A 57,671-nucleotide genomic window follows, 5' to 3' on the forward strand; every position below is an offset into this window, starting at 1 on the left:
TGCGGTATCGTGAAGTATACCTGCTATCTCAGCTTTTTCTTTATCGCATCCACAAAATTCACATAACTTTACAGCAGCCTTGGCTACATTTAAAGAGTGGCGTATTCTTTTTTCTGGTAGATAATCGCTTAGTCTTTCAATCATCTCAGATTTATTCATCTACCCTCTTGCACCTCCATATAAATTATACTTATTAATATATTCTTCCACTCTGCTAGGTACTAAATACTTTATGCTCTTTTGACTTTTAACTCTTGACCTAATATAAGTCGAAGATATCTCAAGTGACGGAACATATACCATATCAATATCCGCAAAGTAACATTCTCTATATCTTGTAATATTTTCCTGCGTCTCTAATAAATCTATTCCAGGCCTAATAGCTGCAATAAACTTTGCATATTTGAAGTTTTCTTGAAAGTCTTTCCATGACTCCATTTGATTAACTGCATCGGAACCTGTAATAAAATACAACTCTTCATTCGGATAAGTTTCCTCTAAATGCTTCAATGTATCCACTGTATAGGTATTATTGCTATCAGATGTAATTTCAAAATCTGAAACAAAAAAATCATCATTTTTAAATGTAGATAAAACAACCATATTATATCTATGCTTCTTATCCAATACATTCTTCTTATGAGGTGGATCACCTGTAGGAATAAATACCACCTTGTCCAAGTCATATTTATCACGAATAAATTCAGCTGTTGCAAGATGAGCATTATGAATAGGATTGAATGTTCCTCCCATAACTCCCAGCTTCATTTTTTCCCCTGACTCTCTAAACATCTTTAGTTTTTCATCATTACGTAGATGTGAACAAGCCAGTCTTTCCTCTAATTGCATGTAATTTTTCCCCTTCGTAACCATAATAAATTCATTTTATCACAGCTAACTGCATAAGTCCAATCAGATTTTACATTATCTTTACATTATTTTTAAACTACAAGCAAAAAAATAATCATTCGCAAAAAATCTATTTTTTATTTTGATTTATTATTTAAAATAACTAGTAAAAGTATTTAATAAATCAACTTCAAAATTCATTTTTCACCAAAATTATTTAAGCACTTATATTAACTAAATAATACTTTAGATATTTTCTTAGATTTTTAATAATAAACCAGAACTGCAAAAAATTCAACTATTTATTTTCATCTATATATAATTTGAAAATATCATATACAGCTACAACAATGCTTATTGTAATTATAATTAGATTTTTCATATCAATATTTTCCATTCCTAGATTCCAAAGCCTACTATAAAAATATACTCTTTTATAAATATCTTTTATCTATATTATTATTTTATTTATTCTCAATAGCTATCTTCTTCTAGAACTTCTCTAATAGCTGATTTTATAATATCGTAACTAAAACCCTTGTAAGACAGGTGTTGATATAGCTTGTTTTTTACTTTATTAATATCTTTATCCTTTATTCTTGGCAACCTTTTCTTTGCTAAGTAAATGGCATTTTCAAGTTCAACATCACTATCAATATCAGATATAGCAGACTCTATATATTCTCTTTTTATTCCTTTAGTATACAAATTTTGCTTAATCCTATTTTTGCCGACTCTTTTAAAATTCAAGTCATTAGAAACTATCATTTCAGCAAATCTTTCATCATCAACAAGTTCATGTTTTTTTAGAAACTCAACTACCTCTTCTATTACCTCTTCATCAAAATCAGCAGAAAGCTTTTCTCTAATTTTCTTTTCTGATTTTTCAACCTTAGATAAAGAATTTAAAGCCTTGTTTTTTGCTTTTTCATAATCATCCGCTCTTGCAATCTCTAATAATTTTTCTTCATCAATTTCCTGATTTTTACTTAAATTATACTTATATACCAATTCCGCTTGTAAAGATAATAAGTATTCATTATCAACATATAAATTTACCCTGTTTTTATTTCTTTTTTGAATCTCAATGCCTGTTATCTTCGACATTTTATCACAACCTTCCAAATAAATTATATCATAAATTTCATTAATTAAATTTGTAAAACAATATCTTCACCTATTTGTAACTAATAAAGTTTATTTATATTAAGAATTTATTTAATCTTTTAAATTCTAAAAAAATATTTCTTTGCTTAATATTAATTTTTATAAATTTAATACTTAATATTGTTACTTTTTAGCTCTTTATTGTTATATAATGTTATTTATGTAAGAAATCATATTATATAAGAGGTGAAATAGATGAAGCTTTTATTAATAGGAGTCGGTGGAGGATTAGGTTCCATTGCAAGGTTTTACCTAGGAGAATATATCAAAAATAAAATTGATATTGATTTTCCTGTGAGTATGATGATTATCAATATTTTAGGTTCTTTTTTACTTGGAATTAGTTTTGCAAATACAAAAGATATAAACTATATTTTTTTCATTCAAAGTGGATTTTTGGGAGGATTTACTAGCTTCTCAACATTTATATTACAAGCATTTAATTTGTCTAAATCCTCTAAAGTTTTCAAAAGCATACTCTATCTTTCTGAAAGTATTTTTTTCGGGCTTATTGCCTTTTTGATAGCTTTTAATATAAAATTTTAAAATGGGGTGATTAATTGAAGAGAACACTTTACATATTTTTTGGAGGGTTCTTAGGAGCTATTTTAAGATCTTTACTATTTAGTATAGAAATAATAGGCACAAAAGGCTTATTTCCTTTAAATACAGTCTTAGTAAACTTAATTGGTTGCTTTTTCCTCTCACTAATAGCTTTTATAGTAGAGAAAAAAGCTACTTTTAATCAAGACTTATACTTTGCTGTCACAACTGGTCTTATAGGCGCCTTTACTACTTTTTCTACTTTTTCAAAAGATTTAGGAACTCTAATATATTCAAATTTTTGGCTTTATGCTATAGTATACTTACTTATATCTATTGTGGGTAGTTTTATATGTGTGTTTTTAGCTTATGAAACTAGTGAAATAGTTTATAAAAAAACTAAAACTAATTAGCTTGGTGGTGAAAAAATGGTAAATCTAACAATGCTTGGAACTGGGGGAAACGTTCCGTCTCCAAACAGATTTTGTTCCAGTGCATTTATAAATTATAAAGGTAAAAAAATGTTGATAGATTGTGGCGAGGGAACACAAATATCTATGAAAAATATTGGCTGTGGATTTAAAGGTATAGACCTTATAATGATTACCCATCTTCATGGCGATCATATAAATGGTCTAATCGGACTTCTTGCAACTATCGGAAACGCTGAAAAAAGAAGTCCTCTTACAATTATTGGTCCAAAGGGTATCAAAAGGGCAATAATGGCTATGATGATTTTAATAGAAGGACTTCCATATCAATTAAATATTATTGAAGATCCTGTTGGAAGTTTCTCCATAAATGATGGACACTTAAAAGATATTGAAATCTCTACTATTGCCCTAGATCATTCAACAGAATGTATTGGCTACAGTTTATACTTTAAAAGAAACAGAAAGTTCTGTTCAAAAAATGCGATTAAGAATAATGTTCCTAAAGCTCTATGGAGCCATCTTCAAAAGGGAAAAAGCTACTTTGTAGATGATAATAGCTACACTCCTGATATGGTTCTAGGAGATGAAAGAAAAGGAATTAAGATTAGCTATATAACAGATACTAGACCTATAAACTCTATTGTTGACTTTGTAAATGATAGTGATTTATTTGTATGTGAAGCTATGTATGGTGATGATATGGATATTTCCAAGGCTGTAAAAAATAAACATATGACCTTTAGAGAAGCTGCAACACTTGCAAAAAATGGAAACGTCAAAAATCTCCTACTAACGCACTTCTCTCCATCTGTTGAAAAACCAGATTATTTTGCAGAAAATGCAAGTTCAGTCTTTGAAAATACTATTATTGGATATGATGGTATATCCCTTGAGATAGCCTATCCAGATAAATAAAAATTAAAGAGCCCTTTTAATAGATATAATAACTTTTTTTATATGTCTATTAAAAAGGACTCTTTTTTCTTTTAGCCTTTTTTATATTTCTATCATATTTTCATTTTTACTTTCTTTTATCCAATTTTTATAATCTTATTCAATTTCCACTTTCTTCTTTGTAAAATTGTATTTTTTCTTGTAATTTTATATATTAAAATCAAACTCTTTGTCTTCCATAACTGAAATAACTGGTGATAAAGCCATATTCCATGCAAAATGATCTGTATGGAGAAGTTTGTGAGCTAGTTCTGAGTTCGCCTTATCAAAGTAATCACTATATATCTTCTGTATAGCTGGATTTTCATGAGAATATCTCAAACTCATTTCTTTATCTAAGTTATATAGCTTATCTATCCTCTTGCCTGCTAGCTCACAACCGTCTTTTATCGGTTGCCCTCCGCCACCAGCACACCCTCCTGGACAGGCCATTACCTCAACAAAGTCATATTTAACTTTCCCTCTTTTCAATGCTTCCAATAAATTTCTTGCATTTCTAAGACCACTAACTACAGCTATATCTATTTGGTTTCTTGCTATTGAAAAACTAAGATCTCTCCATCCTTGCTGACCCCTTACTGATTCAAAGGCATCTAAACTTGGATTCTCTCCAGTGACAAAGTAATATGCAGATCTTAGGGCAGCTTCCATAACTCCACCTGTGGCTCCAAATATTACACCTGCTCCGCTTCCTATTCCTAAATTGTTGGCAATTTCTTGCAAGGAGCAATTTCCACTTCTAACACAAGTTGCACACCTAAAGTCATGTTGAGATAAAAGCAACTCTATATTTGTTCTTCTAGCCTTTCTAACTTTTGGGCTATTAGTCTTTATTACCATTCCTTCCTCTACAACATTGTTGCAAGATGTCAAAAGCTTATTAGTTCCTTCAACTTCCACAGAGCATATTCTACAAGCTCCTATCTCATTTATATCCTTAAGAAAGCACAACTTAGGAATCTTTATTCCTATCTCACTAGCTACATCTATTATTTTGCTACCTTCTTTCCTGTAGAAGCTGCACATTTAGGAGGTGCAACTATGCCTGCATGATCTACTGCATACTTTTTTAGTCCTCTTATATTCATAGGTGCATCCATCATAGCCCTTCTACATCTAGCTTCACAAGGGTGTTCACATACCAAGGCACACGCACTTGGAAAAGGATTATCCTTTCTAATAAGACGCACTGCATCTGCATATCTTCCATCACCGACCAAGGCTATATATCCAGGTATGTCTACTCCTGCAGGACAAAGTGTAACACATGGAATAGAAATATTTCTATCCATTGAACACTTCAGTGTCTCTATATGTGATATATAATCATCTCTAAATCCTAATACACCCTTTAAAACCATCTCTGCAGCTTCATAACCTATCGCACAATCCGCAGAATACAGTATCATCTTTGCAGTATGTTCTATAAGATCTATTGTGTCCTTATCTCCCTCTCCATCTAATACACTCTCAATTAATTCTTGTAGTTTCCCTAGACCAACTCTACAAGGAACACACTTTCCACAAGTTTGAGCATGACATAACTTTAAAAATGATAGAGAAACTTCTACAGGGCATATCCCTGGAGGACTTGATACTATTCTTCTTTCAACATCTCTGTACAAGCCTTCAACCACTATTTGGGCAGTATCTGGAGTATTTATATACAACCTACTCATTTTTTTACCTCCTAAAAGTATTTTTTCTAAAATATTTTAGCTATTTTTTAACAATAATTATGTAATTAAACTATTTAAATGTATTTTTCAGTTTTTATTTAATTTTCTGACTATTTTTATAATATCATATTTCGAGCTATTTTTCAGCATTTTTTTTGATAGTTACGTTAAAAACAAAACTTATTAAATAATAAAAAAACCTCATTTCAACTAAGAAAGGAGGTTTTTAATATATTTTTATAAAAAATATACTCTTTTTTTATATTACTTATCTATTTTGTGTTTTTATTATATTATAAAAAAAATATAATCCTTATATTTTTTTAAATATCTATATTTATATATTTCTTTCTAACTTTATAGTTATTCTTTTATCAATTTTATTTTTACACCGTATTTTTTTTCTATTTCTTGTATTTTAGATTTTTCTTTATCAACTTTATCAAAGTTTTTTCTACTAAGCTTTATGTCTACTTCATCTAAATTTTCATGATACTTAGAACTTAAAACTTTTCTCTCTATTTTATCTATTTCATATAATGCTGATGAATAGAAGTCATTTATTGTTTTTTCTTTTCTCATTCTGGATATCTCCATGAGTCCAAGTTGAGTAAATCCATAGACATAAGATCTTTTTCCCTCAATAGAGAGATTTTGAGACATTTTTTCTACTACTTTCTTTTTATTTTTATATGGTCTCATATCTATAAAATCGACTATTATAATGCCGCTAATATCCCTCGTTATAATCTGTTTTGCTATTTCATCACAGGCTTCCATATTAGCCTGAAATACTGTATCTTCATAATCTCTACTGCCCCTAAATCTACCTGTATTAACATCTATTACTGTCATAGCTTCAGTCTTATCAAATACAATATATGATCCACTAGCTAAAGGTACAATCCTAGATAAATATTTTTTAAGGCTGTTATTTATCCCATAACCTTCAAATATATCTATATTGTTTTTTCTATCCAACTTTTCTAGATATTTTGGATTGATTGATTTTACTATATTTCTAACTTCTCTATCTAAATCACCATCTAAATACACTATACTCTCTACATCCTCGTCAAGATGCTCTTTTATATAGGATAGTATTTTTTTATCTTTTGAATATAATTTTTTTGGGTAAAAACTTGATTGATATTCTTCCAGTATAGCCTGATATTTTTCTCTTAAAATTTGAACTTCCTCATATAAATCTCTTTCTGTACAGCCCTGTGCCTCAGTCCTAAGGATAAATCCCTTTTCTCCATTTGAAGAATTTAGTAAAATCTTCTTTAGCCTCTTTTTCTCATCATTAGATTTTATTTGATTTGAAAAGACTAACTTTTTATTGCTAGGTATATATACTAAATATCTCCCTGAAATACTTATTTCTCTACTTAGTTTAACTCTTTTATCATCTTTTTCTTCCTTTATCACCTGAACTAATACATTGTCACCTTCAAATAAATTATCTGACTCTTGAAGCTTAAGATAGCCTTGCTTCCCTTCAGCAATATTGACAAAACAAGCTTCCATAGCAGGCATTATCTTTTCTATTCTTCCTCTATATATATTTTTCAATTTTTGACTATTATTTTTTTCTTCTATTAAGATTTTTTCTATTTTATCATTTTCAACTACTGCAAGCTTTGTTGAACTAACAAAGTCTTCAATATAATATTTTTTCATAAATAACTCCTCATACTTTAATAAGTGGACAACCAAAGGCTATCCACTTATTTTAAAATTACTATAGTGGAGAAAGAAGCTCTCCTTGTATTTCAAAGTAAAGATTATTCCTTTTAATATCTACATCTAAAGGATCCATCTCTATATCTAAGTACTCCAATAACTTTGGTACAAATACATTCGTATTCAAATTTTGTTTTGATCCAGTAGCTAATATTGAAGATACTACTATCTTTTCATTATCTACTTTCTTTATATCAATAGTTTTAATCAAGGGTCTTATGTCAACTTCAACTATTTTTTTCTTTTTATTTCTTCTTGTTGTCAAGATAGATTCGCTACTTTTTAACTTTTCCAAGTTTTTCAAGACAGTTTCTTCATCTAGCTTATTTATATTTTCTATTTCAAATTCATAATCACCAAACATTATATTGGCTGCTAGTGCTCTTTCCCCACCTTCTAGTTCTATACATTTTTCAAACTGCATACCATCCGGAAGCTGCTTATTTATTCTATCCATCAATTCCTGAGAGCCTATATCATCTTTAATTTCTATATCTACATATTCACCATAGCTTTCAACTCCCAGAGCTAGGGCATTTCCATAGCTCATCTTTGGATGTGGATTAAAACCTTGTGAAAAAGCAAGCTCTACATTGGCTCTTCTAAATGCTCTTTGAAGAAGTCTTTGTACATCTAGGTGAGAAATATATATCATATCTCCAACTTTAATAAACTTTATTCTCATTGTTTTTGACATTAACATAGCCCCCTTCCAATATCATGTACATTGATACCACAACCATTACAACCGTGTCTACAATCCTCTGTAACTTTTGCTTCTTTTGCTGTTTCATTTTCTCTAACTAAAAATTCTTTTGTAACTCCTACATCTATATGATCCCAAGGGAATACTTCATCGTAGTTTCTTTCTCTGTGGGCATAAAAACTTGGGTCTAAATTATTAACTTCCATTGCATTTAGCCATCTACCTAAGTCAAAGTATTCTGACCAACCATCAAATTTTGCTCCATTTTTAAAAGCTTCTAATAAGACTTTTCCTAGTCTTCTATCTCCTCTAGCAAATACTGCTTCCATAAGACTTGTCTTTGAATCGTGATAGTTATATTTTATCTTTCCATTTCTAAGCTTTCCTACTAAGTGTTTCTGTTTGTCTCTAATCTCTTCTTGAGTATCCTGACCGTGCCACTGGAAAGGTGTAAATGGCTTTGGTACAAATGTAGAAGTACTAACTGTTACTCCAAATCTTCCTCCAACTCTACCACCATGAACATTTTTGTATATGCCTATCACTTCATAGGCAAGATCTCTTATTCCATCTAAATCTTCATATGTTTCAGTAGGAAGTCCTATCATAAAGTACAGCTTTACACTATTCCATCCCATTTCAAATGCTTTTCCAACTGCATTTCTTAAATCTTCTTCAGTAACACCCTTATTTATAACGTCTCTAAGTCTCTGTGTACCAGCTTCAGGAGCAAATGTAAGTCCTGTTTTTCTTACTTGCTGTACTTTTTCTGCTATTTCCATAGAGAAATTGTCAAGTCTAAGAGAAGGAAGTGATACTCCTATATTTTGTGGAGCATATTCTTCTACCAAAAAATCTGTAATCTCCTGTATCTTGGAGTAGTCGCTAGTACTTAAAGATGACAGCGAAATTTCGTCATAACCTGTGTTTTTTATCATATTGTCTACTATTTCTTTTAGCCTATCAAGTGACTTTTCTCTTATCGGTCTATATATCATACCCGCTTGACAGAATCTACATCCTCTTGTACAACCTCTAAAAAGTTCTAAAACTATTCTATCATGCACAGTTTCTATAAATGGAACGATTAGTTTTTCTGGATATTCAGCCTCATCCATATTTTCTATTATTCTTTTTCTAGGCTTATCTGGAGCAAAGTTTTTTAATTTATTTAATTGTTTTACAGTTCCATCTTCATTATATTCAAACTCATAAAAAGCAGGTATATATACTCCCTCTATCTGAGATACCTTTTCTAAAAAGTCTTCTCTACTTTTTCCATTTTCATAAGGATTTGTGCTAATCCATTCCTTGTATGCCCTTATTACATCTAAGTTCATATCTTCACCTTCACCTAAGACTACAATATCTACAAAATCAGCTAAAGGTTCAACATTATAGGCACAAGATCCACCTACAAGAATAAAAGGTTCTCTATTCTTTCTATCTTTTGCAAGTAGTGGAATACCCGCCAAATCCATCATATTTAGTATATTTGTATAACACATCTCATATTGAAGAGAAAATGTTACAAAGTCAAAATTCGTAATAGCTTCTCTTGACTCTAGTCCAAAGAGAGGGATATTATTCTCTCTCATCTTTTCTTCCATATCAACTCCTGGAGCATACACTCTCTCACAAAACACGTCTTCTTCTTGGTTTATGCAGTTATATAAAATATGACTCCCTAAATGGCTCATTCCAACCTCATACATATCTGGAAAACAATGAGCATATCTAATTAAATTCTTATTTGAAGTATCCTTATGAATAGTATTTAATTCATTACCAAGATATCTAGCTGGCTTTTCTACTTTTTTAAGTATCGCTTTTATATTTACTTTCTCCAAAATTTACCTCCACAATTCTTATCCTTACAATTATGTAGGGCTTCTATTTTTCAATACAAGCCCCTTTAAAATCAATATTAATTTCCTACTTACTACTTACTACTTACTACTTACTACTTACTACTTACTACTTACTACTTACTACTTACTACTTACTACTTACTACTTACTACTTACTACTATATTATACACTAAGAATCATCTATATAAAAATTAATATTTCTTCTTTTTAATAGAGATTTATTCTTTTCCTTCTCATATAAACATTTAGTACTATCCCAATATTTGCCATTGATGTCAATATTGAGCTTCCCCCATAACTTACAAAAGGAAGTGTTACTCCTGTTACAGGCATCAAACCTACAGTCATACCTATATTTTGTACTATCTGATAGGCAAACATACCTGTAATTCCTGCTACTATAAAAGTTCCATATGTGTTTTTTGATCTTTTAGCTATTGTCAAAAGTCTAGTTATAAGAAGAATAAATAGAATAATCATAATAAGCATACCTATTAAACCAAATTCTTCTCCAATAACCGCAAATATAAAGTCACTATCACGTACTGGTAGAAAATTCTCTTGATTTTGCGATCCATTATATAATCCCTTACCAGTTAGTCCACCAGATCCAATTGCAATCATAGACTGCAATACCTGATAGTTACTAGCTGCTTCTGGATTAAAAAAGTTTACTATTCTAACTCTTTGATGTGGTGCCATTAAAAAAAACATTACAGGAGTCAGTACAATAGCTGCTATTATAACATTTCTTATTATCTTCTTATCCAGCCCACCAACATAGAACATAAAGAATATTATACACATAAATACAATTCCTGTTCCAAGGTCAGGTTGACCTAATAATAAGCCTATAAATGGAAGTGCATATAGGACTAATTTAGATAATGTCTTTAACTCATTTAAATGTTCCTTATTCATATCCACTATTTTGGCATAGCTTAGAATAAAAGTTGTCTTTACTATTTCTGATGTTTGAAGATTGTAGCTACCTATACGAATCCAAGACATAGCACCAAACTGCTTATCTCCAATTCCTGGTATCAAAACAATTAACAACATCAACAAACTAAATATATACAGTTCTTTATAATACTTACCTATACTATTATAATCAAATAATAACAGTATTATTACTACAACTATTCCAAGAGCAAAAGCTAATAATTGTGTAATCATCTGTTTAAAGTCACCCGTTATGTTAACGTGAGTGGCACTACTCAGTACAAGTATACCAAAAGCAAATATTAAAAAGACTATAGTAACCAACTTCCAATCAATATTTCTTATTATTCTTGCCTTTTTACTATAATCTATTTTCTTCATCATTCACCTCTTCTTCTATAAGCAGATCTTTTATTTTATCAACAAATGTTTTTCCTGTTTTTTTATCTTTATTTCCTTCAGAAAAATCTTTTGTGTTATTATCATTACTATCTATCTTTTCATTTTTTATATCAAATTTCAACTCTTCTAGCTTGTTATGTGAATTATTTTTTTCATACTTACTAGGGCTATTCTTTTCACTTTCATCATCTTTTCTTGCTTTTCTATTAAAGTTAGCGTCTATCTCCCTAAAAGAGTTTCTTCTAAGACTATGAAGTAGATTCAAGGTCTTATTTCCCTCTGTATTTTCCATTTCTAAACGATTTAAATTACTCTTATCAGCAGAGTTTAGTTCACTATCATAATCTAGGGAGTCTTTTTTAGAATGTTGCTTTATTTCATATGAAAAATCCTCAAAAGACTGATTTTTTTCCATCATTATTCCCTGTTCCTTTATATCAAATGCCCCATAACTGGTATCTTTAATACTTTCTGGAGCGTATTTAAATAATATTTCTTTCTTCTGTGATATTGTAATTTCCTTATTTTCATTGATGTAGGCTATTTCTGGATTACTCATGCTACTTCTTCTCTGACTTATAGAACTTTCACTTTGGCAATCAAATATAGCTAACTTTTGAGAGTTAATCTGCCTTGCAATAACACATGCACTGTCATTTCCGTATGCCCCTGCATAGACCATTCCTCTTACCTCTCCCATAACAATAATATTTCCACCTGATATAACAGTTGAATCTACTTCTATACTTCCTAAAACTGTTATATCACAAGATGCCTTTATAACACAGTTTTTAGGAGTAGTTGTCATTATAACCAAGCTACCATTGTAATCTATTAGCTCTCCCTGAGATATATCCATTATATACATAGTTCTAATAGCCTTGAAAACAGCAGTTGCTCCCTTATATTCTTTCTGTTTCATCTGCTCATTAAAGTGAAATTCATCTACACCTGTATATGTTATATCATAATTTTCATCTAAGTATTCTATTATCAGCTTTTTTTGATAGGGAGAGACATAGTTGCTATCTATATCCGTCAATACTCCACCAATAAAAAAATTAGGGGATGACTTGATCTTGTTAGAGATTGAATCAAAAATAGACTCCATTGAGCTTTCCCTGTCTATATACAGTACTAGCCCTCGTCCTGTTCCTTTAAATTCAACCGCTTCTCTCTCCTTCAAGTTCATAATATCATCCCCTCAAACTAATATTTAAAACTATTCTATAGCCTTTATATCGCTATTTATATCTCTTGTCCTATCTTCTGAGCTACTCTCATTATCTGACTCTTCATTTTTATTTTCTTGAGATTTACTTTCTTCCTCATCTCCTTGTTCTTTCTTGTCTTGATCTAGCTTGTCTTCTTCTTTCTCATCATCTTCTTCTTTGATAAGACCAAAGTACTGTCCCATAACTTCTCTTATTGGTAAAATCGCGTAAGAACTTGATTCCCCTTGAGGTATTACACAAGCTACAGCTATCTCTGGATTCTCTGCAGGTGCAAATGCTACACACCATGCAAAGGAGCCATAATCTGGCTTAAACCTATCAATATCAGTATCGCTGATCTTTGCATTTAAAGATTTTATCGCCTTTCTAAGGTAAAATGCGTTTATTTTGTCGCTATCATCCAACTTTACCTTGATGCCTCTTTCCAATTCCTTTTCGTATTTTTCCCTATCTTCTTTTTCAGTTTTAGGATTTTTAATCTTTGACTTTAGCTCCTGTATCTTTTCATTTGTAAGTTCTAGTTCCCTTTCAGACCTAAGCTCTCTGTACCTTGCTAACAACTCTTTCTTTTCTACTCCATATGAAGCTATATGAGACATCAAATAGTCATATTCATTGTCGCTAGGTATTTTACCACTTTTTTCTGCAGTACCAGTTTTAGAAGCCACTGTTACTGGAAAATCGGAAAAGGCTCTTCTTGCTAGACCTACCTTAGATACTCTCACCATTCCGTCTTTCAACACTTCTAGATTATTATCATCCTTAAACTTAATTTTTTCGGATTTTTTCTTTCTCTTTTCAGTTACTTCGCCCTTTGGTGATTCCACCTTGTCTACTACATTCATATCAACAAGATAGCCTCCATTAGCTATTGCAGCAATATACCTTGCTACCTGAGATGGATTATATGCATTTTCACCCTGACCTATAGCCAAGTTGAAAGTATCACCTATACCCCATTTAGCAAAGTTGAAATAACTATATACCATTAAATCTGCATCTTTTTCGATATATTCTTCCTTTACAGATAATTTCCCTAATCTTTCCATTGTTTCTTTTCTTCCAGGTGTCTTATCTTCATCTATCCAACTTACTATCTCATTTATTTTTTCATCAAACTTTTCTTTATTTTTATCATAGTCAATTCCTTCAAAATGATTTCTCATTTTTCTATCCAAAGCTACTCTTAGTTGTGCTTTAGTTCCTTCAACCTTCTCATTCTCACTAGGAACCTTTCCATTTCTTTCTTCTAATTGATTTTCTAGGCCAGTTCCTTCATTTAAGCCGAACTTTTTGGCGTAGTCTAAAATTTTCTTAGCACCCATTCCAAGGTTTAAATCTTCTCCTGTTACCCAATTTTTATCACTACCAATAATATAAAAGTATATATTACAAGATTCTTGTATTGCCTTGTATAAGTTTTCAATACCGTGATTTTTACCTCCATGATGCCATATATAATCCGCAAAGTTTCTTCCAGCAAACCTTATTACACCAGGGTCATTTATAGTGTATCCTGGGTCTAAACCTGAATCTAAAGCTGCCATAGCAGTAATCAACTTAAATGTTGACCCGGGTTGGAATGCTCCTTGTGTTGCAAGATTTAAAAGTGGATTTGGAGCCAAGAAATCATTTGGGTTCTTTGGAAGATAGCTATTGTAATCTTCTGCACTTATTCCTCCAGCAAACTTATTAGGATCATAGTCAGGATAACTCGCCATAGATAGAACTTCACCTGTTTTGACATCTATAGCTACCAAAGCTCCAGATTTCGCATTAGGAGCATATTCCCCTATACTTATATTTCCAAATTGACTCTCAAATACAGAACCCGTTCTAGCTGAATCTATTGCCTTTTCTAGTGAACTTTCTGCAACCTTCTGTACTTTACTATCAATAGTTAAGTATACACTGCTTCCTGAAATAGGTGATACTGACTTCATTTCATCAATTACTCTTCCTACACTATCTACTTTAACTTCTTTATATCCAGATTTTCCTTTTAATCTTTTTTCATAACTATGTTCTATTCCAGATAATCCTATCAAATCATCTGGATTATATCCATCTTTTTTTAAATCCTGAGCCTTAGAAGATGGTATTTTACCAACGTATCCAAGTACATGGGACGCTAAATCAGTCTCTGGATATACTCTTTTCTGCTCTACAGCAACTGATACACCTGGCAGTTTCATAGCATTTTCTTCAATCTGTGCTACAGTTTCTTTCTTTATTCCCTTTGCAAGAGTTACTGGATTGTACTGAGTATATACATTAGATTTTAAAGTATCTCTAACTAGCATAATCTTTCTAGCTTCACTGTCAGACATACTAACATCTATTTTATAGTATTTATTTCTTATCAAGTCAAAAGCTTTTTTAGCTGATATATTTTCATCTAATTTATAACTTTCGAGCCAGTCGTTTTTATTTTTTTGCTGAGTAAACATCCACTCACTCACCAAAATAGGTGGATAATAACCCAAAGAATTCATTTTTGATTGTAATTCCAGCGGCTCCATATTTCTATCCGATGCCGATAGAACACCATTATCAATTAAAGAATCCACCATATAATAAAAACATTTTTTAGGTGAAAAATTCTTAGCTATTCCATTTTCAGACTTAAATTCTTCAATTTTTTTATCAAATGTAAAGTAATACTTTCCATTTTCTATGACAATAGGAAATTCATCCGTATATTCCTCATCATTTCTTTCCAATATATTTATTATAGAATAAGCAATCCTATTTGGACCTTCTTTCTCGCTCTTACCAACCTTATTAAAGGTATCTGCTACAATTTGCACAGTAAATTCTGGCTTATTACCTGCGAGTAAGACTCCATTTCTATCTTTTATTTCTCCTCTAGGCGCCTGAACCATTATTTGTTTATAGGTCTTTTGATTTGCTAACTCTAAGTAATGAGAATTTTTAATGGTAGTCATATATACGATTTTACCTAATATCACAATAAGTGCTACTATTATTATTTTATTAATAGTCTTTAATCTTTTTTTAATAATTGTATTCTTATTCATATTTAAACACCACTATTCTTCTCTTAATTTTTTGAGTCTTTCCTCAAATATAGTATATCCAAAAAATGCAACTAATGTATTAGCTGCGGGTATCGCCACAATACACTTTATTAGAGCTATTATAATCGGTGTTGGAACAAAGAATATTGCTGAAAACACTGCACTTATAATAGAATAAAAGACACTTACAATAGCTACTAAAAGACATACTATTCCTCTTTTATCCTTAAATATAGACTTTTCTATTATTGATATAAAGTAAGATGTTGCCAAAAATAAAATTGTACTAACACCAACTATACCTCCAGACATCAAATCGCTAATTAGTCCTAATAAAGCACATAAAATTAATGCATTATTTTTGTCTATGTATAAAGAAATAAAAATTATATATATTAGTAAAAAATTCACACTAATAAATGAGCTAATAAAGTTTGTAAAAAAAACTTCTACTAGCATAATTATTAGACCTATTATAAAAAGCATTATATTTTTCATATTTATCACCTACTCCAACTTTCTTGGAGATATAATACTCACATCATCTATTTTCTTAAAATCTACATTCGGTCTAACTTTTACTATTTTCATAGACTTACTTTTATCATTAATCACTTGTGTAACTTTGCCTATAGGTATATTTTCAGGATATAAACCTAGGCCAGATGTAACAATTTCATCACCTTTTTTAACCTTTGATCTTGAGTCAAATAGATAACCCTGTAAAAGTTTGTCCATATCTTTCAAATCAGACTTTCCTACAGTAGATGATGTTGTAATCACACCTTTATAGTCTTCTTTTCCTACTATTTTGAAACTTACAGAAGCTCTGGAATCAATTAAGGATATTGCCTTGGAATAGCTATTATTTACACTATAAACTATTCCAACGACACCTTTTCCATTTATTACTATACTATCTTCTTTTATACCTTTATCAGCACCAGCATCTATGACAAAGGACTGATACCAATCTCCATCATTTTTTCCGATGACACCTGCTGATACAAATTTTTCTTTTTGATCTCCCTGAACATAATTCAAGGATTTTTTTAAATCTTCAAGTGACTTTTGCTTGTTCTTGTCACTTTTTATATCTATTATCTCCTGCTTTAACTTTTCATTTTCTTTAGTTAGTTTATTCACTTTATCAGAATTATTTCTAAAGTTAGCAACATCACTTATAAAGCCTCCTGTTGCTTGAACAACATTATTGGTGTGTTTCCCTATATCATAAAAAAACTCAGAAGCAACGTTATCTTTTAAAAATGATAGTTTGTCGTTACCAGAAATAGACATCACAGATACTGCCACTAGAGCCGCAACTATAGCACTTGTTATTATGGACCTTACAGTAAATCTCGACCTATTGTCCTTCTTCAACTTCAAAGCAATCACCAACTAACTTTCTGCATTGATCTTTACAATACTATTAAAGATAAGCTCATTTTCAATTGATCTACCTGCTCCTATAGCCACACTCTGTAGTGGATTTTCTGAAATATGAACATCTAATGCAGTTTCAGATTCTATTAATTTGTCCATACCGCTAAGAAGAGATCCTCCACCTGTTAGGTATATTCCCTTTTCCATAATATCAGATGCAAGCTCTGGAGGAGTCTGCTCAAGAGTTGTTCTTATTTCCTCAATAATCTCAGATATTGGCTCTCTAAGTGCTTCTCTTACTTCAGTAGATCCTATAGTGATAGTTCTTGGAAGTCCAGTCAATATATCTCTTCCGCTGACATTAATTTCCTGTTCCATTTCAGATGCATAGGCAGAACCTATTGCAAGCTTAATATTTTCAGCTGTTCTAGAGCCTATAACTATATTGTATTCTCTTCTTACAAAATTTTCTATTGATTCATCAAACTCATTTCCACCTATTCTAATTGAATTGGCTACTACTATACCTCCCAATGATATAACTGCTATCTCTGAAGTTCCGCCACCAATATCAACAATCATATTTCCTTCTGGGTCATTGACATTTAAATCTGCTCCAATAGCTGCAGCCATAGGTTCTTCTAATATATATACCTCTCTGCCGCCTGCCTGTATAGCAGCCTCTTCTATGGCCTTTTTTTCTACTTTTGTAATACCATATGGTACACATATCACTATTCTTGGACTCACTACGCCCTTTGATCCCTTTTGTATAAAGTAACTAATCATAGCCTGAGTTGCTTCAAAATCTGCTATCGCTCCCTCATTTATAGGTTTGATTGCAACTATATTTTCAGGTGTTCTACCTATCATTTCACTTGCCTTTTCACCAACTGCTAATATTTCATTATTATCTTCTCTTATCGCTACTACAGAGGGTTCATCTACTACTATCCCCTGTCCTTTTATGTATACCAAGGTATTTGCTGTGCCCAAATCAATACCCATATCATTTGTAATTATATTATTAATATTTGATCCAAAAAATTTGCTAAAGAATCCCATCTCTTCCTCCTATGCTTTAATAATTATTCATTTAAAACATCAATATAATACTAGGCAATATATACAAATATTATATTATAATGTTATATAAACATACAATTCAAATTTATATAGATTAATTTTATAATAAAAATTCAATCTATTCAATAAATATGACTATCTAAACTAATTTCAAAAACGCAAAATAGAATATTTTCTTGATTAAAATTCTCTTTTCAAAAAAGATATTCCTTCTTTAAAATGCAGATTTCTATAATTAATTTTGAGTTTATAAATCTAAATAATGCTTATATAACCACTGTTTATTTACATTTTTTCTCTACTATAGTATATCACATCCATGACGAATATAACATAACAACATTGATACAACTAACTAATTAAATATAGTTATTGCTATTTCAAAAGTTACATTTTGTATCAAATTAATCTAATTTTATTATTATACAAATAAATATTAAGAAAGCAATAAAAATCGCCGTTATTTATATTTTTGATTGTGTAATACACTAATTTATATATATCAATCAAGAAGCTAGTAATTTTTAATAAATATCTCTAGCCTCAATAGATAGAGAAATAGATACAATTCTTTTTAGATACCTAATAAAATTGCACGCTCTAATATTAATATACTATATTTTTCTTAACTTGAGTTAAACCCTGATATAGCTTTTTTCTATATTATCTAAATATCTCCTTCTTCTTTTAGGCTATAATATATACCATCTCCTATTATTATATGATCCAAGACATCTATACCTATAATATTTCCAGACCTAATTAGTCTTTTACTTATATTTTTATCTTCTTCAGAGGGCTTTGGATTTCCAGACGGATGATTATGCATCAAGATTACCGAATTTGCACTCTTTTTTATTGCCTCTACAAATACTTCTCTTGGATGGACTATAGAGCTATTTAAACTTCCAACTGAAACATCTACATCACATATAATTTCATTTTTTGTATTTAATAATATCACCTTAAAAACTTCTTTTTGTAAGTATCTCATATCACTCATATAGTATCTATATACATCCCAAGGATTTTTAATTTTATATCTCTCAGGAATATACTTATCTATTCTATTCCCTAATTCTATGGCTGCCTTTATTATACTAGCCTTGGATGGTCCAATACCTTCTATCATACAAAGTTCATCTATTGTTAGTTTTTCAAGACCTCTCACTCCATCAACTGTATTTTTAATTATTTCTGTACTCAAAGCTACTGCATCCTTTTTCTTGCTACCAGTACCAATCAATATTGCTAATAGTTCTGCATTTGAGAGATACTTTATACCTCTTCTCATCATCTTCTCTCTTGGCTTTTCTTCGTCTGGCATATCTTTTATTTTTACGAGTGTCATTTTATTCTCCTTATCTATATAGTTTATATATTTATTATTAGATTTACTAACATAGGTCTATAGTCAAATCTAATAATAAATAACATCTTTCTATTAAAAATGATTTGAAATTTTATTTATATAAAGATAAAAAATATATAAAGATAAAAAAGACAATAAAAAAGACAATAAAAAAGCTACCATGAAATTTAATTCATAGTAGCTTTTAATAATTTCTTATAATATATCTAAAAATAGTATAACTATTATTCAGATTTAGCTTCTGCCTTAGCTTCTGGAGCTGTAGCCACAGCTGCCTTTACTGCTGGCTTTTTTCTTTCCTTAGGCTTAATAACCTTAGTTGGACACTTGTCAGCACACTTGTTGCACTGCTTACATTTGTCATAATCTATACGAGCTAGCTTATTTTCAAATATAATAGCATCAAAAGGACATACCTTGAAACAAATTCCACATCCTATACAACCAACTGAACAGTTATCCTTTACAGCCTTGCCAAACTCATTTGACATACATTCTACTGTTACTTCTTTGCTAACTGGCTTGTGCTCTATAAGTCCCTTTGGACATATATCTATACACTTACCACAGTTAACACACTTTTCTTCATCTACTACTGCTACTCCATCTACAACGTGAATAGCATCAAATGCACAAACCTGAACACAAGTTCCTAGACCTAAACAACCATATGAACAACCTTTTGGTCCTCCTATCAATGAAGCTGCTGCTCTACAATCTTGTAATCCGCTGTACTCATATTTATTCTTAGTAGCCTCGCAAGTTCCCTTACATCTAACATGCGCTACCATCTTTTCACCTGAACCAGCTGTTACGCCCATGATGTCTGCTACCTTTTCAGCAACAGCTTCTCCACCAACTGGACATCCATTTACTGGAGCATCACCTTTTGCAATCGCAGCTGCAAGACCACCACAACCTGGGTATCCACAACCACCACAATTCGCTCCTGGTAATACTGTTAGTATTTCAGCTTCCCTTTCATCCACTTCAACTGCGAACTTCTTTGAAGCAAAGTCAAGGATCATACCAAAGATTAGACCGAGTACTCCTAGTACTACTATGGCATAAACAATAAGCATTCTTCAGTACCTCCCCTTATAATTTTATTAGACCTGTAAAACCTAAGAATGCAATTGACATTAGGCTGGCAGATATTAGTGTTATAGGGAATCCTTCAAACGCTTCTTGAATATCAGCCAATTCAAGTCTCTCTCTTATTCCTGCAAATATTACTATTGCAAGTGTAAACCCTATACCGGCACCAACACCGTTTACTAGAGTTTCTATTATATTGTAACCCTGTGTTATATTAACTATTGCTATACCTAAAACGGCACAGTTTGTAGTTATCAGTGGAAGGTAAACTCCCAATGCCTGATATAAAGATGGAGAAGTTTTCTTAATTACCATCTCAACGAACTGTACTATTGAGGCAATAACAAGTATAAATGCTATTGTCTGCAAAAATCCTAGGCCAAATCTATCCAATATCATTTGGATGAAATATGTTATCACTGAAGCCAACGCTATAACGAACGTAACTGCAACACCCATACCGATAGCTGTATCTGTCTTCTTAGAAACACCTAGGAAAGGACAAATACCAAGGAACTGAGAAGTGATAACATTGTTTACAAGAACTATATATATAAATAATAGTATTAAATTCATTATCTACACCCCTTTACGCCTTTTTCTTAGTCATCTTGTTGAATATAGCCATTAGGAATCCTAGAGTAAGGAACGCTCCTGGAGGAAGTATAAACAGTAATGTATTTACACTAGATGGTAAAAATACAAAACCAAATATGCTACCTGCACCAAGAATTTCTCTTACAGCACCTAATACTGTAAGGGCTATAGTAAATCCAAGACCCATACCTATACCATCCACAAACGATGCTGCTGGACCATTATTAAAAGCAAAACTTTCTGCTCTTGCAAGTATGATACAGTTAACAACGATAAGTGGTATATAAAGACCTAGGGCTTTGTCTAAAGCTGGCACATAAGCCTTTAACATCATCTGAACTATTGTAACGAAAGTAGCTATAACTACTACGAAACAAGGTATTCTTATTTTATCTGGAACAACTTTTCTTAGAAGTGATATTGCTAAGTTTGAACAAGCAAGAACCACTGCTGTAGAAAGACCCATACCTATACCATTTATTGCTGAGCTTGTAACGGCAAGTGTTGGACACATACCTATTACCTGTACGAAAGTAGGGTTCTCGTCAATTAGACCATTTTTAAATATTTTACCTAAATTACTCATATCTAACCCCCCTCTTATTTACTTAAAGACTCAAATACCTTAACTGCATCATTTACACCGCTAGTAACAGCCTTTGATGTAATTGTTGCACCAGATATTGCCTTAACTTCATTTTCACCTGGCGAACCACTCTTGATAACTTCTAGTTCCTTAGCTTCTTTACCTTTGTACTGACCATTAAATGCAGGATCAGCAGCCTTAGCACCTAGACCTGGAGTTTCTGTATTGTTACCAATATTTACTCCTGTTATCTTTCCGTCTTTACTAATACCTATAGTGATTTCGATTTCTCCGCCGTAACCTGATGGCTTAGACTTGATAGTGTAACCTACCTGATCTGAACCGTTACTTCCTTCGAATACTTCAGATATAGTAGCCGCCCCAGATGATTTATAAGAAGAACTTTCAACTTCCTTAAATTCTTTTGCTTCTGGAAGAACTTGTATTCTAGCTTCATTATTAGCTTTTTCATTACGCTGTTCTATAATAGGTGCAGTTATCTGGTCGGTACCAGCAAGTAGTAATGCAGAAACGGCACAAAACGCAAGTAGAGTTCCACCTATTTTAAACATACTATTCATTATTTACGCACCTCCCCAAATACTCTGTTATGTACATATTTGTCAATCAATGGTACTAGACAGTTGGCAAATAGTATAGAGTAAGATACACCTTCTGGGTAACCACCGTATAATCTTATACAAGTAGCTATTATAGCCGCAATTGCAGCGTATATTATCTGACCCTTCTTAGTCATTGGTGAAGTAGTGTAGTCTGTTAACATGAACATACCACCTAGAAGTAATCCACCTGCTAAAGTCTGGTATAAAGCAAACTCTGCATTGAATCCACCAAGTAAGAAAGTAAGTATAAATACTAAACCTATATATGTAACTGGCATTACATATGAAATGATACCTTTGTAAATTAGATATATACCACCAATTATTAGTAATAATGCGCAAGTTTCACCAACAGTACCGCCTATATTACCCATAAACATCTGACCTATAGATATACCAGCATCGTGTAGTTTATCAACTGCACCTGAGGATGTTCCCATACCTTCTGCTCCTGCTAGCTTCATATAGCTTAGTGGAGTTGCAGAAGTTACTGCATCAGGATTGCTTCCTGGCGCTAACCAAGTAGTCATAGCTACTGGGAAAGATGCCAATAAGAATGCTCTTCCTGCTAATGCTGGGTTAAGGAAGTTAAATCCTATACCACCAAATAACATCTTAACTACTACTATTGAGAATATTGACCCTAATATACACATCCATACAGGAAGACCTGCAGGAACGTTAAAAGCAAGTAGTAAACCTGTTACCACTGCTGATAAGTCATTAATAGTAGATTTCTTTTTAGTAATTTTGCAGTAGGCCCATTCTGAACCCACAGCACCAATAACGCAGGCTAAAATAGTAACTAAGCCACTTACTCTAAAATAGTACAAGCCAGCTAAAGTTGCTGGAAGTAGCGCTATTAAAACTTGCTTCATTATATATGAAGTATCTTCCTTACTCCTAATATGAGGTGAAGAAGATACTATCAACTTATTATCCATCACTCGTTCCCCCTCTATTATTTCTTTTGTGCCGCAGCAGCTTTTCTTCTCTTAGCACCGATTTCTCTCTTTGCCTGTCTGATTGAAGGTAATAAAAGTCTTCTTGAAGGACAGATATAAGAACATGATCCACATTCTATACAATCCATCGCTCTATGCTTTTCTGCTTCATCAAAATTATTTTTTAACGAATATGCACTTATGAATAATGGCTGAAGGAATGCAGGACATACGTCTGTACATCTTCCACACTTAATACAGTTCATTGGTTCTGGAGCTGTAGCCATTTCTTCATCCAAGATTAATATACCTGAAGAACCTTTATTAGTAGAAATATCATCTGTAAACTGTGCTAGACCCATCATCGGTCCACCTGCAATAAGCTTGCTGGCTTTCACACCTTCTTTTACACCGCCGCATTGCTCGATGATTTCACTAAACTTTGTACCTACTTTTGTTATTAAGTTTTTAGGTTCCTTGATACATGGACCTGTTATTGTAGTAATTCTTTCTACTAAAGGCATACCTTCCTTTATAGCTCTTGCTATAGCAGCAGATGTAGCTACGTTATCTACAACTGCGCCTGCAGCTATTGGAAGTGCACCTGAAGGAACTTCTCTACCTGTACAAGCATAGATTAATTGCTTTTCTGCACCTTCTGGATATTTAACCTGTAGGCTTACTACTTCGATTTCTGGGTATGCACTTGCAGCTTCAACCATATTCTTTATAGCTTCTGGTTTATTAACTTCTATACCTATGAAACCTTTCTTTACATCCAATACCTTCATCAAGACTCTTAATCCGTAGACAACTGTTTCTGGGTATTCTACCATCAATCTATCATCTGCTGTTAGATATGGCTCACACTCAGCACCATTTAGTATTACGTATTCTGCCTTTGAATCTGGCGGAGGAGATACCTTAACGTGGTTTGGGAAAGTTGCACCACCCATACCAACTATGCCGGCCTCCTTAATAATAGCAACAATTTCTTCTCTTGATAAGTCTTCTATTTCACCATGTGGTTTAACGTTTTCATGTAGTTCTTCCTTAAAATCATTTTCAATAACTACACACATAGCAGTACCACCTGGTACGCCGCATTCCTTAATGGCCTTCACGACACCAGATACTGATGAATGAATATTCGAAGATACAAACCCTTGAGCTTCACCAATTTTTTGACCTAACTTTACTTCATCCCCAACTTCTACGATACACTTTGCTGGTGCACCGATATGTTGTTGAAGAGGAATATAAACAGTCGCAGGAGCTTTTGCTCTCTCAATTGGTTTTTTGTTTGCGTACTCTTTTCCATATGGAGGATGTATACCTCCCTTAAAAGTTAAGAGTTTCATCATGTTACCTCCTATTCATAACTAATATTTACTTTTTCCTCTATACTAGTATACAACATTTATGTGTATAAATCTATATTTTTATATCATATTTAATATGTCTGCTATTGTCTTTTTTTTGACTAATTATATTTTTTATTAATTGAGAATATTAATTTCATAACATATCCTATAATTAAGATTAATTTATTATAATTAATTAATCTTTTCCTATATATTATGAATATTTATAAAAAAATAAGAGTCTTTATAACTTTATAAAGACTCTTATCCTATGTATTTTATTTATTTAATGAGTATGTTATTAAATATACAATGCGATGATCTTACTTTAATATCTCTTCAACTATAGGTATAGCATCTACTGGAGTTTCTGAGTATATAAATGTATCATAGAAGTGCTCTATCCATTCTGGCTTCAACTCTTCATCATGATATACAGTACACAATAAATCTCCCTGTGCTATCTTGTCACCCTTCTTTGAGTTCATCTTTAGACCAACTGCATAGTTTATAGGATCTTCCTTAGTAGCTCTACCTGCTCCTAGGTGCATAGCTAAGATACCTAATTGCTGAGAGTGTATATTGCTTATATAACCAGCTTCTTTTGCCTTCATTTCAGTTACAAACTTAGACTGTGGAAGTAACTTTGTATTCTTTATTTGTTCTACATTTCCACCCTGTGCTTCTACCATTTGTAGGAACTTTTCATAAGCTCTACCTGAAGATATAGCTTCTTCTAGCATTTTTCTAGCTTCTTCCTTAGTGTTAGCTACATTACCCTGCATCAACATTATTTCACCTGCACACATACAAAGTTCAGTAAAGTCCTTAGGACCTTCTCCCTTTATTGTTTCTACAGCTTCTTCAACTTCTAAAGCATTACCTATAGTATTTCCTAGAGGCTGATTCATATCTGTAATCATAGCCATAGTATTTCTTCCTAGTCTATTTCCTATAGAAATCATTGCAGTTGCAAGCTTCTTAGCATCTTCTACAGTATGCATAAATGCACCTTCACCATACTTAACATCTAAAAGTATAGTATTTGATCCTGAGGCCAACTTCTTTGACATAATTGATGAAGCTATTAGTGGTATAGCGTCTACTGTGGCTGTAACATCTCTAAGTGCATAAAGCTTCTTGTCAGCAGGAACTAATTCACCAGTCTGACCTATAATAGCTAGACCTATTTCACTTACCTGCTTCTTAAATTCTTCTTCTGTAAGGAATATATTGAAACCTTCTATTGACTCTAGCTTATCAAGAGTACCACCAGTATGTCCTAGTCCTCTTCCTGACATCTTAGCCAATTTAAGACCACAAGCTGATACCATAGCTCCTAGTGCTAGAGAAGTCTTATCACCTACTCCACCAGTTGAATGCTTATCTGCCTTTATTCCAGGGATACTTGATAGATCTATTACATCTCCACTGTTCATCATGGCTTCAGCTAGTGTAGCTGTTTCTTCTTCACTCATTCCGTTGAATAGTATCGCCATCAATAAAGCACTTATCTGATAATCAGGTATACTTCCATCAGTTACACCATCTATCCAAAACTGTATTTCTTCCTTTGTTAATTCTTGATTAGTTTTCTTCTTTTCTATTATATCTAAAAATCTCATATTATTATGTACTGGTTTCCCAGTCTCCTTTCAAATGTATATATTTTAAGCATTTCTGCTTTTTCTAAAGCAATTATTTTGTGTATAAAATAAATTTATACTATTATTCTTTATAGCTATTTTTAGTCTATAAAGCAGACTAAATAGCTATTTATTTAACATCTATAAATTCATCAAACCTAGACTAAAAAGCTAGGTTTGATATTTTATAACTACTATTTATTTATATTTTAATCATTATTTTAAGTCAATTATCATTATAACAATCTATATTATCTTAAATAATTATAGAATTTTTTTATTATATAAGCATCAATAAACCAACTATCAATGAAGATAGTAAACTCACACTAAATCCGCCTATCATACCTCTAACCCCAAGTCTTGCCAATGTAGACTTTTTCTCTGGGCAAAGTATAGCTATTCCTGATACACACATACCTATACTACCAACATTTGCAAAACCAGCCAATGATATACAAAGCATTAAAGCAGTTCTTTGATCTAGTGTAGATAGTATTGGAGCTAGTTTACCATAAGCAACAAATTCATTCAATACTAACTTACTACCTAGTAATTCTCCTGCCTTTAGTATATTTGGCCCATCAAGTCCCATAAGATATCCTATTGGTGCAAATATATAAGAAAGTATTCCTTCTAGAGAAAGACCAAAGTTACCTAGTATACCATTTATTAATGCTATCATAGATATAAATGCTATTAAAGCTGCACCTATTGCAAATGCCATCTGCATACCGTCCATAGCACCTGCTGAAAGAGCATCTATAACATTTTCATTGTCACCTTTTCTATCCATAGATACTTCGCCTATCTCATTCACTTTTTCAGTCTGAGGGCAAATTATTTTAGATATAACTACTGACCCTACTGGAACCAATGTAGAAGCAATTAATAGTGCTTCCATAGGAATACCCAAAGCTGCATATCCAGCTATTATACTTACTGACATACTACCCATACCAGAAACAAGTACAAGCATTATCTCACTATCTGTCATATAGTTCAGATATTTACTTACCAATATTGGTGAGTCTGTCTGACCTAAGAACATATTGGCTACTGCTACGAAACTCTCAACTTCAGAAGTCTTAAATATCTTACCAAGTACCCAACCTAGCTTTGAAACAATAAATCCTAATATACCTAAATAATACAATACTGCTACCAAACCAGATATAAATACTATATTACCTAGTGTCTGGAATGCAAATATAAATCCTGTAGGTGCACTTGGAAGTCCCAAAGATCCAAATACGAACTGAATTCCTTCACTACCATAGCTCAACACCTTTGCAACGCCGTCGCTGACTTTTGCTATTACTACTCTACCTGCTGGAACTTTTATTATCAAAGCAGCTATTATAAACTGTGCAATAAAAGCTTTTAACACTTGCTTTTTGTCAACAGCTTTTCTATTATGCGAGACTAAAAACATTACAGCGATAACTAAAACAATACCTAATATGTTTAATAAAACCTTCATAAAACCTCCTGATATTTGTAATTACAATTATTTATAATTCAACAAATACCTTTTTTTTATTTTTAAAGGACTAACCTTTAATTAATTAAATTTCAAGCTCTTTTAAAAAGCTCTTGCCAGAAAAATCTCCTGCCGTATTAAATATGTCGGCGATTGTCTTCGCTATATCTGAGAAACTATCTCTAGTCTTAAGATCTACGCCTTCTTTTATATTATTACCAAATATCAACATTGGTGTATGCTCTCTAGAATGATCAGTACTTGGAGTAGATGGGTCACATCCGTGATCCGCTGTAATAATCAATACATCCTCATCTCTCATTTTATCTAACATTTGACCTAACTGTATGTCAAAGTCTGTTGATGCCTGAGCATATCCTTCTATATCATTTCTATGACCATACTTCATATCAAAATCTACAAGATTTACAAAGCATAAACCTTCAAAATCCTTATCCATCAAATCTAAGGTAACATTCATACCATCAGTATTGTCTTTTATTCTGTTAGTTGACTGTATTGATTTACCTGCAAATATGTCATATATTTTTCCTACACCTATAGTATCTAGACCTGCATCTACTAATTCATCCATTATAGTCTTTCCTGGAGGAAGCAATGAATAGTCATGTCTATTTGGAGTTCTTGTGAACTTTCCTTCTTCTCCAATGAAAGGTCTAGCTATAACACGTCCTGCACCTAGTCTTTCACCTGTTAATAGCTCTCTTGCTATTTCACAGTAACTATAAAGTTCTTTGACACTTACTATATCTTCATGAGCTGCTATTTGAAATACTGAGTCGGCTGAAGTATATACAATTAAGTCCCCTGTTTCCATATGATGCTTACCATAATCTCTTATTACATCTGTTCCTGAATAAGGCTTATTGCAAATACACTTTCTTCCTGTTCTCTTTGAAAACTCCTCTAAAAAGTCTTCTGGAAAACCATTTGGAAATGTTGGAAGCGGGCTATTTGATATTATTCCTGCTATCTCCCAATGTCCAATCGTTGTATCTTTTCCCTTAGAAGCTTCCTTCATTCTTGCAAAGCTTCCTATAGGAGATTCTATCTCTCTATCTAGTTCTACACCTTCTATGTTAAATAGTCCTAGCTTCTGTAAATTTGGAGTATTGTATCTTTCTGACTTTACTATAGCTCCTAAAGTATTACTTCCTTCATCACCATATTCTTTTGCATCGGGCAATTCCCCAATTCCAAAACTATCTAGAACTATAAGAAATACTCTCTTAATGTTTTCATTTCTTGTCATACTATATTGAACAATCTAAGTTTTTAAGATTATTCTCCTCCCTTCAATCATTTTTATAAAATAAATACATAAAAACGCTAATTTTTTATTTTAATATTCTCCGTTAGTATCCATTCCCTTAAGCATCTTAACAGCTGAGCTAGTACCTATTCTGTCACAACCAGCTTCTAAGAAGTTAATTAAATCTTCTACTGACTTAACTCCACCAGCTGCCTTCATCTTAACGTCTGGTCCGATGTGCTTTTTAAATAAAAGTATATCTTCCATAGTTGCTCCAGCTGTACCAAAACCTGTAGAAGTCTTGATATAATTTGCTTTTGCATTAGTTACAGCCTTACACATTGCTATCTTTTCTTCTTCATTTAAATAACAAGTTTCTATTATAACCTTAAGTATTTTATCTCCACAAGCCTTCTTTAAAGTTCTTATTTCTTCTTCAACCTTGTCATAATCACCATTTTTAACATCAGATATATTTACAACCATATCTATTTCACCTGCACCATTTGCAAATGCATCTTCAATTTCCTTAACTTTTGATCCAGTTGAATTATATCCTAAAGGAAAACCAACTACTGTACATACATTTAGCTTATCCCCGTACTTTTCTTTTATTCTCTTTATGTATGCTTGAGGCACACACACAGATGCAGTCTTATTTTCTACAGCTTCATCACAAAGTGACTGAATATCCTCCCAAGTAGAAAATGCCTTTAATAGTGTATGGTCTATGTGACTTAATATTTCTTCCTTATTCATTTAATTCTCCTCCTGAACACCTAATAAATGTTTGTATTTCAACAGTAATGCTTTCTAGTGCAAACATCTAAATGAGTTTATGTAAATGTTTTCACACCTTTTTTTATTTTATAAATATATATTTAAGCTTTTATTTTTTTACTTCATCAAACTAAAGTACTATTTTCCCAAACTTTATATGGTATATAATTATTTTATTTAGTATTTCAATAGATTAATTTCTTAATCTATCCTTAATAATACACTTCGATAAAGGCTTTGTCAATATATTTTTGTGTGAACTTTAACATTTTTTTCATTAAATTTTCTATTTTAGGAACTTTTTTCACAAAAAGTAATACAACTATAACAAATTATGTTATAATTGTATTGACTTTTTAATAATATTGATGAAATAAAATTAAAATATTAAGCAAAATTGCGAGGGGGATATAATTTGTCTAAAAAAGAAGACAGGCTAAATAAAATAATCTCTATATTAAAAAAATCAAATGGTGCTTCTGTAAAAGAACTTGCCAGTGAATTTGATGTTTCAGAAATGACTATTAGAAGAGATTTAAAAGAATTAGAAGAGAAAAACATTATAGATAACTTTTATGGTGCAGCAGTATTTAATCCTAGAGAGGACAACCCTATAACTTTCGCCGATAAAAACGAATTCAACTATACTATTAGCGAAAATTCACATTTAATGGATTTTGAAAAAAATAAGATTGGTAAAAAGGCTGTTGAGATGATACAAGAGGGCGATGTAGTAGCAATTGATGTGGGTACTACAACAGAAAAGCTCACTCAAAATATACCTACTGACCTTGATTTTACAGCAGTTATTTTCAGTGCAAATAATCTTATACATCTGCTAGCTAGACCAAATGTAAAGATTGTTATGCCAGGTGGAGAATTTCATAGGGATACAGGTATGTTTGAATCCTCAGAAGGACTTGCTATTATTGAAAACACCAGAACTACAAAGTTGTTTTTATCTGCTGCAGGCATACATGAGAGATTGGGCATAACTTGTGCTTACTCATATGAAGTTGCAATTAAAAAGAGTGTGATAAAGAACTCACTAGAAGTTATTTTACTTGCTGACTCTAGTAAATTTTCAAATATTTCACCAGCTTTTATTTGTAATTTAGACTGTGTTGACAAGGTAATTACTGATTCACTCATAAATGAAAAATGGGTAAAACTTCTTAAGGAAAAAGGTATAGAACTTATAATCGTATAAATTAAATTTTACAATAAAAAACCCAAGAGACTTTTTTGTCTTTTGGGTTTTTTGTCTTTTTTTATTCTTAACTCTATATTCTTTATGTTATAAAATTAAATTTATAAATTTTTAAATGTATTTAAGCTAATATCTATAAGCTAGTGAAAGCTTCCTAGTGACTATAGTCTAATAAAACTGTAAAGCAGTAACACTTCTATTAATTACAGGCTAACAAAACTGTTTTAATAAAAGTAAATTAAAATTATAAATATATAAAACTAATCTAGCAAATCTAATCTATATTTGTCTTTTCTCAAATGTTTCAATAGAGGCAATTCTTTTCTTGTTTTTTCTAGCTCTTCCAAGTTAATCTCAGAATATAAAATACCTTCTTCTATACCAGCACAGGCTAGCACTTTTCCCCAAGGATTTACTACCATAGAATTTGCATAGGAAATATATGATGAGCTTTCATCTCTAGCTGGAGCTGCAGCAACCATGTATACTTGATTATCTACTGCTCTCATCCTTACAGATATCTCCCAGTGAGCTGGGCCAGTTGTCATATTAAAGGCTGCTGGCAATAAAATCAATTCTGCTCCCATCATAGATAATGCCCTAAAATACTCTGGAAATCTAATATCATAGCAAATTCCTATACCAATCTTTCCAAGATCTGTATCAACAACAGTGAAATCATCTCCTGGAGTTAATACATCACTTTCCTTAAACTTTTGACCACCTTCAATATTTATATCAAATAAATGCATTTTTCTATGCCTAGCTATAAGTTCTCCTTCTCTATTATAAAAATATGAAGTATTATATATTTTCCCATCTGATTTTTCAGGAATTGATCCTGCCAATAGATATATACTAGATTCCTTTGCAACAGACATCATAGCCTTGGAACATTCTCCTGGAAACTCTTCTGCATATACAGAAAAACATTTATTGTCATATGGACACATAAATATTTCTGGGAGAACTACTAAGTCTGCCCCATTTTTTGCAGCTTGTCTAATCATTGAAACTGCCTTTTTGATATTTTCATCTTTATTATCAGATACATTCATCTGAACTATCCCAACTTTAAATTTCCTCATGATATGCCTCCCTAAATTATGATTTCTTATCTATATTCTAATCCAAATTCCAGTATTTATCCACATTTTTACTGTCTTTTCCACATTTTCCATTTATTTTTTTATAATAAAAATAGCACTACAGAAAATCCGTAATGCTATATAATATTCTTCATTTTTAATTAAGCAAATCTTCTTGCTCCTAGGCACTTAACCCACTTCTCTGAAAGATTAGATATCTTAACATATTCTGGATTAGATGCACTACCACTAGCATGTATAAACTTACCATTACCTAAATATATACCAACGTGGCTAGTTCTTCCTCCACCCATAGTATCAAAGTATAGCAAATCCCCTGCCTTAGCATTGCTCATAGAAACTGCTGAACCAGCATTTGCCTGATCTCTAGATACTCTTGGTATATTTATACCTAAAGCATTTTTATAAACATACTGAGTAAAGCCTGAACAGTCAAATCCAGCTGTAGTTGTTCCACCCCATGAATATTTTACTCCTAATAAAGACGTAGCAGTATCTACAACCTTCTTTGAAGATCCACTTGCATTATTATCAGGCTTTTCTTCAGGTTTATTGTTTTCATTCTGACCGTCTTCCTTTATATTACCAGAGCCATTATTATTGTTATTATTATTTTCAGGATTGCTTGGTGTAGTCTTTGTTATATATCCAGCACCAACATAACCTATCTGTCCATTTTCAAGCTTAACCTTATACCAACCATTTTCTTCTCCAATAATGTTAACTATTGAATTGTGATTTAAAGTTGTTATTACAGATGTATTAGTACCTGCACCTGATCTTACTCTTAAACCAACAGTACTATTTACCTTACCCTGATTAGAGTTTTGCTTATCTTGTTCCTTGTTATAATCAATTAAGTTTGTATTATCCTGTTCAACAGTCATATCAATATACTTACCATTAGCCCATCCAGTTGTTCCGTCATTTAATAGTACCTTTACCCAACCGTTTGGATTTCTTTCAAGTACCTTGAATATTTCACCTCTATAAATAACACCAGAAACACCATTAGAAACTGAAGGACCTACTCTTACATTAAGAAAATCTGTAGAAGTTACCTTTCCATTAGTTTCTTTTTCACGCTGATCTGTCTTATTATTATTAAGTACATCTTCTGTTGATGTCTTATCTTCTGTTTTTACTGTTTCATTTTCCTTATTTGCTTCTTCATCTCCAGATACATAATATCCACTTATCCATCCAATTTGTCCACTTTCAGTCTGAACCTTTGTCCAGCCATTCTTTCTTTCTAATACTGTCAGCTTTTCTCCAGCTTTCAGTTCCATTATCTTTCCAGAAGTTACATCTGCTTCTTCTCTAAGATTAGTAGACGTAGTTGTCTGTGGAGTCTTATCTTCTGTAGCATTTGTTTCTACAGCTGCATCTGTCTTTATATTTTTAACTGCTTCTGTGTCTGCATTTTTGTCTTCATTTGTATTTGTTATATCTGCATTTTCATTAGCAGCATTTTTGTCTTCATTTGTATTTGTTATATCTGCATTTTCATTAGCAGCATTTTTGTCTTCATTTGTATTATTAGTATTAACACTCTCATCTATCTTATTTACTTCTTCACTTGCAGCTGCTTCTTCATTTGTAGCTACTGCATTTCCATTTGTTGTCTTTACATTATTTGTCTCTTGTGTTGGAAATTCTGAAACATTATTTAAAGTAGAGTTTGTGTTTACACTTGTCGCTTCTCTAGTAGTATTTGTTTCTGTAGCTGTTACTGTCTTTACATTATTTTCTGTAACTGCATCTGACGTTTGAAGTTCTGAGACTTTATTTGAAGTTGCATTTTCCTGTGCATCTTTGTGGTTAATAGTTGTAGTTGCCTCTGTCGCCTGTTCCATAGCGCTAGCATTTGAAACCGATATGGCTACAGCTGCTGCACTTAACCCTAATACTGTAATTGCTTTATTCATCTAATTCTCACCTCTCGTAATTTTCTTTCTATTATCATATTTATAGTAACTAATTTAGACCCAAATTATTTGTCACTATTTTTAAATTTTTATTTTTTAAATTCATGTTTTCAACTCTTAAATTTATATCACATTCTTATAATACATCATTTGATTACAGTTTGTAAAGCTTTTTTTTGAAAAAATGTCATTTTATATCATATTTCTGTAACTTTTGTACCCCATTTTGTAACCTTTTGCTCTATCAAGCACCTTGTTTTTGTTACTTTTTTGTAACCATGCTGTTTTCAGCTAAATTATTTTTTAATTTTCACTTAAATGTTCACTATAATTTTTATTATCCACTATATATCTGCTATTTAGAATATTACATAGTTTATTTTATTAATTTTTTTATTTATAGTTTTATAAAAATCCAGTAATCTTTTGTCTTTCTAATAAAAACACGGTTGTTACTATTATGTAACAACCGTGTAACTTTTACCATTATACTCTTTTTTATAGCAATCAATCAATAGTTTTTTTGATTATTTTTTAAAAATATCAAAATTTCTATCTATCTTCACAAAAGTATATACTATTATATAGATTTTATTTCTTTTAATTCAAATCCCAATTCTTCGACAGCTTCTTTTAAAATACTATCTTCTATATTACTATCCATTTTTATATCTGCGTATCCTCCATCTAGATTAATCTCTATAACTTCTATACCGTCGACATCTTCTGTAAGCACAGCATTTAATCCTTTTACACAGTTTGCACAGTGCATTCCTTCTATTACAAGTCTCTTCTTCATTATAACATCTCCTTTTATTAAAATAGAATTTAACTAGATCCTAACAAGGGTTACTAATAACCACTATCATTAGTTTATCATATCATAAATTATTTTTCATCTTTAATTTATCATAGAGATGATTATTTTTTATAACTAACATTTTAGCTAGCCTTAGCTATTTAAAAGCCTTTCATAATAATTTTAGATATTTTTTCTAATTTTATATTCTATTCTAATGTATACCCGAAAATTATCTGGAATATAGACTATCTATTATACAACTCTTTATATTTTCTATAGTTTTTCAAAACTTTCTCAGTATATTGAGATGTTTCTTTAAAAGGAATACTTTTTAGGGACTTGCCATCATTACTATATTTTGGTGATTTTAGCCATTTTCTAACATTTCCTGAACCACCATTATAAGCACTTATAACTAAATGCAAATCTCCATCAAACTCTTTTTCAAGCCTACTCAAGTACCACGTACCTATCATTATATTAGTTTCTGGATTATGTATATCTACATTTCCATTGATTTTAAGTTCTTTTGCGGCCCAAGAAGCTGTAAGATTTGTTATTTGCATCAAGCCTGAAGCCCCTTTTCTAGATACAGCATCTGGATTAAATTTGCTTTCTGTTTTTATTACACTATAGACCAAGTATTTATCCACATTGTACTTTTCAGAATAGTGCTCAACATAATTAGAATATTCTATAGGATAAAACCTTCTCTCAATACTTTCATAGTTTACGCACAAGACAAGAATCAATAATAAAATTGAGATCAGAGTGACTTTATTGCGTATATTTTTCAAGCTATATTCCTCCGCCTTCTAACATCCATGCCCTAATCTTAAGCATGAGCTTTATAACATTGTCCTTTAAATCTTCTCTCGTGTAGGAATTATCTATTATATAATCTGCACGCTTTATCTTCTTTTCCTGACTCATCTGACTGTTTATTCTTTTAGTTGCTTCATCTTTTGATAGATTATCTCTAAGCATTACCCTTTTAAGCTGCTCTTTCTCATCACAATAGACTACAATCACTTTGTCCACCATATCTTCAAATCCAGCTTCATAAAGCAACGCTGCATCAACTACAGCAATTTCATTTTTTTCTTGATATTTAGACAAACGTTCTTCTATAATAGATTTTATTTTTTTGTGAGTTATTTGGTTTAATTTTTTTAGTTTATCCTCATTATAGAAAACCAACTCACCTAGCTTTTTTCTATTTATTTCGCCATTATCTATTGCATCATAAAAAAACTTTCTCATTTCCATCATAACATCTTCATTCTTATATATTTCTCTAGATATTAAATCCGCATCTATTATATGAATTCCACGCTTTTCTAGTTCTTTGGAAACACTGCTCTTTCCACAAGCTATATTGCCTGTCAAGCCTATCTTTAACACTCTTTCATCCCCGCCCAATTCACTTTTTATTTTATTCAAATAGCAAAGCCATCTTTGAGAGCAAGGTATAATTCTCTAATTATTCTAATTAAAGAAGCTTTATACATTACTTTTTAAAAATGGCTAGTCAACTATAGAATACTTCTATTATTATATCAAATCTTTCTCATATTTTTTAGTATTTTAGTAATTTTTATTATTTATTTTGTTTCATACCAAGATTCACCGACATTTAAATCTACATCTAAATGAACCTTAAGATTTACTGCATTTTCCATTTCAGATTTCAATAATTCTACAACCCTGTCAATCTCTTGCTCACTAGCTTCAACTATCAACTCATCATGCACTTGAAGAATAAGCTTAGATTCTAATTCTTCTTCTTTTAATCTATTATATACATTTACCATAGCAATCTTTATTATATCAGCTGCACTGCCCTGTATAGGAGCATTCATAGCAGCCCTCTTGCCTCTATTTTTATCTATAAAGTTGCTAGACTTGATTTCAGGTATATATCTTCTTCTGTTAAACATAGTTGTTGAATATCCCTTTTCTTCTGCTGAAGATACTATATAATCCATAAATCCCTTTATTCTTCCATACTTGGCAAAGTAACTAGCAATATAATCTTTGGCCTTTTTTTGTGATATTCCTAAATCCTTTGCTAGACCAAAATCACTCTTTCCGTAAATAATCCCAAAGTTTACTGCCTTGGCTGCACTTCTAAGCTCAGGAGTTACGTCTTCAGAGTTTACCCCAAACACTTGTGATGCTGTTTTTCTATGTATATCCTCTCCACTTTCAAAGGCTTCTATCATATGTTCATCTTCACTCATATGAGCCAATACTCTTAATTCTACCTGAGAGTAGTCGGCATCAACTAGCTTTTTACCTTCTTCAGATATAAATACTTTTCTAATTTGTCTTCCCATAGATGTTCTTACAGGTATGTTTTGCATATTAGGATCAGTTGATGATATTCTCCCTGTAGTCGCTATAGTTTGATTAAATGAAGAATGTATTCTGCCATCTATAGGATTTACCAGTGACTTAATTCCATCTATATATGTAGACTTTAATTTTACTACACTTCTATACTCTGTGATTAAGTCTATTATTGGATGCTTATCCCTAAGCTTTTCCAAAACTTCTGCATTTGTAGAATATCCCGTCTTTGTTTTTTTAATTACTGGAAGCTCTAGTTTTTCAAACAAAACTACACCTAGTTGCTTAGGAGAATTCACATTGAACTCCTCACCTGAGTATTCAAATACTTTTTTTTCTGTAGTTTTTATAATTTCATCAAACTCAGCTCCGAGACTATCTATTATATCTTTATCTGTATAAATTCCTTCATACTCCATATCTCCAAGGACTTCTATTAAAGGCATTTCTACATCATAAAAAAGCATCTCCATATCATCGTCTTTAATTATTTGCTTCATCTTATCAATCACATTTATTACAGTATTTATCATTCCCTCTGCATATTGATCTAGCTTTTCTACTTCCACATCTGGATAATCAACTGCCTTTGCTCCCTTACCCAATAATTCTTCTTTTGAAGTAACCTTTTTATACAAATATTTATTTGCTATTATATCAAAGTCATATGATGTTGATGATTTTGAGTCTATAATATACTCTGCAATAGATACATCAAATGCCATTGGATCTAATTCAATGCCATAAGGACGAAGTGCAATATAATCTTGCTTTAGCTCATATCCTATCTTTTCTATATTAGAATCTTCTAATACTTCTTTTATCTTTAATATATCATCTCCGTCTAAATAGTATATTAGCTTTGCATCCAGAGATAGATATGTCTTATATATATTTTTTTCTAATATATTTCCAGCCTTAGAGAAAGTCTTTATACAAAGTCTAGAACTCTTTTTTGCATCCTCTATAAACTTATCTATATTTTCAAGCTTTCTTATATCAATAGCCTCTTCTTCTATATCTTCATTTGATAGCTCACTAACTCTCGAAATTAGACTAGTAAACTTCAACTCTTGAAATTCCTTTATTATATCTGAAAGTTCAAAATCTCCAAACTCCATACTATCAATATCAAAATCTATAGGAACATCTCTTATTATTGTAGCAAGATCTTTACTCATTATAGCTTCTTTTTGATTTTCTTCAACCTTTTTCTTCTGTGCTCCCTTTAATTGATCTATATTATCCAATACACCTTCAACACTTCCGTATTTTGTTAAAAGCTTAATTCCCGTCTTTTCACCAACACCTGGTATTCCCGGAATATTGTCTGACTTATCTCCCATCAATCCCTTAAGATCAATAAATTGACTTGGAGTGAGACCATATCTTTCCATAACTGTCTCTGTATTGTACTCTTCTACCTCAGCTATTCCCTTTTTGGTAATCAGTACAGTTGTGTCATCTGATGCTAGCTGTATTGCATCTTTATCACCAGTTACTATATATACCTTGTATCCATTCTCTTGTCCTTCTAGCGATAGTGTTCCTAGAATATCATCTGCTTCATACCCTTCTATTTCTTTTCTATCTATATTCATCTTATCCAAAACATTCTTTAAAGGCTGCATTTGCATAGCAAGTTCTGATGGCATTTTTTTTCTACCTGCCTTGTAATCATCGTATGCCTTATGCCTAAAAGTTGGCGCCTTCAAATCGAAAGCAACAGATATATGAGTTGGTTTATAATCTTTTATCATCTTAAACATCATTGTTAAAAATCCATAAATTGCATTAGTCTGAAGTCCTTCTCCATTATCCATAGGCGGAAGTGCAAAAAATGCCCTATTTATAATAGAATTTCCATCAATTAATAGTAATATTTTATTTTCTTTATTTGTCATAATTTTCCCCATTTCCTTAGTTTTTATCTTTTTATATTATCATCTCTTAAATCTATCAACTAGATTATACCACAAATAATACTCATTGAATTTTTAAATTCTTTTTTAGTTTCTATCTTGTTTTTTTAAAAAAAGTATGATATTATATTACATGTACTTAGAAGTACTTAATTTTTTAGTGTTTTCCGCTATTTTATAAATTTTTTTATGAAAAACACAATTTAAATAAGCCGCTATGGCGGAATTGGCAGACGCACAGGATTCAAAATCCTGCGGTAGCAATATCGTGCCGGTTCGACCCCGGCTAGCGGCATTTATTACCAAAGCCATAAGGGAAGAGTTCTTTCTTTATGGCTTTTGTTCTGTATAATTATAATTTTTACCAAAATATGCTTTTAAAAGTATTTAACTTTTAGTATTATATATATTAATAGAAGAAAACTATTATTAACATTTTGTTTATCTATGAATATATAGTATAATTGTACTATAATATAATTTTATGGAGGTATACTAATGGATATAAAACAACTGGAAGTTTTTGTTGCTGTAGCTAAGCATAAAAGTTTCTCAAAGGCAGCTAGGGAACTTTTTCTAACACAGCCAACTGTTAGTTCACATATTCAAAATCTGGAAAGTGAAATGCAGACAGTGTTGTTAAATAGAAATAACAAAACAATAACTCTTACAGATTCGGGCAATATTCTTTACAATCATGCAATTGTTATATTGAATGACTGTAAAAAGGCAGTGTATGATATAAAGGAATACTCAGGTAGAATTGAAGGCAGTTTAAATATTGTTTGTAGCTCCATTCCTGAGACATACATATTTCCAAAGTTTCTAAGTAACTTCTGTGACAGGTATCCTAATATAACTTTTACAATTAATCATTGTAATTCAAATCTAGTTATACCTGAAATTTTAAGTGAAAGAGTTACTTTTGGTATAGTAGGCTCTAAACTCAAACATCCTCACATCGAATACTCTGACTTTATAAATGATGAGTTGCTTCTTATATGTCCAAATGACTGTAAATTAGATGTAGATCAGGACGGATATATTGATATAGAGAATCTTAAAAAATTAACTTTTCTTATGAGAAAAGAAGGATCTGGAACTAGAAATGTCATTGTCAAAACTTTAAATTCGAGTCCAGTAACCTTCTCTAGCCTTAAGGTTAGAGCTAATGTAGAGTCAAATGATGCTATTATTCAAATGGTAAAAGAAGGGCTAGGATGCTCATTTGCATCTCAAATATCTGTACAAGATATGATTGATAGAAATGAACTAAAGGGGTATAGAATAAAGGGATATAAGTTTGATAGAAACTTCTATTTTCTATTCTCGAAAAAAAAGGTGTTTACTCCAACGGAGAAAAAATTTCTGGAGTTCTTTGAAGAGTTCTATGGCATAAGTATCAATGAAGATACTTCTTTGTAAATACTTATTTTAGATTTTTTTAAAACAAATTATCTACATTTTAATATGTAGAGTTTTATAGTGTATTTTAACTAAATATTTTTTAATAAAAAGCCACATTATGCGTAAGTAGTATTTTCAATACTCTTTATGCATAATGTGGCTTTTTAGTTTATTTTTCTAATATTTTATCTACTACTTATACTTCTACAGTTTCTTCAATTTCTACTGTTACTTCTTCAACCTCTTCATCAGGATGAACAACCTTTATATTACTTAACTGTTGTCTAAATCCTGCTCTGAAATTTTCTAGAAATTCTTTTCTCAAAATACCTCTTTCTTTTTCTTCACTTGATGTAAGTTTTCTTTCCTTGGCAAACTTTGCCAATTCATTTATTCTTGCTAATTTATCTTTATCGAATTCATTTATCATATCCATAGTTATACCTCCTAAACTCTGTCTTCCGAACTACATTATACTACACCTTATAGATTTTTGCTATATATTTTTTATTTTAATATTTGTATATAAGAATTAGATCTTTAGACTTACTGCAAGTCTGAGTTGCTTTTTATTGAAAGCGTATTAAACTCTTTATAAAAATCATCCAAGTTATCAGCTATTATATCTACAGCCTCCTTAACTCTTTCTACAGACTCCCTAGCAATATTTATTCTAAAAAACCTATCATCTATCTCATTGTCAAAATAAATAGATCCTGGTTGCAAAACAACTCTTTTCTTCAGCATGAAGTCTACAAAGTCTCTAGAAAAATATCCCCTACTCAATTCAATAAAAAAGTTAATGCCTCCATCAGTTTTAATAACTTTTAACCTTTGCCCTAGTCTTTTATTTATATAGGAATAACATTCAATAAATTTTTTAGTGTATATTTTTTCCACTGTTGAAATATGCTTTTTCCAATCAAACTTATCCATATAGTAGTATAAGGATTTCTGAATCAAAGTAGATGTTGATATATCAGAATTATATTTTGATAACATAGCTCTGTTCATAAGCTCAGTAGGAATATCCATCACACCTACTCGTAAGCCTGGCATAAGTATTTTAGAGAAACTCTTTATATAGATTACTCTATTGTACTTATCATAACTTTTTAGAGTTCTATTATTGCTTGAAAGAAACTTAAAGTCACTTATGAAGTCATCTTCTAATATATAAAACTCATATTCCTCTGCAAGCTCTATTAACTTTTTTTTCTTACTTTCTGAATATGTTATACCAGTTGGATTTTGAAAGTTAGGCATTACATATATCATCTTTGGTCTGATTTTATCTAACTTTAATTTTAAAACACCAATATCTATACCGTCTTCCAACATTGGTATTGGAACTAACTTTGATCCCCTACTCTTTAAAACGTCTATAGCACCTGCATAAGTTGGTTCCTCAATAAAAACAATATCAGAGTAATTTATAAGAGTTTTGGCAACTATGTCTATTCCTTGCTGTGCACCAGATATTATCATCAAATTCTCTGAACTAGTATTTATATTGAAGTTTTTCAAATATCTTACCATAAGCTCTTTTAGGTCACTTATGCCATTTCCCTCATCATAATTGAATATACTTGCATCATCTTCTTCGAGGGCCATATTTATAGCCTTTTTAAAATCTTCTATAGGAAATATCTCCGGTGATGGATTTCCGCTATCCAGCCTATAAAATTTATCATCCTCATCTAAATCCCTCTTAGAATAACCATTACTTTTGCTTGATATGAAAGTCCCACTTCCAACTCTCTTATTTACATAACCGTCTGACTCTAGTAACTCATAAGCCTTTACTACTGTTACATTATTTACTTCCAAAAAACTTGCTAACTTTCTTATAGGTGGTAATTTATCATTTGAATTTAACTTGTCTTCCAGTATCATTGATTTTATATTATTGTAAATCTGTATATACTTACATTCATTACCAGAAAAATCTACCTTGTAATCCTCAAACTCCATAAATATCCCCCTTTATCAATATATTAAATATCTTTTATATGAGCCATAATGACATATATATTCTTTATTATTCCTATAGATATAAATATTTTTTTAAATACTTATATAAACTATAACACAATTACTTAAATATTAAATAAAAAATAAAAGTGTTGCCATAAGACAACACCTTTACTCCCAAAACACCGTAGGCTAATTAAATTCACACCCGAGAATCACCCAGGTGGGTGACCCGCCATATATTTTCCGAATTCCTAAATGCAATATTTAGGCTTTTCTTACTCGTATATGAACGATGTCTCCCGTATTACAAATGTAGGTTGAACTTACATATAACCTTGTCGTATGTTCTAGCTATATATACATTATATACCAAAACACAAATTTTTTAAAGTTTTTTTGTATTTTTTTTCTTAAATAATGTTTTTTATTTTAAAATTTATATCATCAATCATAAATAAACTTAATTTTATTCGTTTTTCAAAGTATATTGTTAATTAACTAAATAATTGTATATAGCTTCTCTTATATAATTACAAATATGATTTTATTCATTTCTATCAAGAACACTTTCCCTGTCAACTATTCTATAAGGTAGTTCTACTTTTTTCTCTCCAATATCTTGTCCTTGTATTACCTTTATAATCATTCTTATTGCCACTGCACCCATATCAAATAAAGGCTGATAAACAGTTGTTAATTTCGGTCTATATATCTTGGCAAACTTAACATCATTAAATCCTGCAACTGAAATATCTTCTGGAACCTTATATCCCATATCAAAACAAGCATTTATAGCACCTATCGCTGCTTCATCACTCGTAGCAAATATTGCGTCAGGCTTTGTTCCTTCATTTAATAGCTCTTTAGCCGTAGCATATCCATCATTATATGTAGCTCCACACGATTTAACAAGCTTATCATTGTATTCTATATTATTTTCACTAAGAGCTTCCTTATATCCCTGAAGCCTAGCATCTGCAAGATTTGATATATGATAGTTTGTTCTAAGTAGAGATATATTTTTATGACCTTTATCTATCAAAAATTGTGTCATATCCCTAGTAGCAGGTGCATTTTGAGTAGAAACATTATATATATCAAAATCTCTAGTTGTTTTACTAATATAGACTGCTGGTATACCACTGTTTTCTAGTATATTCACTATCTCTTGATCTATATCCCAGCAAATCATGACTATTCCTTCTACCTGCTTTGCTCTTAATAAGTTTATATTTTTTATTTCCAATTCTCTTTCTGAGTATGTGTTAGCAAGAAGTATATCGTAATTATACATCTTTGATATCTCTTCAATACCGTTTAATACCTCTGCTGAAAATGTATCTGTTACTTCTGGCACAATGACACCGATTAACTGACTCTTTTTAGTTACCAAACTTCTTGCTAATGGATTTGGTACATATCCCGTTTCCTTAATAACGTCTAGAACACGCTGCTTAACTTCATTTGTAACAGGTTTAGAATCATTTATTACTCTCGATACCGTAGATATTGAAACGCCAGCTTTTTTCGCAACATCTTTAATTGTGGTTGGTTTCTTAGTTACCATTTTATAATCTTTGCCTCCTTTTTTTATTTTATAAAACTAATATAGTTAATTATATATAATATCTTATCCTTGTACAACACTTTCCAAATAGTTGTATTCCCTAATAATATTAATTAAATTTAGCTGTATCCATTTTCCTCTTATTTTCATTATATACTATTCACAAAAATAAATATAGTTTTTTTCGGTATTTTTTGTTGAAAAAAAGCCAGTAATATATTAAGATACTGTTATAAAGTGTTATTTACTTAAAAATGTCAACTAGCCACTATGATACTTTTTTTAATCGTGGTGCTTAAGTAATTAGTTGCCTAGACTAAATAATTTGTGGGGGAGGTAATCTAAATGTTTGAAAAAATCAAAGAAATCATAGTCGACAAGCTAAACATAGATGATGACAGCTTTATCACTTTGGATACTGATTTAATGGAAGATTTAAATGCTGATTCTCTTGATGCCGTTGAGATAATAATGGACATTGAAGACGAATTTGATATTACGGTTGAAGAAGAAGATGTTGAGCAGATCAGAACTATTTCTGATATCATCAATTATATTGAAGAAAACAACTAAGATTGTAAAAAGGGACATATATATGTCCCTTTTTACGTTCAAGATATTTTATTTATTTTTCTTCATAAAACTCTACATTTTTAATAGTGATATCTACGCTTCCATCACTATTTTGTCTTATAGAGTACTTCATTGGATCTTCAAAATCTTCCAATAAGCCTTTTACATCAAATCCCGTATTTGTCTGTATACGTCTTCTTTTCAATTTTTTTTCAACCCAAGTTTTATCTATTGGAAACTCTCCTGTAATTTCTTTGTCTTCCAAGAGCTCTTTATAACTTTCTTTTCTTTCATCATCTACTATGCACTCTTCTACAAATTTGTCTATATCAACATTATTGTCTTCTTTCAGAACATAGTTCATCATACTTCTAACATCTTCTGCATCTTTTACATTGTTTCCATATGCATTTGTAATCCAGTTATCAGTAACATTTTTAAAAGACTTTGTAAGATACTTCTCATCTCTTACCTTTTCAACCTTTAAAAACTCTGTTACAAAGCTAGAATCTGTTTCATTTTTCTCTGCAACTTTATCTAAAACATTTAAATGCCACTCATCATTTACACCACTCACACCAACTAGTGCTGCATGTACAATCTTCTGTGATGACTGAATTGCTATATCATTAGCTATCATTTTGATTGATACCTTTTCATTTTCATCATCATAACCGATTTCATGAGTATATAACTTTTTATAGTCAAGCTTAATAATAGCTACACCCTTTTGATCCTTATTTGTATATAAAACCACGGCTAGATCACAAGAATCAAGCTCTGCATTTATCTTCATTGCTTCAAATAAAAATCCTGCAATACCCTGTGAGCTTACAACAAATGAGTTTTCGTCATATAATATATGATCACAGCATACTCTTATTTCATTTTCATTATAATCGTTAAATTTTGCTTTTCTTAAATCATCATCTCTCAGTACTCTTCTAATGATTTTTTGATAAAAGGCGTCTATCTCAGGTGAAATAGCATTTTCTGTGTCATTTAGCACTGGAAAATCAGAATTTTTATCCAATACATGAATTATTACCTTATTAATAATCAATACTCTTTCCTCCTAACTTTTCTATTAATTCCTTCATATCTTCTGGAATATTACTTTCTACTTCGATTCTATTTTTAATTCTAGGTTGATTTAATCCTATCCTACAAGCGTGAAGTGCCTGTCTTTCTATAAGATTTTCATCTACTCTTCCATAAAGATCATCACCTATTATTCCATGCCCTATATAAGACAAGTGGACTCTAATCTGATGAGTTCTCCCAGTTTCTAATCTCAGCTTTACAATAGTGGCATTTTCCATTCTTTCCAACACTTGATAGTGAGTAATTGATCTTTGTCCCCTAGGATCTACACATCTAAGAACAGAATTCTCTTCAGATATCATAAGTGGCTCATCGATAGTTCCAAAGTCATCTTTCATCACACCATCAACTACTGCTATGTACTCTTTATTCATTAAATCATCGCTCATATCTTTTGATAGCCTATGATGTGCATATGCATTTTTGGCCAACACAACAATACCAGATGTATTCATATCCAGTCTATTAACAAATCTTACCTTGTACTCTTCCTTTGACTTTTCGATATAATTTATAACGTGGTTTGCAAGTGTTCCCTTGTAATGACTCTTGGTTGGATGAACAACCATATGTGCAGGCTTGTCCATAATCAATATATCAAAGTCTTCATACAAGAGCTCAACCCCCAAATCCTCAGATACAAAATCACTCATCTCTTCCTCTATAGGAATCTCTATAATGTCACCACTACTCACTATGGAAGATGGTTTTTTAAATTCGCCATTAACAAATATTCTTTTTTCTCTTTTCATTTTAGATATTGATCTAGTTGAAAATTCCAATTCATTAAGCAAGAACTCCTTTAGTTTAATGTCTTCTTCAACAGATATTACAAACTTATTCCATAATTGTTTTTCTTCAATAAACACAATTTTTCCATCCTTAACTAAGTATTTCTTTTTATCTATACCTTGTTATTATACCATAAATATATTATTTCCCATAAAATTTTATTAACTTTACTTTTTCTTATTATTATAATAATCTTATTTTTTTCACTAGATTTCATTTTCTTGTTTATTTTTACACTCTTAGTTGTTATCATATACTTATAGTATTTATGAAAGAAGGTTGAAAAATTATATTATGAAAAAAAATATTACTATTAGATCTAACCGTCTAGATATTTCACAAAAGATAAAAACAATAATCACAAAAAAATTCTCAGAATATGGATATAATGTTAGCGAAGAGTTTACAGATAAAACTTCTTTAGTAATATCTATTGGAGGAGATGGCTCTTTTCTAAGGGCTGCTAGAGAGCTAGACTTCCCTGATGTGCCTTTTTTCTGTATTAATACAGGCCACTTAGGTTTTTTTGCTGAGATACTGCCAGATGAAAAAGAAATTGATTATTTTATAGACAGCTATATGAATAATGAGTTTGAAATCAATGAGCTTCCTCTTTTAGAGATTGATATCGAAAATAGTGTTCACTCTGTTAGAGACTATGCAATTAACGAATTGGTCGTTAGGGGAAATCGATCTAGAACAGCTCATCTAAACCTTTTTGTAAATGGTAATTTTATGGAAACATTTAGCGGCGATGGACTTATACTTTCAACATCAACTGGTTCCACAGCGTACAACTATTCAGCAGGAGGTAGCATTGTTGATAATCGCTTAAAAATTATGCAAATCACTCCTATTTCTCCTATTAGTAGTAATGCTTTTAGAAGCTTTACATCTAGCATTATACTACCTGCTGAGGATAGTGAAATTAGCATAAATCCTGAGTATAAATTTGATAATTCTATACTCATAGTGATTGATGGAGAAGAAAAAAAGTACCAAAATATCAGTAAAATTAAATCTCGACAGGCAAGTAAAAGAATAAAGCTATTAAGATTAAGAGATTATGAGTTCTGGAATAGAGTTTATATGAAATTCCTTAAAACTTATGACTACAAGGAAAATGAAAGAAAAAGTTTTTAATTTAGTTAATTAAAAACCAGATGCCTGAGCATCTGGTTTTTTAATCATTATCTTTATTGCTTTCTTTTTCTTTATATTCTCTAAATGATATTTCATCATCTATTTCTTCTACATCATCTATCATCATTCTAATTGCAGCAATTCTATTTTTATCAAGAGATAACACCTTGACTCTAATAAAGTTGTTTAGTTCTATCTCTTCGCCTTCTATTGGAAGTCTATTTAAATAACCTATGATATATCCACCTATCGAATCAAACTCACCTGACTCAATATCCTTATGTAAGTACTCATTAACATCGCTAATTTTTGTACTACCATCAACAATATATTCATTGTTTGATATTTTAACTATTTCATCTTCATGTTCATCATATTCATCTTCAATATCTCCAACAAGTACCTCAACTAAATCCTCTATTGTCAAAAGCCCAGAAGTACCACCATATTCATCTAAAACTATAGCTATCTGAGTTTTTGCAAGCTTCATTTCTTCTAAGAGCTGAGAAATTTTCTTAAACTCATATGTAAAAAATACATCACGCATATAATCTTCTACCTTAAAAGTTTCTTCCTCTTCATCAGTTAAAAATATTATATCTTTAATATTCAGTATTCCTACTATATCGTCAATATTTCCTCTATAAACTGGAAATCTACTCATTTTTTCTTCTTTAAATAGATTTAAAACCTCATCATAGTTTGCATCAGCACTCACTGTAACCATATCTATTCTCTGAATCATAGCATTTTCTGCCTTCATATCACCAAACTCAAATACATTGTCAATTATTGCTTTTTCTTCCTGCTCCAGTACACCTTCTTCGTGACTGAAGTTTACCATAGCTTTTAGTTCCTCTTCTGTAACAAGAGACTTCGGATCATCGTCTTCGATTCTTAATATTTTAAATATCAATGTAGTCATTAGGTTTATTAAAAATACTAAAGGAGCAAATATTACAATAGACAAGTTTAATATTTTGGCAACAGCTAAAGATACTCCCTCTTTATTATTTGAAGCAAGAGTCTTTGGTGTAACCTCACCAAATACCAATATAAGCACTGTCATTATAGCTGTAGCCCAAGCTACACCCTGACTTCCAAATAGACCTACCATTACAGATGTAGATATAGATGTTGCTGCTATATTTACTATATTATTCACTACCAAAACCGTGCTCAAAAGCTTTTTAGGCTCAGATATTAACTTTTCTAATACACTAGCACCTTTAACGCCCTCTTCCTTTAAATGCCTTACTCTTACCTTGCTAATTGATGTCAGCGCCGTTTCAGCTGCTGAGAAAAAAGCTGATATTGAAAGCAGGATAAACAAAATAACTACCTGAATCCACAAACCACCAGAATCCAACAAAAACCACTCTCCCATATTTAAAATTATTTTATCTTTAAATTTTAGACACTTCTAACTCACCTATAAGTTTTCTGCCTTAAATTATAATACAAATTTATTAAAACTTGTATATATATAATAAAAAAGCCTTTCTTGTCCACCTATATACTTTGCATACCTTGTATGCTTTATATATAGCAAAACATCTTAAAAAAAACAAGTAAAGACTTAATTACTTTGTCAAACTTTACGCTTTTATTATATCATAATAAAACACAAATTTCTATGTATTTGCCTGATAATATTTACTTTTCATTTTCATTTAATATCTTTTTAAAAACTAATCATATATTGAATATTCCCAAAAATAGATACTTTAAAATATTATTTAAAGCTTTAAATATTTCTTTTTCAGATTTTTTATTTTAAATTAGTAAGATAGACTTTAATCAAGTACTTGAGTAATTATAGAAGATGATATAGACTCATCCATCTCTACTTCAAGCTTCATAGGTATTCTTGTTTTTATCTCGTCAACATGTGATATTATACCTACGCTTAGAGTATCACTAGATAGTTTTTCTAAAGATTCTATAACAGTTTCCAGCAAGTCACTATCTAAAGTTCCAAAGCCTTCATCTAGGAAGAAAAATTCAAGCGGCGCACTTCCCTTTAGCTGTATTTGGGAAGAAAGAGCTAGTGCAAGTGAAAGTGATGTTAAGAATATTTCTCCTCCAGATAATGTATCTGCAGACCTTCTTATTCCACCATTGAAATTATCTCTTATCACAAATAAATACTCTGAATTGATTTCAAGTGAGTATCTTCCATTTGTAATACTATCTAGTCTTTTAGAAGCATCAAATACGATATTTTTTAGATATATTTGAGATAAGTACTCGACAAATCTGTTGCCCTTAAATATCTTTTCTAACTCTTTGATACTGTCCATTATCTTAGATTTTTTTTCCTGTTCTTTTAAAATATCTTCTACTACTCTCAAGTCATTCTCTAGTTTATCAAGTTTATAAATTGCTTTTGTCAATTCTTCCTTTAATAAATCTAGCTTTTCTAATATTTTATTTAAAATCTCTAGCTGAGCATCTTTTTCTTCCTTAGACACTGTTCGACTTAATAGCTTTTCATTTATATTTTTTAGTTTTATCTTATTTTCAGATAAACTTTCCTTATAATTTTCTATATCGAGCTTATACTTTTCTATCTCTCTATCATCTAAACAATATTTTTCTATCTCTTTATCATTCTCAAATTTATTCTCTTCTAAAAGAAGATCTAGCTTGCTCAACTGTTTCAATAAAGCTTTATTTTCATACTCTAATAAAGTTTTATTATTCTCTATTTTTCTATAAATGCTTTCAATATTTTTTGCTTCTTCTTCTAAATACTTTCTTGTTTCATTATAATTTTCTTCTACAACCCTTATAAAAGTATCTAGTATTCCTATAAATCTGTCTTCCAATTTACAGTCTAATTCAACAATATTTTTAAGTCTTTCTAAATCTACATTATCTTCTTTTTCAGAGATTTCTTCAGATCTGGATTTTATAGCTTTGTCAATTCCCTCTAATTCACTTTTTTTAATTGCTATTTCTTTTTCCAAGTTTATTAGGTCAGTTTTTATATCTTTTTCTTCTTTTTGAAGAGATTTTAAATTTTTAATATTTTTTTCTCTTTCAACTTCTAACTTTCCAAGCAGTTCCAAACTCTTTGATATTTTTTCATACTCATCCTTAAAGAACTCTTTATCAACTACTAGCTTTTCTCCAATTTCTTTTAGAATTTTATTTTTAATATCAGAAATTCTACTATTTATAGCTGTCTTTTCTTCATAAATTGCCTTTAAATCCTTATTTAAATCTTCAATAGATTCCTTTTTAGCATTATTATCGCTTAAAATCTTATTTTTTTCTATTAATAAAGAGTTTTCTACTTCTTTTAATATTTCTTTTTTCTCATTTAGCTTAATAAGTCTATCTTTCTTCTCCTCTATAAAAAGCTTGGCCTTCTTTCTGCTCTCCTTTAAATTATTTATTTTATCAGCAAGGCTTTCAAGAGATATTTCTCCATATGCTTTTTCAATCTCTAATATTTTTACATTATTTTCTTCAATATTTTTACATATATTCTTAATATCACTATTTAGTTCAGCTTTTTTTACTATTTCTATCTTTAGACTTTCTTCCAACTCTTCTAAAATTTTCTTATTTTTATTATAGCCATCTTCAATATATTCATTTAGCTCTATTTTTTCAACGGTATTATTACATACTGGGCATATATCACCCTTATGAAAATTCTCGCTCCATATTTCCTTTATCTGTGATGCTAATTTTTCTATACTTGACTCACTATCTATTTTAGAGTGTTTTCCTATTTTTATCTCAATATCACTAATGGTGCTTTCAAGCTTTAAAAGCTTATCTTCTATTACTTCCTTAGCTTTATTCAAGTCTATATTTTCTTCTTGCAGTCTTTTTTTACTAACAGTCAAGTCAGATAGTCTATTTGCTTCCTTTTCTAATAGATATAATTCTTCTGACATTTTTTCTAAAGTGTCATCATCTATCCCATCTGTATCTTCTTCATTAGATATTGCTTGCAAAGTTTTTGTTAAGTTTTCTTTTACTTCAGTCAGTTTATCTTCCAAAATTTTTACTTCTTCTTCATTTTCTTTAATAAGATTATTTTGTGAAGATATTCTTTTTTCATATTCATAAGTCTTATCCGAGTTTTTTTCTAACTCTCTAAATAATAGTTTTCCATCATATATTAAGCTCCTATACTCTTCATCAACTTTATTTTCGCTTATAGACTTTTCAATAGACTCTATTTCCTTAGCAAGATCTTTTTCTTTAACTGATATTTCCAGCAGTTTTTCCTCAACGCTTAACTTTTTTTCTTGCAAAATCCTTATTGATTCTTCAACTTTAGATATATTTTCTATCTCTCTAAGCTGCTTTTCTTTTTCTTCTAATATAATTTCCATATCCTTTTTAGTGGATATAATAAATGGCATTTCATTTTTCTTAGCTTCTATTTCTTTAAATTCAATATTTATTTCTTTTAAATTTTCTTCTAATTTAGAGACTTCTATATTTAATTCTTCTTTTTCTTTATCTAAACTTCTTACCTTCTCTTTTAAATCTTTTAATTTATCTATTTCAGGCTTTAATATCATAGCCCTATCTGAAAGCTCTAATTTATCACTTAACTCTTCTATTCTTTCTCTATTTTCCAATAGAAGTTCAAGAGTTTTCTCTATCTTCTCTTTCTCTTCTAGTAAATCAAATACTTGCTTAAACTCTTCATATTTTTTATTTTCGTCTATTTTATTTTCTTCTAGCAGCTTAATTTCTTTTTTAAGGCCTTCAATTTCTTTTTCCAAGTTGTTTTTTTCTTCTATATTTATATTTGGATATTCACTTAGCCTTGCTTGCAAGATTTCCATCTCTCCGAATAACTTGCCTCTTCTTTTATATATCTTTTTAGATAGTTCTGTACCATATTCTTCTAGACCGAATATACGTTCCAGCATACTTCTTCTTTCAGCACCTGCAAGAGTAAGAAATTCGCTAAACTTCCCTTGAGGCAGCACGACAGATCTCAAAAAATCACTTTCTTGTAAACCTATTATTTCTTTTATTTTTTTGTCTACATCGGTCTTTTTATCCGCCAATATTTCATATTCTCCAGAAGAGCTTTTCTTTAGCAGCCTAGCATAGTCACTTAGAGAGTTTCCATTAGCTTTATTTCTTTTAAACCTTCTAGATACCCTATATAGAGTTCTTTCTCCTGATTCTCCAAGCTCAAATTCATAGTCAATTGAAGCTTTTTCGTGGTTTGAGTTGATAAACTCCTTCGTTCCACGAGCTATATTTCCATATAAAGAAAGTGTAATTGCATCTAAAATTGTTGATTTTCCGCTTCCCGTCTTACCAAATATTCCAAATAAACCTCTGCTTGTAAGACTTTCAAAATCGACCACCTGCTTTGTTGCATAACTATTTAGTCCATCTATCTCAAGTTTTATAGGTTTCAACTACTCAACCTCCTCTTCATCATTAACTATGCTTTCAAATAAGTTCTTAACTTCTTCTGATGGTTCCATACCCTCATTATTTTTCTTATAAAAGTCAACAAAATAATCACTTATATTTGACTTGTTTATATCTATACTTTCTTTCTCAAACTCATAGTCTATACTTTCAATTATTGGCTTTATCTCCAATATATGCTTCATTGTTTTTTTCATCTTTCGTATTTCCGATAGCTTTAAGGCTTCCTTTGTTCTTATTTCAAAGTAAGCAAATAAATCTTCATCAGATCTTTTTTCACATATATCAATTGCTTCCTCAATATTGTCACACTCAAATAAAATAATCTGCTTATAGTTTTTCGTATATAACTTTGATACTTCTGCATCTTTTTGAGCTTCTATATCTAGCAAGTATACTGATTTCGCTGTATTTCTCTCACTCTTACTATACTGTATTGGAGAGCCTGAGTAATAGGCATTATATTTATTGGATATTCTTTGTGGCTTATGAATATGTCCCAATGCCGTATACTGTGATTTTTTAGGAAGGCTAGTTTTCTCTACAAGTAAGGATCCTCCTAGCTCTATCCTTCTTTCCGATTCTGATTTTTCACTTCCAACTACAAATATATGTGACACAGCAATATTTATCTCGTCTTCTCTATAATTTTCTTCAAGCGATTCAAATATATCTCCTATTTTTTTTGAGTAAGAGTCTTGCATATCCTCTATATTTTCAAAATTATCAATGGCATCATTTAGACGCTTTTCACTTGGATATGGAATTCCTATTATATTTATTACTTCATTCTTTATTTTTATCTTTGTAAAACCTTCTTTTCCTTCAAGAATTTCAAATCCCTCAAATTTACCAGTATCTGCCTTACTCATAGGATAACCTAGTATAACTATTCCTTTAGTAGATACTAGTGGTTTTATAGCTTCTAATCTCTCTGGATTATCATGATTTCCTGCTATAATATACACGCATCTATTTCCATCATCAGATAACTTTTCAATTGTCTCGTAAAACAGCTTTTCAGCAACTGCTGGGGGATTATATGTATCATATACATCCCCTGCAATTATTACCATATCCGCCTTTTCTTTTTCTACCAACTCAATAAAGTCCTGACAAAATTCTTCCTGCTCTTCTATTCTAGATATTCCTTCTAGATTTTTCCCCAGATGCCAGTCTGAGCTATGTATTATTCTCATATTATATCTCCTTATATTCCACCAAACGACCAATGCTAAATAAATATATATAGCTTTTAGATACTTTTCTTCCTGAAATATCCTCCATAGCTTTCTTATAGAGTTCTAATTGGAGCTTGTATCTTTTTGCTACTTCTTCATAATTTTTATCATTTGCATAGTCCGTCTTATAATCCAATAAAATTAAGTCTCCATTTTCATCTTCAAAGAATAAGTCTATTATACCTACCATCATCATTCTTTCAGAGTCTTCAATATTTTCATCTTTATATACTTCATTTACTTTTATGCTGTAATCAATAGCCTTTTCTTTATAGACTTTATTTTTTTTATTTGCATCTATAATCTCTTTAAATATTGGAGAAGAAATAAATCTAGCAATCCAATATGGATTTACTGTATCTGCTTCCTCGCTTGTCATTATATTTTTATCTACAAAAGTTTTCTTTTCCTCATTTATTTTTTTAACTAATTCATCGCTATTTTCATCAGCAGTAAACTTTGAAAAGTCTAAAAGTTGCATAGCTAGATGAAAAATAGTTCCTTTCTCTGCTGCTGTAAACTCGACTCTATCTTTACCCCTGTGCATAAATTTTGGTGTTTTTAGCTCTCCTGAAAAATCTTTCTCAAATATATTTTTATGTACTTCATCATCCTCTGAATCCTGAATTATCTTTTTTATCTCAGAAACAGATATGCTTGAAGGTTTATTTGCACTATTATTATATCTATATTCATAATCAAATTTTGAATCTAATATACTTTTTATTTCTTCATAACTACAAGCGTCATAATTACTTAACTTATCTTCAGGCTCATTTTCTTCATCTACAAGCTCTAAATTATTTATTCCATCTTTACTTTCTGATACTTTAGATTTTATATCCATTATATCTCTATATTCTTCCTTCACTTTTTCAAAACTATCAATATTAATACTCCACTTACAGTCTTTGTAACCTATATATTTAGAAGTTTCTCCCTTAATATTTATAAACTCTTCTCTTTCACTTAGATTAATTATTGCTGGCATAATCCAGTTTAAATAAGAGTTTGCAGATAAAACTGCCATACTGTCAATATTTAAATTTTCATCTGTAGGAGTCTCTTTCCACTTATCTATTTTTTTATCCTTATCCTTAATCCTTCCAGTAAATATCAACTTTTCTTTTGCCCTAGTCATAGCAACATATAAAAGTCTCATCTCTTCAGCTATTAGCTCATTTCTTTTAACATGATCTATTCTTTTTTTAGTTATGCTATCAAAATGTAGCTTTCTATCTAAATCATTTACTCTAGGTCCATACCCCATAATTTGATGCAGGGACATATCTATCTCGTCTGAGGATGTATTGAATCTTTTCTCTGTATTTGCAACTATAACTACTGGAAATTCCAAGCCTTTACTCTTATGAATACTCATTACTCGAACTACATTTTCTTCTTCTGATATTGACTTCGCTTCTCCTAGATCACTTGCTTTAGATTTCATACGTTCTACATAATTTATAAAGTTAAATAATCCCTTGTAAGAAGATTTTTCATATTGTCTTGCCCTTTCAAATAGAAGCATAAGATTGTCCTGTCTTTGCTGACCCATTTCAAGAAGACCAACATATGCATAGTAGCCCGTTTCCTTCAATAGATACCATATAAATTCATCTACAGATAAAAGTAAAGATTTCTCTCTCATAGTTTCTATTGAATCAAGAAAAGCTCTTACCTTGTTTTTAAGCTTTATCATATCTTCTGATATTTTTATGTTTTCTTCAGTTATACTTTCTTCACTAATATTTTCTTCGCTTATATTATTTTCACTTATATTATTTTCACTTATATTATTTCCCAAGTTATAGACCTTTAAAAGTGCCTCATAAAAAGTTACATTTCTAGCTTCAACTCTTATCCTTGCTAGTTCACTCGAATTAAAAGCATATATAGGAGATCTCATAACAGAAATTAGTGGAATGTCTTGAATTGGATTATCAATCACTTTTAGTAAGTTTATCATAGTGTCTACTTCTATTGTAGAAAAATAACCATCCCCAGAATCTGTATATACTGGTATGTCATATTCAGTTAATATTTCTTCTATACTTAATGCTTTTTTGCTTGGAGATCTCATAAGAATTACTATATCTCTATACTCAACAGCCCTATAATCATCTATTTCTTTATCAAATACCATATAATTAGACTCTCTAGAATTTACCATCTTATATATAATATTTGCTATAGATATGCACTCTTTTGAAAAACCTTGTAAATCTTCAATTTCTTCTTCATCTGTCAGTTCACTAGTTAAAACTGCTTTAGAGATATCTTTTTCCTTATTATCATCATCTTCTTTTTCATCCACTAAAAAAATTTCAATAGGACCTGCAACAAATGCGTTTTCTTTCGTCATCTCTTTAAACTCTGCACTAGGATTTAGTCTTTCATCTTCAGTATAATCTAGTTCACCTGTTTCTTTTCTCATTATTTTTGAGAATATATGATTGCAACCTTCAAGTATTTCTGCCCTACTTCTGAAATTTTTATAAAGCATAACTTTCTTATTTAAACTTTCTGGACAGTCACTATAAAGATCATAAGAATTATACTTATCCATAAATATTTCTGGCATAGCTTGTCTAAATCTATATATACTCTGTTTAACATCCCCTACCATAAATCTATTTGGCTTATCACTTTTAGAAACCATTGAAAGAATCATTTCTTGAACAAGGTTACTATCTTGATACTCATCTGTAAATACTTCTACATAGTTATCACTGTAAGCCTTTGCTATTTTTGAAGGAAAAACTTCTCCATCTCTCTCATCTGTCAATATTTCAAGAGCATAGTGCTCTACATCTGCAAAATCTACTATTGCCATAGCTTCTTTTTTCTTTGCAAACTTTTCTCTAAAAAGTATAGTAATGTCAGATAAGGCTCTCATATAGGGATATACAATATCATTTTCTTTCTTTATATAATCAATTTTTATATTGAGTTTTTCATATTCAGACTGGATACTTTTGAAAGACTCATCTAATTTAGGTTTAATTTCTTCATAGCTTATGATTGCATCTTCTGCAAACTTTTTACTTTTTCGAAACTGAGGGAATTTCTTTTTTTTATATTCTTCTATTATTTTAAGAGTATCCTCCCATATTTCCAACATATCTTCTGCTTTATTTTTTCCTTCTTCTAGGAAGTTACTTAAACTATCCTTTACCAACTTAAGATATTCAAACTTATCACTATTTGTTTTATAATAAGTAATTAAATCATCATAAGGCATAATTTCTTCTAGGCACTCTTTAACTATAAAATAATGATAGTTAAGTGCGATCAAAGCATCTT

General features: G+C 30.8%; 47 protein-coding genes, 1 tRNA gene and 1 other RNA gene (2 of these 49 running past the window's edge). 8 read left to right on the forward strand and 41 right to left on the reverse strand.

The genetic code is table 11. The annotated features are described in order from the left end of the window. The 3 genes from yqeK to recX all read right to left on the reverse strand — a co-directional run. A protein-coding gene (yqeK, locus tag UF10_RS05630) for a bis(5'-nucleosyl)-tetraphosphatase (symmetrical) YqeK (protein WP_106776856.1) crosses the window boundary here: on the reverse strand, nucleotides 1–159 show its 5' portion. The gene continues 426 nt to the left of window position 1, outside the view; only the first 159 of its 585 coding nucleotides appear in the window; its start codon is at nucleotides 157–159; its stop codon lies off the left edge, out of view. Next, nucleotides 160–849, reverse strand: a complete 690-nt coding sequence (nadD, locus tag UF10_RS05635; protein WP_106776857.1) for a nicotinate-nucleotide adenylyltransferase — start codon at nucleotides 847–849, stop codon at nucleotides 160–162. Between the two features lie 474 nt (nucleotides 850–1,323). Next, nucleotides 1,324–1,956: a recombination regulator RecX gene (gene recX, locus UF10_RS05640; protein ID WP_106776858.1), complete on the reverse strand. Its 633-nt coding sequence runs from the start codon at nucleotides 1,954–1,956 to the stop codon at nucleotides 1,324–1,326. Between the two features lie 255 nt (nucleotides 1,957–2,211). On the opposite strand from recX, the gene crcB reads away from it, so the two are divergent. The 3 genes from crcB to UF10_RS05655 are packed head-to-tail and all read left to right on the forward strand — an operon-like array spanning nucleotide 2,212 to nucleotide 3,908. Then, nucleotides 2,212–2,562 (forward strand): fluoride efflux transporter CrcB, encoded by a 351-nt coding sequence (gene crcB / locus UF10_RS05645; RefSeq protein ID WP_106776859.1) that lies wholly within the window; start codon nucleotides 2,212–2,214, stop codon nucleotides 2,560–2,562. A gap of 14 nt (nucleotides 2,563–2,576) precedes the next feature. Next, a complete protein-coding gene (locus UF10_RS09545; protein ID WP_106776860.1) occupies nucleotides 2,577–2,972 on the forward strand; it encodes a fluoride efflux transporter FluC in 396 nt (131 codons plus the stop codon). 15 nt (nucleotides 2,973–2,987) lie between these two features. Then, nucleotides 2,988–3,908: a ribonuclease Z gene (locus tag UF10_RS05655; protein ID WP_106776861.1), complete on the forward strand. Its 921-nt coding sequence runs from the start codon at nucleotides 2,988–2,990 to the stop codon at nucleotides 3,906–3,908. Nucleotides 3,909–4,094: 186 nt separating this feature from the next. Here UF10_RS05655 and UF10_RS05660 read toward each other — a convergent pair whose 3' ends face one another. The 22 genes from UF10_RS05660 to deoC all read right to left on the reverse strand — a co-directional run bounded on the left by UF10_RS05660 (nucleotide 4,095) and on the right by deoC (nucleotide 29,790). Beyond that, complete coding sequence (locus UF10_RS05660; RefSeq protein WP_106776862.1) at nucleotides 4,095–4,973, reverse strand: iron hydrogenase small subunit; 879 nt, start codon at nucleotides 4,971–4,973, stop codon at nucleotides 4,095–4,097. Continuing rightward, on the reverse strand, nucleotides 4,937–5,626 hold the full coding sequence (locus UF10_RS05665; RefSeq protein ID WP_106776863.1) for an NADH-ubiquinone oxidoreductase-F iron-sulfur binding region domain-containing protein: 690 nt from the start codon (nucleotides 5,624–5,626) through the stop codon (nucleotides 4,937–4,939). The genes UF10_RS05660 and UF10_RS05665 overlap by 37 nt, the downstream gene beginning before the upstream one ends. Before the next feature lie 363 nt (nucleotides 5,627–5,989). Beyond that, nucleotides 5,990–7,309, reverse strand: coding sequence for a ribonuclease E/G (locus UF10_RS05670; RefSeq protein ID WP_106776864.1), 1,320 nt, complete (start codon nucleotides 7,307–7,309; stop codon nucleotides 5,990–5,992). Between the two features lie 61 nt (nucleotides 7,310–7,370). Further along, the gene (locus UF10_RS05675; protein ID WP_170062454.1) at nucleotides 7,371–8,069 is read right to left on the reverse strand and encodes a TIGR03936 family radical SAM-associated protein; all 699 of its coding nucleotides are present in this window, start codon (nucleotides 8,067–8,069) and stop codon (nucleotides 7,371–7,373) included. Continuing rightward, the gene (locus UF10_RS05680; protein WP_106776866.1) at nucleotides 8,069–9,928 is read right to left on the reverse strand and encodes a TIGR03960 family B12-binding radical SAM protein; all 1,860 of its coding nucleotides are present in this window, start codon (nucleotides 9,926–9,928) and stop codon (nucleotides 8,069–8,071) included. The genes UF10_RS05675 and UF10_RS05680 overlap by 1 nt, the downstream gene beginning before the upstream one ends. A gap of 229 nt (nucleotides 9,929–10,157) precedes the next feature. Further along, entirely contained in the window at nucleotides 10,158–11,276 is a 1,119-nt protein-coding gene (gene rodA, locus UF10_RS05685) for a rod shape-determining protein RodA (RefSeq protein ID WP_106776867.1), read from the reverse strand. After that, nucleotides 11,257–12,489, reverse strand: coding sequence for a septum site-determining protein MinC (locus UF10_RS05690; RefSeq protein ID WP_106776868.1), 1,233 nt, complete (start codon nucleotides 12,487–12,489; stop codon nucleotides 11,257–11,259). Before UF10_RS05690 ends, rodA begins: the two co-directional genes overlap by 20 nt. Before the next feature lie 30 nt (nucleotides 12,490–12,519). Continuing rightward, entirely contained in the window at nucleotides 12,520–15,573 is a 3,054-nt protein-coding gene (locus tag UF10_RS05695) for a penicillin-binding transpeptidase domain-containing protein (RefSeq protein WP_106776869.1), read from the reverse strand. Between the two features lie 12 nt (nucleotides 15,574–15,585). Next, the gene (gene mreD / locus UF10_RS05700; protein ID WP_106776870.1) at nucleotides 15,586–16,071 is read right to left on the reverse strand and encodes a rod shape-determining protein MreD; all 486 of its coding nucleotides are present in this window, start codon (nucleotides 16,069–16,071) and stop codon (nucleotides 15,586–15,588) included. A 9-nt stretch (nucleotides 16,072–16,080) separates the two neighbouring features. Next, nucleotides 16,081–16,956 carry a rod shape-determining protein MreC gene (gene mreC / locus UF10_RS05705; RefSeq protein ID WP_242969063.1) on the reverse strand — a complete coding sequence of 292 codons (876 nt, stop codon included), beginning with the start codon at nucleotides 16,954–16,956 and terminating at the stop codon, nucleotides 16,081–16,083. A gap of 18 nt (nucleotides 16,957–16,974) precedes the next feature. Continuing rightward, entirely contained in the window at nucleotides 16,975–18,024 is a 1,050-nt protein-coding gene (locus UF10_RS05710) for a rod shape-determining protein (protein WP_106776871.1), read from the reverse strand. Between the two features lie 688 nt (nucleotides 18,025–18,712). After that, nucleotides 18,713–19,372: a RadC family protein gene (radC, locus tag UF10_RS05715; RefSeq protein WP_106776910.1), complete on the reverse strand. Its 660-nt coding sequence runs from the start codon at nucleotides 19,370–19,372 to the stop codon at nucleotides 18,713–18,715. Between the two features lie 269 nt (nucleotides 19,373–19,641). Continuing rightward, complete coding sequence (rnfB, locus tag UF10_RS05720) at nucleotides 19,642–20,499, reverse strand: RnfABCDGE type electron transport complex subunit B (RefSeq protein ID WP_106776872.1); 858 nt, start codon at nucleotides 20,497–20,499, stop codon at nucleotides 19,642–19,644. 16 nt (nucleotides 20,500–20,515) lie between these two features. Further along, nucleotides 20,516–21,091: an electron transport complex subunit RsxA gene (rsxA, locus tag UF10_RS05725; protein WP_106776873.1), complete on the reverse strand. Its 576-nt coding sequence runs from the start codon at nucleotides 21,089–21,091 to the stop codon at nucleotides 20,516–20,518. Between the two features lie 13 nt (nucleotides 21,092–21,104). Then, the gene (gene rsxE / locus UF10_RS05730) at nucleotides 21,105–21,698 is read right to left on the reverse strand and encodes an electron transport complex subunit RsxE (RefSeq protein ID WP_106776874.1); all 594 of its coding nucleotides are present in this window, start codon (nucleotides 21,696–21,698) and stop codon (nucleotides 21,105–21,107) included. Nucleotides 21,699–21,712: 14 nt separating this feature from the next. Next, nucleotides 21,713–22,279, reverse strand: coding sequence for an RnfABCDGE type electron transport complex subunit G (locus UF10_RS05735; RefSeq protein WP_106776875.1), 567 nt, complete (start codon nucleotides 22,277–22,279; stop codon nucleotides 21,713–21,715). Then, nucleotides 22,279–23,265 (reverse strand): RnfABCDGE type electron transport complex subunit D, encoded by a 987-nt coding sequence (locus UF10_RS05740; RefSeq protein ID WP_207654577.1) that lies wholly within the window; start codon nucleotides 23,263–23,265, stop codon nucleotides 22,279–22,281. The genes UF10_RS05735 and UF10_RS05740 overlap by 1 nt, the downstream gene beginning before the upstream one ends. A gap of 17 nt (nucleotides 23,266–23,282) precedes the next feature. After that, nucleotides 23,283–24,626 (reverse strand): electron transport complex subunit RsxC, encoded by a 1,344-nt coding sequence (gene rsxC / locus UF10_RS05745; protein ID WP_106776877.1) that lies wholly within the window; start codon nucleotides 24,624–24,626, stop codon nucleotides 23,283–23,285. Between the two features lie 326 nt (nucleotides 24,627–24,952). Further along, nucleotides 24,953–26,254: a pyrimidine-nucleoside phosphorylase gene (locus UF10_RS05750; protein ID WP_106776878.1), complete on the reverse strand. Its 1,302-nt coding sequence runs from the start codon at nucleotides 26,252–26,254 to the stop codon at nucleotides 24,953–24,955. Between the two features lie 301 nt (nucleotides 26,255–26,555). Next, nucleotides 26,556–27,758, reverse strand: coding sequence for a NupC/NupG family nucleoside CNT transporter (locus tag UF10_RS05755; RefSeq protein WP_106776879.1), 1,203 nt, complete (start codon nucleotides 27,756–27,758; stop codon nucleotides 26,556–26,558). Between the two features lie 85 nt (nucleotides 27,759–27,843). Beyond that, on the reverse strand, nucleotides 27,844–29,031 hold the full coding sequence (locus UF10_RS05760) for a phosphopentomutase (protein WP_106776880.1): 1,188 nt from the start codon (nucleotides 29,029–29,031) through the stop codon (nucleotides 27,844–27,846). Nucleotides 29,032–29,121: 90 nt separating this feature from the next. Then, nucleotides 29,122–29,790: a deoxyribose-phosphate aldolase gene (gene deoC / locus UF10_RS05765; RefSeq protein WP_106776881.1), complete on the reverse strand. Its 669-nt coding sequence runs from the start codon at nucleotides 29,788–29,790 to the stop codon at nucleotides 29,122–29,124. Between the two features lie 436 nt (nucleotides 29,791–30,226). Here deoC and UF10_RS05770 point away from each other — a divergent pair, with 436 nt between their 5' ends. Further along, the gene (locus tag UF10_RS05770) at nucleotides 30,227–31,021 is read left to right on the forward strand and encodes a DeoR/GlpR family DNA-binding transcription regulator (protein WP_106776882.1); all 795 of its coding nucleotides are present in this window, start codon (nucleotides 30,227–30,229) and stop codon (nucleotides 31,019–31,021) included. Nucleotides 31,022–31,281: 260 nt separating this feature from the next. Here UF10_RS05770 and UF10_RS05775 read toward each other — a convergent pair whose 3' ends face one another. The 6 genes from UF10_RS05775 to polA form a co-directional block, all read right to left on the reverse strand. Then, on the reverse strand, nucleotides 31,282–32,109 hold the full coding sequence (locus UF10_RS05775; protein ID WP_106776883.1) for a carbon-nitrogen hydrolase family protein: 828 nt from the start codon (nucleotides 32,107–32,109) through the stop codon (nucleotides 31,282–31,284). Nucleotides 32,110–32,270: 161 nt separating this feature from the next. Beyond that, nucleotides 32,271–34,058, reverse strand: a complete 1,788-nt coding sequence (locus UF10_RS09355; RefSeq protein ID WP_242969064.1) for an SH3 domain-containing protein — start codon at nucleotides 34,056–34,058, stop codon at nucleotides 32,271–32,273. Between the two features lie 580 nt (nucleotides 34,059–34,638). Beyond that, nucleotides 34,639–34,857, reverse strand: a complete 219-nt coding sequence (locus UF10_RS05785; RefSeq protein ID WP_106776884.1) for a heavy-metal-associated domain-containing protein — start codon at nucleotides 34,855–34,857, stop codon at nucleotides 34,639–34,641. A gap of 248 nt (nucleotides 34,858–35,105) precedes the next feature. Beyond that, on the reverse strand, nucleotides 35,106–35,600 hold the full coding sequence (locus UF10_RS05790; RefSeq protein ID WP_242969065.1) for a lytic transglycosylase domain-containing protein: 495 nt from the start codon (nucleotides 35,598–35,600) through the stop codon (nucleotides 35,106–35,108). 58 nt (nucleotides 35,601–35,658) lie between these two features. Next, on the reverse strand, nucleotides 35,659–36,303 hold the full coding sequence (gene coaE, locus UF10_RS05795) for a dephospho-CoA kinase (RefSeq protein ID WP_242969066.1): 645 nt from the start codon (nucleotides 36,301–36,303) through the stop codon (nucleotides 35,659–35,661). A 161-nt stretch (nucleotides 36,304–36,464) separates the two neighbouring features. Further along, entirely contained in the window at nucleotides 36,465–39,116 is a 2,652-nt protein-coding gene (gene polA / locus UF10_RS05800) for a DNA polymerase I (RefSeq protein WP_106776886.1), read from the reverse strand. A 229-nt stretch (nucleotides 39,117–39,345) separates the two neighbouring features. Between polA and UF10_RS05805 the strand changes: the two genes are divergently transcribed. Next, nucleotides 39,346–39,429 (forward strand) — tRNA-Leu (locus UF10_RS05805). 203 nt (nucleotides 39,430–39,632) lie between these two features. Beyond that, nucleotides 39,633–40,559 (forward strand): selenium metabolism-associated LysR family transcriptional regulator, encoded by a 927-nt coding sequence (locus UF10_RS05810; RefSeq protein ID WP_106776887.1) that lies wholly within the window; start codon nucleotides 39,633–39,635, stop codon nucleotides 40,557–40,559. A gap of 178 nt (nucleotides 40,560–40,737) precedes the next feature. Here the strand turns inward: UF10_RS05810 and UF10_RS05815 are convergent, their stop codons facing one another. The 4 genes from UF10_RS05815 to UF10_RS05830 all read right to left on the reverse strand — a co-directional run bounded on the left by UF10_RS05815 (nucleotide 40,738) and on the right by UF10_RS05830 (nucleotide 44,085). Beyond that, nucleotides 40,738–40,977 (reverse strand): DUF896 domain-containing protein, encoded by a 240-nt coding sequence (locus UF10_RS05815; protein ID WP_106776888.1) that lies wholly within the window; start codon nucleotides 40,975–40,977, stop codon nucleotides 40,738–40,740. A gap of 110 nt (nucleotides 40,978–41,087) precedes the next feature. Next, nucleotides 41,088–42,515, reverse strand: a complete 1,428-nt coding sequence (gene pdxR, locus UF10_RS05820; RefSeq protein WP_106776889.1) for a MocR-like pyridoxine biosynthesis transcription factor PdxR — start codon at nucleotides 42,513–42,515, stop codon at nucleotides 41,088–41,090. A 170-nt stretch (nucleotides 42,516–42,685) separates the two neighbouring features. After that, a non-coding RNA gene (gene ssrS, locus UF10_RS05825) (6S RNA) lies at nucleotides 42,686–42,875 on the reverse strand. A gap of 187 nt (nucleotides 42,876–43,062) precedes the next feature. Continuing rightward, complete coding sequence (locus tag UF10_RS05830) at nucleotides 43,063–44,085, reverse strand: LacI family DNA-binding transcriptional regulator (protein WP_106776890.1); 1,023 nt, start codon at nucleotides 44,083–44,085, stop codon at nucleotides 43,063–43,065. Nucleotides 44,086–44,430: 345 nt separating this feature from the next. On the opposite strand from UF10_RS05830, the gene acpP reads away from it, so the two are divergent. Further along, nucleotides 44,431–44,658, forward strand: coding sequence for an acyl carrier protein (acpP, locus tag UF10_RS05835; RefSeq protein ID WP_106776891.1), 228 nt, complete (start codon nucleotides 44,431–44,433; stop codon nucleotides 44,656–44,658). A gap of 52 nt (nucleotides 44,659–44,710) precedes the next feature. On the opposite strand, the gene UF10_RS05840 is transcribed toward acpP, so the two are convergent. Both UF10_RS05840 and UF10_RS05845 read right to left on the reverse strand, forming a co-directional pair. Next, nucleotides 44,711–45,721: a nucleoid-associated protein gene (locus UF10_RS05840; RefSeq protein ID WP_106776892.1), complete on the reverse strand. Its 1,011-nt coding sequence runs from the start codon at nucleotides 45,719–45,721 to the stop codon at nucleotides 44,711–44,713. Then, complete coding sequence (locus UF10_RS05845; protein ID WP_106776893.1) at nucleotides 45,711–46,631, reverse strand: RluA family pseudouridine synthase; 921 nt, start codon at nucleotides 46,629–46,631, stop codon at nucleotides 45,711–45,713. The genes UF10_RS05840 and UF10_RS05845 overlap by 11 nt, the downstream gene beginning before the upstream one ends. A 217-nt stretch (nucleotides 46,632–46,848) precedes the next feature. On the opposite strand from UF10_RS05845, the gene UF10_RS05850 reads away from it, so the two are divergent. Beyond that, nucleotides 46,849–47,697 (forward strand): NAD(+)/NADH kinase, encoded by an 849-nt coding sequence (locus UF10_RS05850; RefSeq protein ID WP_106776894.1) that lies wholly within the window; start codon nucleotides 46,849–46,851, stop codon nucleotides 47,695–47,697. 40 nt (nucleotides 47,698–47,737) lie between these two features. On the opposite strand, the gene UF10_RS05855 is transcribed toward UF10_RS05850, so the two are convergent. From UF10_RS05855 to addA, 4 genes are all read right to left on the reverse strand, one after another. Continuing rightward, nucleotides 47,738–49,084 (reverse strand): HlyC/CorC family transporter, encoded by a 1,347-nt coding sequence (locus UF10_RS05855; protein WP_106776895.1) that lies wholly within the window; start codon nucleotides 49,082–49,084, stop codon nucleotides 47,738–47,740. A 409-nt stretch (nucleotides 49,085–49,493) separates the two neighbouring features. Then, complete coding sequence (locus tag UF10_RS05860) at nucleotides 49,494–53,108, reverse strand: AAA family ATPase (RefSeq protein WP_106776896.1); 3,615 nt, start codon at nucleotides 53,106–53,108, stop codon at nucleotides 49,494–49,496. Beyond that, nucleotides 53,109–54,323 (reverse strand): metallophosphoesterase family protein, encoded by a 1,215-nt coding sequence (locus tag UF10_RS05865; RefSeq protein WP_106776897.1) that lies wholly within the window; start codon nucleotides 54,321–54,323, stop codon nucleotides 53,109–53,111. 1 nt (nucleotide 54,324) lies between these two features. Next, nucleotides 54,325–57,671 carry the 3' portion of a helicase-exonuclease AddAB subunit AddA gene (gene addA / locus UF10_RS05870; RefSeq protein WP_106776898.1) on the reverse strand. 646 nt of this gene lie beyond the right edge of the window, so only the last 3,347 of its 3,993 coding nucleotides appear in the window; its start codon lies beyond the right edge, outside the window; the stop codon is at nucleotides 54,325–54,327.

Source organism: Peptostreptococcus russellii (assembly GCF_003012055.1).
Taxonomy (GTDB): domain Bacteria; phylum Bacillota; class Clostridia; order Peptostreptococcales; family Peptostreptococcaceae; genus Peptostreptococcus; species Peptostreptococcus russellii.

Bases quoted from the DNA above. Each gene is read 5' to 3' on its own strand.
- rsxC (WP_106776877.1), bottom strand. From the start codon at position 24,626: ATGAAACTCTTAACTTTTAAGGGAGGTATACATCCTCCATATGGAAAA.
- deoC (WP_106776881.1), bottom strand. From the start codon at position 29,790: ATGAATAAGGAAGAAATATTAAGTCACATAGACCATACACTATTAAAG.
- mreD (WP_106776870.1), bottom strand. From the start codon at position 16,071: ATGAAAAATATAATGCTTTTTATAATAGGTCTAATAATTATGCTAGTA.
- UF10_RS05740 (WP_207654577.1), bottom strand. From the start codon at position 23,265: ATGGATAATAAGTTGATAGTATCTTCTTCACCTCATATTAGGAGTAAG.
- UF10_RS05775 (WP_106776883.1), bottom strand. From the start codon at position 32,109: ATGAGGAAATTTAAAGTTGGGATAGTTCAGATGAATGTATCTGATAAT.
- UF10_RS05785 (WP_106776884.1), bottom strand. From the start codon at position 34,857: ATGAAGAAGAGACTTGTAATAGAAGGAATGCACTGTGCAAACTGTGTA.
- rsxA (WP_106776873.1), bottom strand. From the start codon at position 21,091: ATGAATTTAATACTATTATTTATATATATAGTTCTTGTAAACAATGTT.
- recX (WP_106776858.1), bottom strand. From the start codon at position 1,956: ATGTCGAAGATAACAGGCATTGAGATTCAAAAAAGAAATAAAAACAGG.
- UF10_RS05855 (WP_106776895.1), bottom strand. From the start codon at position 49,084: ATGGGAGAGTGGTTTTTGTTGGATTCTGGTGGTTTGTGGATTCAGGTA.
- UF10_RS05665 (WP_106776863.1), bottom strand. From the start codon at position 5,626: ATGAGTAGGTTGTATATAAATACTCCAGATACTGCCCAAATAGTGGTT.
- UF10_RS05815 (WP_106776888.1), bottom strand. From the start codon at position 40,977: ATGGATATGATAAATGAATTCGATAAAGATAAATTAGCAAGAATAAAT.
- rsxE (WP_106776874.1), bottom strand. From the start codon at position 21,698: ATGAGTAATTTAGGTAAAATATTTAAAAATGGTCTAATTGACGAGAAC.
- UF10_RS05670 (WP_106776864.1), bottom strand. From the start codon at position 7,309: ATGAAAAAATATTATATTGAAGACTTTGTTAGTTCAACAAAGCTTGCA.
- UF10_RS05655 (WP_106776861.1), top strand. From the start codon at position 2,988: ATGGTAAATCTAACAATGCTTGGAACTGGGGGAAACGTTCCGTCTCCA.
- UF10_RS05760 (WP_106776880.1), bottom strand. From the start codon at position 29,031: ATGACAAGAAATGAAAACATTAAGAGAGTATTTCTTATAGTTCTAGAT.
- radC (WP_106776910.1), bottom strand. From the start codon at position 19,372: ATGCCAGACGAAGAAAAGCCAAGAGAGAAGATGATGAGAAGAGGTATA.
- rnfB (WP_106776872.1), bottom strand. From the start codon at position 20,499: ATGCTTATTGTTTATGCCATAGTAGTACTAGGAGTACTCGGTCTAATC.
- polA (WP_106776886.1), bottom strand. From the start codon at position 39,116: ATGACAAATAAAGAAAATAAAATATTACTATTAATTGATGGAAATTCT.
- UF10_RS05750 (WP_106776878.1), bottom strand. From the start codon at position 26,254: ATGAGATTTTTAGATATAATAGAAAAGAAGAAAACTAATCAAGAATTA.
- UF10_RS05710 (WP_106776871.1), bottom strand. From the start codon at position 18,024: ATGGGATTCTTTAGCAAATTTTTTGGATCAAATATTAATAATATAATT.
- UF10_RS05810 (WP_106776887.1), top strand. From the start codon at position 39,633: ATGGATATAAAACAACTGGAAGTTTTTGTTGCTGTAGCTAAGCATAAA.
- UF10_RS05660 (WP_106776862.1), bottom strand. From the start codon at position 4,973: ATGTGCAGCTTCTACAGGAAAGAAGGTAGCAAAATAATAGATGTAGCT.
- acpP (WP_106776891.1), top strand. From the start codon at position 44,431: ATGTTTGAAAAAATCAAAGAAATCATAGTCGACAAGCTAAACATAGAT.
- UF10_RS05675 (WP_170062454.1), bottom strand. From the start codon at position 8,069: ATGTCAAAAACAATGAGAATAAAGTTTATTAAAGTTGGAGATATGATA.
- nadD (WP_106776857.1), bottom strand. From the start codon at position 849: ATGCAATTAGAGGAAAGACTGGCTTGTTCACATCTACGTAATGATGAA.
- UF10_RS05850 (WP_106776894.1), top strand. From the start codon at position 46,849: ATGAAAAAAAATATTACTATTAGATCTAACCGTCTAGATATTTCACAA.
- UF10_RS05690 (WP_106776868.1), bottom strand. From the start codon at position 12,489: ATGAACTTGAAGGAGAGAGAAGCGGTTGAATTTAAAGGAACAGGACGA.
- UF10_RS05695 (WP_106776869.1), bottom strand. From the start codon at position 15,573: ATGAATAAGAATACAATTATTAAAAAAAGATTAAAGACTATTAATAAA.
- pdxR (WP_106776889.1), bottom strand. From the start codon at position 42,515: ATGGAGTTTGAGGATTACAAGGTAGATTTTTCTGGTAATGAATGTAAG.
- UF10_RS05755 (WP_106776879.1), bottom strand. From the start codon at position 27,758: ATGAAGGTTTTATTAAACATATTAGGTATTGTTTTAGTTATCGCTGTA.
- rodA (WP_106776867.1), bottom strand. From the start codon at position 11,276: ATGAAGAAAATAGATTATAGTAAAAAGGCAAGAATAATAAGAAATATT.
- UF10_RS05830 (WP_106776890.1), bottom strand. From the start codon at position 44,085: ATGGTAACTAAGAAACCAACCACAATTAAAGATGTTGCGAAAAAAGCT.
- UF10_RS05865 (WP_106776897.1), bottom strand. From the start codon at position 54,323: ATGAGAATAATACATAGCTCAGACTGGCATCTGGGGAAAAATCTAGAA.
- crcB (WP_106776859.1), top strand. From the start codon at position 2,212: ATGAAGCTTTTATTAATAGGAGTCGGTGGAGGATTAGGTTCCATTGCA.
- UF10_RS05735 (WP_106776875.1), bottom strand. From the start codon at position 22,279: ATGAATAGTATGTTTAAAATAGGTGGAACTCTACTTGCGTTTTGTGCC.
- UF10_RS09355 (WP_242969064.1), bottom strand. From the start codon at position 34,058: ATGAATAAAGCAATTACAGTATTAGGGTTAAGTGCAGCAGCTGTAGCC.